Origin of the sequence: Stenotrophomonas sp. SMYL20 (assembly GCF_036320045.1) — a bacterium.
Taxonomy (GTDB): Bacteria; Pseudomonadota; Gammaproteobacteria; order Xanthomonadales; family Xanthomonadaceae; genus Stenotrophomonas; species Stenotrophomonas maltophilia_A.
On the sequence record NZ_JAWIRT010000022.1, the window covers coordinates 1 to 48,734 of the forward strand.

Here is a 48,734-nt window from a genome sequence, read left to right on the forward strand (position 1 = left end):
AGGGCGCGCCAGTGCTGCGCCAGATGCTCTACATGGCCGCCATGGGGCTCAAGCGGTGTCGTCGGGGGCAACCGCTCTACGACGAGCTGTCAAAACGCGGTCACCCCAGCACCGCCGTCTTCAACATCCTGGCCAGAAAGCTGGCCAGGATCGCCTGGGGTGTCTTCAAAAGCGGCCGGGACTTCGATCCGGCCATGCTGAAGGTGGGTCAAGCCTGCTTCCAGAAGGCTTGACCGCGAACATAGGATCTCGACTGCTCTTCTCAGACTGCCCCGCGTACAGCAGTCGAGCATGGCTCGACTCTACAAAAGAGCGCGAGCGGCTGTGCCATCAAGACGGCACGCCCGCAAGCCGCTAGCATCGGCCCATGGATTCCCTGACCCAGATCGTGCTCGGCGGCGCCGTCGCTGCTGCCATCGCCCCGCCCGGACATCGCCGTGCGGCCCTGCTGGCCGGTGCCGCGCTCGGCACCCTGCCGGACCTCGACGCCCTGTGGCTCGGCTTCACTGCCGCCGACCCGGTGGCGAACATGATCGAGCACCGCAGCTTCAGCCACTCGCTGCTGGTGCTGCCTTGGGTGGCGGCACTGATCTGGTGGTTGTTCAAGCGCTTCGGCAATGGCCGCGTCGCCCAGTCACCTGTGCGCTGGTTCTGGGCGATCCAGCTGGCGCTGGTCACCCATCCCATGCTGGATGCGTTCACCGTCTACGGCACCCAGCTGTGGTGGCCGCTGCGCCCACACCCGACCATGGGTTCAAGTGTCTTCATCATCGATCTCGGCTACACGGTATGGCTGCTGCTGGGCTGCGTGCTGGCCTGGTTTGGTCGCGCCCGCCCCTGGGCTGGCAAGGTGCTGGGCGTGGCGTTGCTGGTCAGCAGTGCCTACCTGGGTTGGGGCCTGATCGCCAAGGCGCAGGTCGACCGTGCTGCCCAGCAGAGCCTGGCGGCGATGGGCCTGGGCGATGCGCCGCGCTTCTCGGTGCCGATGCCGTTCAACACCCTGCTGTGGCGCGTGGTGGCGATGACGCCGAACGGCTACGTAGTGGGTGACCGTTCGCTGGTGGCCGATCACGGGCCGATGCGGTTCGAAGGCCATGCGTCCAACGTGCAGGCGTTGCGCGAAGCGCAGGCCATTCCGGCGGTGCAGCAGCTGACGTGGTTCAACCGTGGCTTCATGCGTGCGCAGGTGGTGGACGGCCGGTTGGTACTGAGCGACCTGCGTATGGGGCTGGAACCGGACTACACCTTCAACTTCGCGGTGGCCGAGCAGGCTGATGGGCAGTGGCGGGCGATCACGCCCGAGCAGGTGCGGGTGGATTACAGCAGCCCGGCTGCACGCGCCGACGTCGGACGCCGGTTGGCCGCGATGTGGCAGCGGATCTGGCAGGAGCCGGCAGCACAGCCGGGTGCGGCCGACCACAGCGCCGTGCATTGATCCGTAGATCCACGCCATGAGTGGATGGCGCGGACATTGGCGAAGACAGCCACGCATGGCGTGGCTCTACTGCCTCCATCGGCAGTGCAGTGTCGCATCCGTAGATCCACGCCATGCGTGGATGGCGGGGTGCATCGGCCAAGGCAGCCACGCATGGCGTGGCTCCGCCGAATCAATACACCGTGGCGCGGCCCTGCACGAACGAATAGAAGAACACCGCATTCGGGTCGTTCTGCACCAGACGGAACTCGCGACGCATGCCTTCCACGGTTTCTTCGTCCACCGATCCGGCCTGCAGCAGCTGGTCGGCAGCCGACAGCAGCAGCTGTTCCCAGAACGCGATCATCGTCTTGCGGCGTGCCGGTTCGCGGTTGTCCAGATGGATGGTCTTGATCTCGGTGTGCACGTCGCGGAAGCCGCCGGCCAGCAGCAGGTTGCCCAGCTTGGCGCCGACGAACGGGTCGCCCCCGTGGTCGTACTGGAAATCGTTGAACGCCATCCAGTAGCGCCAGATATGCGGCGAATACGGGTCGAGCAGGAACGAGGCATTCATCACTTCGGTGATGTAGACCGGCGAACCCGGGGCCAGCACGCGGCGCACCTCGCTTAGTACGCGTGCTGGTGACGGCACGTGCTCCAGCACCCAGCACAGGAACGCCGCGTCGAAGCTGCGTGCTTCGAACGGCAGCTCGCCGGCGTCGGCCTGCTGCAGGGTGTAGCGGTCGCTGCACCACGGTGTGCGCGCCAGGTTCTCGCGCGCGGTGGCCAGCTGTGTTTCGCTCAGGTCCACGCCGGTCACGTGCAGCTCGGGGAAGCGGCGCAGCAGGATTTCGGTCTGCGCGCCGACGCCGCTGCCGACTTCCAGCAGGCGACGCGCGCTGCTGTAGTCGATCTGGCCGAAGATGCTCGATTCCAGCAGCCGTGCCTGGGTCATCAGGCGCTGCTGCTCGGTGCCGGAGAATCCGTGCAGGTAGGTCGGGGAGGAAATCGGCGGGGTCATGGGGGCGGGCTCTTGTAGCGTCGAGCGTGATCAATGGAAGGGGCGCGTAGAGTCGAGCTCGCTCGACTGTTCAGAAAGCCAGTCGAGCACGCTCGACTCTACGGTGTGGAGCAGTCGAGCAAGCTCGACTCTACGGATCAAGGCAGTCGGGCGGGTTACGAGGGGCTGGCGCGCTCAGGCTGCCGAAGACAACGCCGGTTCCCCGGTAATCAGGCGGTCGAAGTACTCGGTCGTCAATGCGATCTGGCTGGCCGGATCTTCGGCACGGTTGACCACCGCGCGGAAGGCGGCATTCTCCGGTCGATCCTTGGCGTACCAGCCCAGGTGCTTGCGCGCGATGCGCACCCCCTGCGGCTCGCCATAGAACGCATGCAGCGCGTGCAGGTGGCCAAGCAGGATGTCGCGCACTTCCGCCAGCGATGGCGGTGGCAGTTCCTCGCCGGTGGCCAGGTAATGCGCCACCTCGCGGAAGATCCATGGCCGGCCCTGTGCCGAGCGGCCGATCATCACTGCATCCACGCCGGTTTCCTTCAGGACGTAGGCGGCCTTCTGCGGCGAATCGATATCGCCGTTGGCGATCACCGGAATGCGGAGTGCGGCCTTGATCTCGCCGATCGTGGCGTACTCGGCCTGGCCGGTGTAGTGCTGGTCGCGGGTGCGGCCGTGCACCGCCAGTGCCGCGATACCGCTGTTCTCTGCGATGCGCGCGATCACCGGACCATTGCGATGGTCGCAGTCCCAACCGGTGCGGATCTTCAGGGTGACCGGCACGTCCACCGCGTTGACCACCGCTTCGAGGATGCGCGCCACCAGCTGTTCGTCGCGCATCAGTGCCGAACCGGCCCAGGCGTTGCACACCTTCTTGGCCGGGCAGCCCATGTTGATGTCGATGATCTGCGCGCCGTGGTCCACGTTGTAGCGGGCGGCTTCGGCCAACTGCTGCGGCTCGGTGCCGGCGATCTGCACGCTGATCGGTGCCGGCTCGCCGTCATGGTCCATGCGATGGATCGACTTGCGCGTGGTCCAGAAGCGCGGGTCGCTGATGGTCATTTCCGAGGCGGCCAGTCCCGCGCCCAGCCGTTTGCACAGCAGGCGGAAAGGCTTGTCGGTGACGCCGGCCATGGGCGCCAGCACGACGTTGGGGGCAATGGTGTACGGGCCGATCTGCATGCGCCCATTGTAGGGCGCGGGCGGCGGTACGGCCGTGTCGGGGGCGTTCCGGTTCAGGCCGATCCGCACCCAGCTCATGCCGTACCGGCATCAACAGATGCTTGACGGTTGCTTCCGCCGCCCCCAAGGGCGGGCGATGGTGGGCGGCTACCCCAGGCTCTGCCAGGCCTGGCGGGTACCCAACGCGAAGGCCAGCCCCAGGCTGAGGCAGGCCAGTGAACTGAGTACCCAGAAGTGCCGGCCGTTGTAGCCGGGCCGGAGCAGCGCCAGCCCGAAGCCCATCGCCGCGCGCAGCAGCAACAGCAGGGCGATGCCCGACAGCACCGGACGGCTGGCCGGCAGCGGCGAATGCCAGCCCGCGGCTGCCAGCGCATACAGCGTCCAGGCCACCAGCACGGCAGTAATGCCGGCGGTCATCAGTGGTGGCCACCAATGCCCCGCCTGTGCCAGCCGGACCATGCGCTGGCCAGCGCCGAACCACCGGTACCAGGGTGCCCCAAAGGCAATGCAGCCGATATGCAGCAAGGCTGCGATGGCACTGCCGGCGGCGGCAACCAGCAACCAGGGGAATCCGTTCATGTCCTGCCCACGCTGAAATGCTGCGCGGATGGTGGGTGAGGGGCGGGATGCGGGCAATGCGACCGGCAGTCGCAGCCGCTCGATGCGACCGCCGGTGATGGCGCTGCGCTCAGCGCGGCGGATCGATCTGCAACCCGCTGCCGAGACGGTCCAACGCCACGTCCACGCGTGGCAACCGCTGCCGGCCCTGCGGCCACAACAGGCGCAACGGCAGGCCGCGGCAGTCCAGCGACGGCAGGATCGACACAAGGCTGCCGCGCGCCAGCGCATCATCGACCAGCCAGGTGGCCAACTGCGCGATGCCGAAGCCGGCCTCGACCGCCGCCACCTGCGCTTCGGCGCTGCCAACCACCAGGCGCGCGCGGGCCTGCAGCGGTGTACTGCGCTGCCCGCCATCGGCCACCTGCCACGGCCCGATGCTGCCGTCGGCGCGTCCGAACAGCACGCCGTCATGCCCGGCCAGCTCGGCCGCGGATGTCGGCAGGCCATGTCGCTCCAGATAGGCCGGGGACGCGCAGAAGCGCAGGCATTCGTAGCCGAGCAGGCGGCTGCCCAGGGTGGCCGGCAGCGGCTCCGGTCCACCGATGCGCACGGCCAGGTCGATGCCGTCCTCGGTCAGGTCGACGAAACGGTCGCTGAAGGTCACCTGTGGCCGCAGCTGCGGAAACGTGTCGGCCAGCTGCAGCAGCAGCGGCCAGACTTTCAGGCGCCCGAAGGTGGCCGGTGCGTCCACCCGCAGCCGGCCCACGGGGGCGTCTGCGTGCGACACCAGTACCGACTCGGCATCGGCCAGTTCGCCCAGCACCCGCACGCAGGTGCGGTAGAAGCCCTCACCGGCCTCGGTCAGGCGAAGGCGGCGCGTGCTGCGTTCGAACAGCCGCGCTCCCAGACGCGCCTCCAGCCGCGCGATGGTCTTGCCCACCGCAGAACTGGTCAGGTGCAGGCGTTCGGCGGCGGCAGTGAAGCTGCCAGCATCGGCGGTGGCGACGAAGGCCTCGATGCCGCGCAGGCGCTCGGTGGGAAGCATGGGGGAAATCCAGTCCGGAATCGATGGAAAACATAGCAGTAATCGGAACTCAGGGAGGAAATAGGCTGGCGGCCCCTGTCCTGATGCCCGCTCATGTCCACCCTCGATTCCACCGTGGCCGCTGTCCACGCAAACGCTCGCGCACGTCTTTCGGTCGTCCTGCTGGCGGTGTCCGCCTTCGTCATCGTCACCACCGAATTCCTGATCGTCGGCCTGTTGCCCGCGCTGGCGCGCGACCTTGGCCTGGGCATCGCCCGTGCCGGGCAGCTGGTCACCCTGTTCGCGTTCACCGTGATGCTGGCCGGGCCACCCTTGACCGCGCTGCTGTCACACGTCGGCCGGCGCCGCCTGTTCGTGACCATCCTGCTGTTGTTCGCGGCTTCCAACGCGCTGGCTGCGATGGCCACGCAGCCGTGGCTGCTGGCGCTGGCGCGGGTGCTGCCGGCACTGGCCCTGCCGGTGTTCTGGGGCACCGCCAGTGAGACTGCTGCGCAGCTGGCCCCTGCAGGGCAGGGCGGTCGTGCGGTCGCGCGCGTCTACCTGGGTATTACCGCCGCAATGCTGTTCGGTATCCCGCTGGGTACGTTGGCCGCCGACGCACTCGGTTGGCGCGGCAGCTTCTGGCTGTTGGCGGCCCTGTCGCTGTTGATGGCGGGCGCGCTGGCGTTGTGGATGCCGGACACCGTGGCCGGACCGCGGCGCGCGCTGGGCGAACAGGCACGAGTGCTGCGCCAGCCGCCGTTGCTGGGCCATGTGCTGCTGTCGGTGCTGGTGTTCACCGCGATGTTTGCGGCCTACACCTATCTGGCCGATGTACTGGAGCGGCTGATGCAGGTACCGGCGGCACAGGTGGGCTGGTGGCTGATGGGCTTCGGGGCCGTCGGGCTGATCGGCAATGCACTGGGCGGGCGCTGGGTCGATCGTGCGCCGCTGGGCGCGACCCTGGTGTTCTGCGCGGTGCTGGCGCTGGGCATGCTGGCCAGTGTCGGCCTGGCCGGCCACGGCACGTTCGTGCTGATCGCACTGGCCCTGTGGGGCGTGGCGCACACCGCGCTGTTCCCGCTGTGCCAGGTGCGGGTGATGCGTGCGGCGCCCCAGGCGCAGGCGCTGGCGGGAACCTTGAATGTGTCTGCGGCCAACGCCGGAATCGGCCTGGGCGCGCTGCTCGGCGGCGGTGCGATCGAACGCTGGGGCCTGGACACGCTGGGCGTGGTGGCTGCTGCCGTGGCGTTGCTGGCGATTGCAGCGGGGCTGCTGTTGCGGCGCTGGCAGTAGATCCGCGCCGCGCGCGGACCGCCCATGAAAAAGCCCGGGCATCTGCATGCCCGGGCTCGTTCATCCACGCATGGCGTGGATCTACTTCACTTCCACGTCGGCCGGAGTGAAGCGCGGCATCGCCGCCGCAGCGCCTTCCTTCTCGGTCGAACGACCGGCGAACTGGTTGGCGAAGCGCACGTGGCGGGCGAACGGGGCGTCGGCCACCTGCGCCAGCGACGCGGCCAGCGCACCGTTGAAGGCGTCACCGGCACCGGTGGTGTCGATCGCCTGCACCTGTTCGGCACCCACGCGGTAGTACGGCTGGGTATCGCCGCGCAGGTTCTCATCGGCATGCGACACGAACACACCCACCGAACCCAGGGTCACCACCACGGTGCCGTTGCCGACCAGCTTGCGGCACAGCGCATGCAGGCTGGCACCGTCCAGCGCGGCGACGTCATTGGCATCCACGCGCTCACCGACATGGCGGCCGAGCAGGGCTGCGAACTCGGTTTCGTTCGGGGTGATCACATCGGCCAGCTTGAGCAGGCCGATGGTCGAGGGGGCGTCGGCCGGTGCGGTGTTGAGCACGGTGGTGACGCCGGCCTCGCGGGCCGTGGCCAGTGCCGCTTCGATGGTCTGCACCGGCGATTCCAGCTGCACCAGCACCACCTTGGCGCCGGTCAGCAGGGCCTGCTGCTGTTGCAGGAAGTCGGTGCTCAGCGCGGCGTTGGCACCCGGTCCGATCACGATGGTGTTGCGGCCACGGGCATCGACGTAGATGCCGGCGGTGCCGGTCGGTTCGCTGCTGGCTTCGGCGATCAGACCGAAGCCGTCCTGCGCGGCCAGCTCACGGGCGGTGGCGCCACCAGCGTCGTCGCCCAGCGCGCACACGAAGTGCGTGTCGGCACCGGCGCGGCAGGCCGCCACGGCCTGGTTGAAGCCCTTGCCACCGGGGCCGGTGCTGTAACGGCCGGCAATGGTCGCACCCGGTGCCGGCAGCGACTCGCACCGCCACACGTGATCGACATTGAAGGAACCGACGACAACGACACTGCTGCTCATAGGGAATCTTTTCTCAACCAAGGGTTCAACTGAAGTGCGTCAGCACGCCGGCGATGGTCGCCGTCATGAAGGTGGCAATGGTACCGCCCAACACCGCGCGCAGGCCGAACTTGGCCAGGTCGTGGCGACGTTCCGGGGCCAGGCCGCCAATGCCGCCGATCTGGATCGCGATCGAGCTGAAGTTGGCGAAGCCGCACAGCGCGTAGGTGGCGATCAGACGACCTTCCTCGGACAGGCTCACGCCGGCGATCTGGCCGTTCACGATCTGCGACAGCTCGGTGTAGGCCACGAACTCGTTGATCACGACCTTCTGGCCGATCAGCGAACCGACGGTGGTGGCATCGGCCCACGGGGTGCCGATCACCCAGGCGATCGGGGCCAGCACGTAACCGAAGATGGTCGACAGGTTGGTCGGCTTGCCGATGGCAGCGGCCAGGCCGGTCACATCGCCGATCCAGGTCAGCGGGGCGTTCAGCAGCGCGATCAGGGCGATGAAGGCCAGCAGCATCGCACCGATGTTCAGCGCCAGCTTCAGGCCGTCACCGGCGCCGGCGGCGGCCGCGTCGATGATGTTGCTGGAGGTCTTCTCGACTTCCATCTTCACCGTGCCGCGGGTCAGCGGGGTGCCGGTTTCCGGGATCAGCAGCTTGGCCACGACCAGGGTGGCCGGGGCCGCCATGATGCTGGCCGCCAGCAGGTGCTTGGCGTAGAAGGCCTGCTGCGCCGGGTCGCCACCGCCGAGCATGCCCACGTAGGCCGCCAGCACGCCGCCGGCGATGTGCGCCATGCCGCCGATCATCATGGTCAGCAGCTCGGACTGGGTCATCCTGGCGATGTACGGGCGCACGGTCAGCGGCGCCTCGGTCTGGCCGATGAAGACGCTGGCGCAGACGCTGGTGGTTTCAGCACCGGACACGCGCATCACCTTGGTGATCGACCAGGCCATCACGCGCACGATGCCCTGCATGACGTTGAGGTGGTACATCACCCCCATCAACGCAGAGAAGAAGATGATGGTCGGCAACACCTGGAAGGCGAAGATGAAGCCGTAGTTCTTGGTGTCCATCAACGAGCCGAAGATGAAGCCCGAGCCCTCGTTGACGTAGCTGAGGATCTTGACGAAGCCCTTGCCCAGTGCGTCGAACACGTCGCGTCCGCCCGGGACCAGGATCACCAGCGCCGCGAAGGCGATCTGCAGGGTGATACCGGTGGCAACCAGCTTCCAGTCAACCGCGCGCTTGTTATTGGAAAACAACCAGGTGATGCCGATCAGCACCGCCAACCCGAACAGGCCGAAGCCGATCCTGCCCAAACCTTCGACCATGTGAGTGACTCCCCTGGGGCGTCGCGAAAAACGGGAAGCCTAGTGCAGGGCAGGGGCCGGGGCAAGAAAAAGCAGCGTGTGCGCGGCCAACGGTACCGATCAGGCCAGCAACGGCAAGGGCTTGCGGCTGGCGGCGACGGGTAGAATGGGGTTCGATCCCGGCCCGGATGCGGGCCCGCAGCAGGAGATTCGCATGCAATACCGTCGCCTGGGCTCCACCGGCCTGCCGATTTCCGCCTTGTCCTTCGGCGCCTGGGTGACCTTCGGCGACCAGGTCCCGCGCGATGAGGCCCGCAACCTGGTGGCCACCGCCTGGGATCATGGCGTCAACTTCTTCGACAACGCCGAGGGTTATGCCAACGGCCGTGCCGAACAGGTCATGGGCGACGTGATCACCGACCTGCGACTGCCGCGCGACGGTTTCTGCGTGTCCAGCAAGGTGTTCTTCGGCAGTGCCAAGGACCCGCGGCCGACCCAGCGCGGCTTGTCGCGCAAGCACGTGACCGACGCCTGCCATGCCGCGCTCAAGCGCCTGCGGGTGGACTACCTGGACCTTTATTACTGCCACCGCCCGGATCCGGACGCGCCGATCGCCGAGACCGTGCACGCCATGGATACCCTGGTACGGCAGGGCAAGATCCTCTACTGGGGCACCTCGGAGTGGTCGGCGGCGCAGATCCAGCAGGCGCTGGACATCGCCGAGGCGCGCAACCTGCAGGGCCCGTCGATGGAGCAGCCGCAGTACAACCTGCTGCACCGCGAGCGGGTCGAGGTCGAGTACGCGCCGCTGTATGCGGGTGCCGGCCTGGGCACCACCATCTTCTCGCCGCTCGCCTCGGGCCTGCTCACTGGCAAGTACGACCAGGGCATCCCGGCCGATGCGCGGCTGGGGCGGGAAGGCATGGAGTGGTTGCAGGATCTGGTGCTGGGGGCCGACGCCGGCGCCCGCCTGGGCCAGGTGCGGCGCTTCAGCGAGGTGGCACGCGCGCTGGGCCATGCCCCGGCCACGCTGGCGATTGCCTGGTGCCTGCGCAACCCGAACGTTTCCAGCGTGATCCTCGGCGCAAGCCGGGTCAGCCAGCTGCTGCAGAACCTGCAGGCACTGGACGTGCTGGAGCAGGTCGACGCGGCCGGCTGGGCCCAGGTCGAAGCCGTCTTCGCCTGAACCCCGGGGCCGACCGGGCCTCGGGGCCTCGGTCGGGCCGGCTCGGGTTCGGGCCTCGGTGGAGTCGACTGTTAGTCGACTGCCTTCAGCAACAGCAGTCGACTAACAGTCGACTCTACACACCTAACTGCCATTTGATTGACGTCGCCTATCGAATTCCTGAATTCGATCATTAATCTCATCAATGAAATTGAGAATGGTTGTTGATTGTCAACTGAGAATCATTATCATTTAACTCGTCCCTCGCACGAGTCCAGATGCTCATGAATGCTCAACCTGTACTGCTGCGCCCCGAAACGCTGACCCTCCGCGATCGACCGGTCCGCGTCGTTCCGCCGGAAGAGGTCATCGACAGTGAAGCCCTGCTCAAGGGCCGTCGTGAAATCCTGATCCAGCACGGCGACCGCTTCTATCGCCTGCGGCACACCAGCAACGACAAGCTGATCCTGACCAAGTAATCGCGGCCTGGTCGCCCGCCTCCCTCCCTCCTGCCGGCAGCGCCGACAGGGTGGGCGACCCGTCCGCTCCCGCTCTCTCCCCCTCGGTCTACCGCGTGCACCTTCCGGGTGTGCCGGTAACCGGGGGTTCCCCTGCCTGACCGAATGAACCCGATGACCCGCCATACCGCCCTGTGTCTTGCTGTCTGGATGGCGTTGCCGCTGTCCGCCCACGCTGCTGCCACCGCCGCCCCTGATGCGCGCGAATTCGACCGGGTGCAGGTCACCGCCACCCGCACCGAGCGGGCCGTGAGTGACGTAGCGGCCACCGTGGACGTCATCGACCGTGAGCAGATGGACCGGCACCTGGTGCAGGACATCAAGGATCTGGTGCGCTACGAGCCGGGCCTGTCGGTCACCCGCAGCGCGACCCGCTTCGGCCTGGATGGTTTCCGCATCCGTGGCCTGGACGGCAACCGCGTGCGCATCCAGACCGACGGCATCGTCATGCCGACCCGGTTCGACATCGGTTCGTTCGCCAGTTCCAACCGCAACTTCACCGACCTCGATACGCTCAAGCGCGTGGAGATCGTGCGCGGCCCGGCCAGCTCGCTGTACGGCTCCGATGCGCTGGGCGGCGTGGTGGCGTTCGTCACCAAGGACCCGGCCGACTACCTCAAGGACGGCAAGAACAGCTACTTCGGACTGAAGTTCGGCTACGACGGTGAGTGGAAGGGCCTGCTCGGCGGTGCCACCGCCGCCTTTGGTGGCGACCACTGGAGCGGCCTGGTCAACGTCAACCACCACCAGGGCCAGGAAACGGACAACAAGGGCACGGTGCGCAGCGACAACGACACCCGTACCGCGTCCAATCCGCAGGACCGCGACGGCCGCAGCCTGCTCAGCAAGCTGGTCTATGCACCGAGCGAAGACCAGCGCTTCCGCTTGACCGTGGAAGGCAACGAAGACACCACCGATACCAATGTGTTGTCGGCGATTGCCAGCGTTGCACCGCGCCCCGGCGCGATGGCTGCGGCTATTGGCATGAAGTCCCACGACACGCAGAAGCGAACCCGCGTGTCCTTTGCCCACGAAATGGATGCGCTGGACCAGCCGTTCGCCGACAGCCTGCATTGGCAGGTGTATGCGCAGAACAGCGAAACGCGGCAGCAGACCGACGAGACCCGCACCGACGGCAGCCGCCGTCACCGCGTGTTCTCCTTCGACCAGCATGCCTTTGGCCTGCAGGCGCAGTTCAACAAGGCCTTCAGCACCGGTGCGGTCGAACATGCGTTGACCTACGGCTTCGAGGGCACGCGCACCGAGATCCGCCAGAAGCGCGACGGCTACCAGGTCAACCGTGCCGGTGTGGTCAGCAACATCGTTACCCCCGACACCTTCCCGGTGCGTGACTTCCCGATCAGCAAGACCACCGAGTTGGGCCTGTACGCGCAGGATGAAATGCGCCTGGCCGACGGCAAGCTGTCGCTGGTGCCGGGCGTGCGCGTGGACCGTTACGAGCTGAAGCCGGAAGTGGACAGCATCTTCGCCGAAGACAATCCGACTACCGCCGTAGCGCAGCTCAAGAAGACCAGCGTGTCGCCGAAGCTGGGCATGGTCTGGCGCTTCACCGACCAGTGGTCGCTGTTCGCCGGCTATGCGCGCGGCTTCCGTTCGCCGCCGTACAACGACGTCAACATCGGCCTGACCAATGTTGCCTTCCGCTATACCGCCATCGCCAACCCGGACCTGAAGCCGGAAACCAGCGACGGCTACGAACTGGGCCTGCGCTTCATCGCGCCGGCTGCGTACGTCAGCGTCAGCGGCTACTACAACGACTACAAGGATTTCATCCAGTCCAACGTCGATACCGGCCGCAACGCACAGGGTTTGACCGTGTTCCAGTCGCAGAACATCGCCGACGCGCGCATCTATGGCGCGGAAATGAAGGCCGGCATCGAGTTCGGTGAACTCAGCCCGGCGCTGAAGGGCTGGGCGCTGCGCAGTGCGTTGGCCTGGTCGCGTGGTGACAACCGGACCGATGACGAACCGCTGGCCTCGGTCGATCCGCTGCGTGGCACGCTGGGCCTGATGTACGACACCGATACCTGGGGCGTCGAACTGGCCGGTACCTTCGTGCAGCGTAAGAAGCGCCTGCCGCCGCCGGCGGCGCAGACCAATCCGAACGCACCGGCGCCGTTCGTCTACCAGCCGGCCGGCTATGGCGTGCTGGACCTGATGGCGCACTGGAACTTCGCACCGGGTGCCACCTTCAATGTCGGCGTGTTCAACCTGGCCGACAAGCGCTACATCGAATGGTCGTCCATCACCCCGAGCCTGATCACCAACCGCGCACTGAGCGATCGTTTCAGCAGCCCGGGCCGCACCTTCTCCGCCAGCCTTGCCGTTTCCTGGTGACCTCATGAGCCGAGCACTGTCCGCACGCAGGAATGACTCCATCGCCGCGCCGCACAGCGCGGCCTGGCCGACCCCGGCACAGCTGGCCACGCTCGGCACCGTGCTGTGCCTGTACCACGCCGACGGCAACGAGTTGGGCGGCTGGCGCCAGGCCGTACGCGTGCATGCCTGCCAGGGCGTGGACAGCGAAGGCCTGCGCGAAAGCCTGTGCTTCCTCGATGGCCGCGGCCGCTGCGTGTGGCGCCTGTACCTGCTGCCGGACAGCGACTTCCTGGCCTGGGACCGGCTGGTGGCTGCGCTGCCGCCGGGGCCCGAGCACGACAGCGACGGCAGTGTCGGCGAACGCCTGTGGCGGCGCCTGGCCGGTCATCTGGGTGGCCAGCGCTGGCGCCTGTGCGCGCTGCGCCTGCATGCCGCCGACGATGGCCGCACGCTGGCCGCCAGTCTGTCGACCCTGTCCTCGCTGGGCGCAGCCACCGCGCGCCGCATTGCACGGCTGGAAGGTGCCGAAGGCGAGCTGGCAATCGACGATTGCTGCTGTGCCGATGCCGCGCGGCGTCCGGCGCCGCGGATTCCCGGCGACCTGCCGCTGATCCGCCTGTGACCCACTCCTGATGGAACGCCTGTCGGCCACGGACGGCCTCTCAACGCATCTGCAACCCCGAAGGAAGACCCCGATGAAGCTCCAGACAGCCAGCGCCCTGCTTGTGCTCGCCGCCAGCGGCGTGGCCAGCGCGCAGCCCTCCGATATCGCCCGTGACCACGACAGCATCCTTGCCATGCAGGGTGAGTACACCGTGGACTTCGCCTTCGATGAGACCGTGCTGCTGAAGCCGGGTTACGAGCGCGCACCGGCGATGCGCAGCGGCGGCAGCGAAGTGGTCATCGTGGTCGAGGACACGCCGAAGCGCATCGTGCTGCAGCACCTGCTGCTGGACGAGAAGAGCGGCCACATCACCAAGCACTGGCGTCAGGACTGGGTGTACGAAGCACCGAACCGTTTCGAGTTCAGTGCCGACCAGACCTGGAAGGTGCGCAGCATTCCGGCGGCGGTGAACCAGGGCGCCTGGACCCAGTGCGTATACGAAGTGAGCGACGCACCGCGCTATTGCGGCACCGGCACGTGGACCTACACCAACAACGTGCCGAGCTGGACCAGCGACCTGAGCTGGCGTCCGCTGCCGCGCCGTGAGTACACCAAGCGCAGTGACTACAACGCGCTGGCCGTGATCAACCGCCACACGCTGACCCCGAACGGCTGGACCCACGAGCAGTTCAACACCAAGGTGCAGCGCAACGCCGATGGCAGCCAGGTGGAGATCGCCCGCGAGTTCGGCTTCAACGACTACGTGAAGACCACCGAGGTCGACTTCACCCCGGCGCGAAACTACTGGAAGGCCACTGCCGGTTACTGGGCCAAGGTGCGCCAGCGCTGGGACGGCTTCCTCGGCCAGGCGCCGGGCGTGCACCTGAAGACCAAGATCGACGGCATGGCGATGATCATCCCGATGTTCACCCAGGCCGAAGAGATCCAGGCCGGCAAGAAGGTGAAGGACAAGCAGATCGACGACGTGTTCGCCAAGTACGTGGAAAAGGCCCAGTAAGTCGAGCCCTGCTCGACTCCACGGCCGCATCCACGCATGGCGTGGATCTACCAACCTCTGCTTCCGGTAGGTGCCGAGCTTGCTCGGCACGCTCTCCATCGGTGATCGCACGCTGCATCCACGCGTGATGTGGATGTGCCGTGCCGGATATCCGCTCCTGGTAGGTGCCGAGCTTGCTCGGCACGCTCTTCGTCGGTGATCGCACACCGCATCCACGCATGGCGTGGATCTACCGTGCCGCATATCCGCTCCTGGTAGGTGCCGAGCTTGCTCGGCACGCTCTTCGCCGGTGATCACAGACCGCATCCACGCGTGATGTGGATGTGCCGTGCCGGATATCTGCTCCTGGTAGGTGCCGAGCTTGCTCGGCACGCTCTTCGTCGGTGATCGCACACCGCATCCACGCATGGCGTGGATCTACCGTGCCGCATATCCGCTTCTGGTAGGTGCCGAGCTTGCTCGGCACGCTTTCCATTGGTGATCGCACGCTGCATCCACGCCATGCGTGGATGCGATGCACTCAGGACGCCGGCCCACTCAAGGTGGTCAGGTCCAGCCCGGCGTCCTGGAAGGCACGCAGGGTAGCCTGCAGGCTGGCCTCGTCATCGCGGGTGCGGACGCCCATGACAGCTTGGTGGCAACGCACTCGATCCGTGCTGCAGGCGATACGGTCCGGCAGCAGCAGCGCGGTCTGTGCGACGAGGATCGCCATGTGCGCCACTTCCTTTCTCGGCTTCGGTTGGCCCCGGTAGAACCGGTCGAACTCAGCACGCAGGTCGGCCACCACGCCGGCATCGCTGCGCGTGCGTGACACGCTGGCCGGAACCAGATAGGTCGGGTGGCCCTCGAGGAAGGCTTGCGCTTCATCGGCCAGCACCGTTTCCAGCACGAAGGCCTGCACCGTGTCAGGAACATAGCCCTCCGCCGCGCGGGCGCCTGCGGGTAGCACCGCGGTGAGCAGCGGGGAACTGGCCAGAAGGATGCGCAGACAGAGGCTGTATTTCATCTTCATTCCTTGAACATCGTGAGCGCGGGAGCAACGTTCCGCGCTTCCGGACGATCTGATCGGGTGGGGCGCGCAGCATAGCGCCCCACCCGAGCGTGTCACGATCGCGTCAGGCTTCGCGCAGGGCCAGTGCCGGTGGCGTATGCAGGATCGCCCGCGTACCCCACCAGCCTGCCAGCAGGCTCAAGCCGATGCCGACCACGCCGCCGATCAGCAGGCCCGGCCACGGCGGCAGCAACGGCAGCTCGAACACCTTCTGCGAAACCACCACGCCGATCGCAGCGGCCGCGCCCACCGCCAGCAACGCCGCCAGCGTGCCCAGCGCACCGAATTCCACCAGTACCGCGCCACGCAGCTGGCGCCGGGTCGCGCCCAGCGTGCGCAGCACCGCGCTGTCGTAGCGGCGTTCACCGGCCGTGGCCTGCAGCGCGGCCAGCAGCACCAGCACGCCGGCCAGCAGACTGAACACCATCACCAGCTGCACCGCCTGTGCCACCCGTTCCATCACATCGCGCACCTGCGAGATCACCGCGTCCACGTCCAGCAGCGACAGGTTCGGCTGCGCGCGTACCAGCTCGCCCAGTCCGGCGGCCTTGCCGGCCGGTAGATGGAATGCCGACAGCAGGTTGTGTGGCGTATCGCCCACCGCATTCGGGTTCAGCAGCACGAAGAAGTTCGGACGGAAAGTGTTCCAGTCGGCCTTGCGCACGCTGGTGACAGTGAACTCGCGTTCCTGCTCGCCCACCGCAATGGTGATGCGGTCGCCGGGATGCACGCCGTAGCGCTTGGCCCAGCCGATTTCCACCGAGGCTTCGGCGGCGGTGCTGTCTGCCTTCCAGAAGGTGCCGTTGACCAGTGTGTTGGCCGGCGGGAAGCTGCTGCGCCAGCTGAAGTTCAACGGCCGGTTCTCGTCGTCGTCATCGCGCTGGCCTTCGCCCTGTGCCGGCTGCCCGTTCTGCTCCGGCGAGCGGTCCACGCGCAGCGGCGGCTTGCCGTTGATCGCGATCAGGCGGCCAGTGGCCATCGGTTCGATGCTGGCGTCGTTGGCGCCGAGTCCACGCAGTGCGGCCAGCACGCTGTCGCGCTGTTCGGGCTGGATGTTGATCAGGAAGTAGTTCGGCGTATCCGCGGGCAGTCGCTCGCGCCACTGCTGCAGCAGGCCGGGGCCGGTCACCGCCAGCAGCAACAGCGCGCACAGCGACAGCGACAGCCCCACCAGCTGCATCACCGCCAGCATCCGGCGCCGGGTCAGCGCGGCCAGACCCAGCCGCCAGTGGCCATGCAGGCGGTGCTGCAGGCCGCGCAGCAGCTGCAGCAGCACGAAGCCGACCACGCCGGCCGCCACCGCCAGCGCGGCCAACCCGCCCAGCACCCACAGCGCCAGCTTGAGATCACCGGTGACCTGCACCGCCAGCAGCAGGCTGGCCGCCAGGGCAGCCACGTAGGCCAGCAGCGAAGCCGGCGGCAGGGCGGCGAAGGAACGGTTGAGCACCCGCATCGGCGGCACCCCGCGCAGGCGCAGCAGCGGGGGCAGGCCGAAGCCGAACAGCAGCAACAGCCCGATGCCGGCACCGGTCAGCGCAGGCATTGCCTCGGGCAGCGGCAGGCGCTGCGGCACCAGGCTGCCCAGCACCTGCACCAGGCCTTCCTGCGCCGCCATGCCCAGGCCGATGCCGAGTGCGCAGGCCGGCACCGCCAGCATCAGCAGCTGCAGTGCCAGACCGGACAGGATGTCGCGCTGGCGCGCGCCCAGGCAGCGCAGGATCGCCACCTGGTCGATGCGGCGCAGGGCGAAGCGGTTCGCCGCCAGCGCCGTGGCAACACCGGCCAGCAATACCGCCAGCAGCGCGCTGAGGCCGAGGAAGCGCCCGGCCAGGTCGAACGCCTGGCGCACGCCACGCTGGGTGTCGTCCACACTCAGCAAGCGCAGGCCCTTCACCTGCGGCAGCAGCCATTGCCGAAGTGCCGCGATCGGCTCTGCTGCTCCGGCGAACATCAGCCGGTAGTTGATGCGGCTGCCCGGACCGAGCAGGCCGGTGCCTTCCACATCGGCGCGGTTGACCAGCAGGGTGGGGGAAAGCGTAAGCAGATCGCCGCCGGTATCCGGCTCGGCCTCGATGATGCCGGCGATGCGCAGCGTGCCAGCGCCGAATTCAAGGTCGTCACCGGCCTTCAGTCCCAGCCCCTGGAGAAGGCGTGGGTCGGCATAGGCCTGGCCCTTGGCCGGCATGCCGGCCTTGTCGATCAGGGCGCCCCCGGGCGTGGCCCGCACCCGCAGCGTGCCACGCAGCGGATAGCCCGCCTGCACCGCCTTGATGCTGGCCATCTGGCTGGCATCGGCGTTGAACAGCACGCTGCCGAAGCTGGCGATACGGGTGTAGGAAAGTCCGCGCCGCTGCGCCTCGTCGGCGAACGCCTGCGGCGGGTCATCGCGCCCGGCGATGCCGAGGTCGCCGCCAAGCATTTCCGCTGCGCTGCCGGTCAGTGCCAGGTTGACCCGGTTCACCAGCGTGCCGACCGCGGTCATCACCGCCACGCCCAGCACCAGCGCGGCGAACACGGTCAGCAGGTCGCCGGCCAGCGCCTCGCGGCGCAGCGCGCGCCACGCGTGCCGCAGCAGGTTCATGCCTGCGCCCCACGCTCGACCGGCAGCAGGCGGCCGTCGTCGATGCGGTGGATGTACTGGCAACGCTGGGCCAGGCGCAGGTCGTGAGTGACCAGCACCAGGGTGGTGCCGCTGCCGGCGTTGAGTTCGAACAGCAGGTCGCTGATGTGCTGGCCGGTGGCGTGGTCCAGCGAGCCGGTCGGTTCGTCGGCGAACAGAATGCGCGGGCGGGTGACGAAGGCACGTGCCAGTGCCACGCGCTGCTGCTCGCCGCCCGACAACTGGCGTGGATAGTGGCGGGCGCGATGGGCCAAGCCGACCTGGGCCAACACTTCATCGACCCGCGCCCGGTCTTCGCGCCCGGCCAGTTCCAGCGGCAGCGCGACATTCTCGGCGGCGGTCAGTGCCGGCAGCAGATGGAAGCTCTGGAACACGAAGCCGACCTCACGCGCGCGCAGCTGGGCGCGGGCCTCCTCGTCCAGCGCCGCCAGGTCCTGGCCGGCCAGCGCAATGCGGCCGCGGCTGGGCAGGTCCAGCCCGGCCAGCAGGCCGAGCAGGGTGGTCTTGCCGGAACCGGAGGCACCGACGATGGCCGCGCTGGTCCCTTCATGGACGGTCAGGGTGATGTTGTCCAGTATGTGGACTTCACCCTCCGGGCCCTGCACGGATTTGCCGACCTGGTCGACGGCGATGGCAACGGACGCGCTGCGGGGGGACAGGCTGTCGATGAGGAGACTCCAATGCGCAAGACGGGATGGAGCCGGCGAGCCGGCGTGATGATGGTGCTGCTGCTAGGGTTCCTGCTGCTGCCTGGGCTGGCGTGTGCCAAAGGTCCGGCTGGCACCGTGCTGGTGCTCGGCGACAGCCTCAGTGCTGCCCACAATATCCCTGCCGACGCCGGGTGGGTGAGCCTGCTGCAGCAGCGGGTCAGGCAGCAGTCGAAAACACCGGCGCGCATCGTCAACGCCAGCATGAGCGGGGAGACCACCGCCGGCGCACTGACCCGCCTGCCGGGCCTGCTGGCGAAGGAAAAGCCGACCGTGGTGGTGATTGCCCTCGGCGGCAATGACGCACTGCGCGGGCTGACCCCGGCGCAGGTGCAGGGCAACCTGGAAAAGATGGTGCAGGCCAGCCAGAAGGCCGGTGCCAAGGTGCTGCTGCTGGGCATCGACGTGCCGCCCAATTACGGGCCAGCCTATCGCCAGCGCCTGGCGGCGGCCTACAAAGCGCTGGCCACGCAGTACAAGGTGCCGCTGCTGCCCTTCCTGCTGGAGGGCGTGGCCCTGCAGCCGGGCATGATGCAGGCCGACGGGCTGCACCCGACCGCACAGGCGCAGCCGAAGGTGCTGGACAACGTCTGGCCGCTGCTCAGACCGCTGCTCTGAACCGTTTGTTTACCTCTTGACGGAACTTCACATCGCGTCCACCGTCGATCCGGCATGTTTCACAAAGCTGAAGTTAGAGGGAATCACATGCGTCAGACGAAGGAGACCTCCGGCTTGGTGCTGGTGGTCGAAGACAACCGCAACATCTCCGAGATGATCGGGGAATACCTGGAAGGTCGCGGCTTCGAAGTCGACTATGCACAGGACGGCCTGGATGGCTACCGCCTTGCGGCGGAGAACAGCTATGACGTCGTGGTGCTCGACTTGATGTTGCCGCGCCTGGATGGCATCGAAGTGTGCCGTCGCCTGCGCAACGATGCGCGCAAGTCCACCCCGGTGCTGATGCTCACGGCACGCGACACGCTGGACGACAAGCTCACCGGCCTCGGTTTCGGCGCCGATGACTACCTGACCAAGCCGTTCGCGATCCAGGAGCTGGAAGCCCGCCTGCGCGCGCTGATCCGCCGCGAGCGTCGCCAGGTGGGTTCGGAAGTGCTGAAGGTCGCCGACCTGGTGCTCGATCCGGTCAGCATGCGTGCCACCCGTGCCGGTACCGAGCTGCAGCTGTCGCCGATCGGCCTGCGCCTGCTGACCATCCTGATGCGCGAATCGCCGCGCGTGGTCACCCGCCAGGAGATCGAACGCGAGATCTGGGGCAACGGCCTGCCGGATTCGGACACCCTGCGCAGCCACCTGTACAACCTGCGCAAGATCATCGACAAGCCGTTCGACCGTCCGCTGCTGCATACCGTGCAGAGTGCCGGCTACCGCATTGCCGACATCGCCCAGCCGATGGCCTGAGCAGGCCCGCGCCGGTGCAGCCGCAGGCCGGGCCGGGCTGCGGCCAGGCACAAGGGCAGGGGATGACCGTCCGGCAGTGCCGCCGGTCATCGCCCGTGCATCCCAACGGCGCGGTGCGCTGCCTATAATCGCAGCGCTCTGACCGGGACCCCGCAATGCCGCACGGCCTGCCGCGCAAGATCCGTATCGCTTTCATCCTGCAGGCAGTGCTGGCCAGCCTGGGCATCCTGCTCGGTGCGTGGCTGGTTTCGCTGGTGATCAAGCACAGCCTGGTCGGCGCCGCCCTGCGCGAGGAGGCGGCGTACTTCTGGACGCTGCACGAGGCCTCGCCGGTGCAGCCGCCACCCAACACCCAGAACATCCGTGGCTACCTGCTGGAAAGCGGGCAGTCGGCCCTGTCGTTGCCGGCCAATCTGCGCAACCTGGAGCCCGGCTTCCACGAACTGCCCAAGGACGACCAGCTGGTGCTGGTCGATGTGCGCCCGGCCGGCCGCCTCTACCTGGTATTCCTGCGTTCGCGTGCGGAGATGCTGGCGTTCTGGTTCGGCATCGTGCCGGTGCTGCTGACCCTGCTGGCGGTGTATGGCGCCAGTTGGGTCACCTATCGTGCTTCCAAGCGCCTGGTATCGCCGGTGAACTGGCTGGCGCGACGCGTCTCGCGCTGGGACCCGGGCCACCCGGAGGCGGCCGACCTGGAGCCGAACAAGCTGCCGGCGGACATGCAGGGCGAAACCCGCCAGCTGGCGGCCGCACTGCATTCGCTGGCCAACCGGGTCAGCGCGCACGTGGCGCGCGAGCGCAATTTCACCCGCGATGCCAGCCATGAACTGCGCACACCGCTGACCGTCATCCGCGTGGCCAGCGACATGGCGCTGGGCGATGACAGCCTGGAGCCGCGCCTGCGCCGCAGCCTGCAGCGCATCCAGCGTGCCGGCCGTGACATGGAGGCGGTGATCGATGCCTTCCTGATCCTGGCCCGCGAGGCCGACGTCGAGCCCCAGGTCGAGCTGTTCGACGTCAACGACATCGTCCGCTACGAAGTGGACAACGCCAACGAACTGCTGGGTACGCGCCCGGTGTCGGTGCACCTGCACAGCGATGGCCCGGTGCAGCTGCATGCGCCGCCGCGGGTGCTGCAGGTGGTGGTCAGCAATCTGGTGCGCAACGCGTGCAGTTACACCGATGAGGGGCGCATCGACGTGCATGTGCACAACGATCGGGTGGTGGTGCGCGATACTGGTATCGGCATGTCGGCCGACGCACTGTCGCGGGCCTTCGAGCCGTTCTACCGCGCCGAGCCGAGCCGCCCGCAGGGCACCGGCCTGGGCCTGTCGATCGTGCGCCGGCTGTGCGACCGCTTCGGCTGGAAGGTCAGCCTGGCCAGCGAGCCGGGTCAGGGCACCGAGGCCACGGTGGTGTTCCGCTGACGCGGCACCTGCTGCCTCGGTAGATGCCGACCTTGGTCGGCGCTTTCAACAGGATTCACGCCGGTGCCCCATGCCAACCAAGGTTGGCATCTACCGGAGCGAGGCCGCAGCCTTCTTCAATCGCACTTCACCTTCGGCGCCAGCGCCTTGGTCCAGATCGCATAGCCGGCCGGGGTCATGTGCAGCATGTCCTCGCGGAACAGCGACGCATCCGGCTGGCCGTCGGTGCCGAGCATCGGCGTGTAGACGTCGGTGAAACCGGTGTTGGGCAGCTTGGCCAGGGCTGCCTTGATCAGCGTGTTGGCCTCGTTGATCGCCGGCAGCAGGTGTGCGCGCGACGGGCTTGGCTTGATCGACAGGTACTCCACCTTCGTCTTCGGCAGGTCGCGATGCACGCGCTGCACGAAGGCAACCACATCGTCGCGCACCTGCACGGCGCTGCGGCCGCTGTTGAGGTCGTTGTCACCGGCGTAGAAGAATACCTTGCACGGTGCATACGGCACCACGATGCGGTCGGCATACCAGGTGCTGTCGCGCACTTCCGAACCGCCGAAACCACGGTTGAACACCGGCTCGCCGGGGAAGTCGGTGGCCAGGCTCTCCCAGAAGCGGATCGAGGAGCTGCCGATGAACTCGATGCCGCCCCGTGGCGGCGGGCTGGCCTGGTCGGCGCTGGCAAAGTGGGCCATGTCGCCGGCCCAGGCCACGTTGGAGACCTGCTCGGGCACGCGCGGCGGCTTGGCCGGGCTCAGCGCCTGGGCCAGGGGGGCGGCGGTCAGCAGGCCCAGCATCAGCAGGCAGGTACGGCGACGGGACATCAGGCGCTCCAGCAGGGAAGGGGAAAGCCATCATAGAAGCTGGGGCGGGCCGGGGCTTGCCCCTGGCAGTCCATTCACCGGGCCGGTGCCGGGATGCGGCTGGCGGCCTTGTGGCAAAATGGCGGCCATCTGCCTATCCCTGTGCACCCATGATTCCCTGCCGTGCGTCTGAGCGGTCGCTGCGCCGCGCCCCTGTTGCTGGATGTTCCACCCGTGGCTGATCAGTTCGGCCATCTGCCCCGCGGCCCGCGCCGCATCTTCCAGGCCGCCCGCTGGTCCTGGCAGGGCCTGCGCGCCGCCTGGCTGCATGAGTCCTCGTTCCGGCTGGAGGTCTACCTGCTGATCCTGCTGACCCCGGTTGCGGTCTGGCTGGGCCAGACCCCGGTCGAGCGCGCGCTGCTGATCGGCTCGATGCTGCTGGTGCTGGCGATGGAACTGGCCAACTCGGCCATCGAGGCGGTGATCGAACGTTACGGCAGCGAGATCCACGAGCTGGCCGGCCGCGCCAAGGACATGGGTTCGGCGGCGGTCTTCGTGCTGATGATGAACGTGCTTCTGTGCTGGGCGCTGGTTGTGGTCCCGCATGCAATGGCCGGCAATTACGGCTGATCCCCATTCCCCCACTGCCCTGAAGAGTTTCCATGTCCTTTGAGTTCCTCGCCGACCCCAATGCCTGGGTGACCCTGTTCACCCTGAGCGCACTGGAAATCGTGCTCGGCATCGACAACCTGGTGTTCATTTCCATCGCGGTCAGCAAGTTGCCGGAAGAGCGTCGCCCGTTCGCGCGCAAGCTCGGCATCGCCGTGGCCTGCATCACCCGCATCGCCCTGCTGGTGTCGCTGGCCTATCTGGCGCACATGTCCGCCAACCTGTTCACCGTGGCTGGTATGGGCATCTCCATCCGCGACCTGGTGCTGATCGTCGGTGGCCTGTTCCTGATCATCAAGGGCTACATGGAGATCAAGGAACTGATCACCGGTGGCGAAGACGAGAACCCGGCCACCAGCAAGGCCTCGGGTGTATTCGGCATGGTCATCCTGCAGATCGCCATCATCGACATCGTGTTCTCGCTGGACTCGGTGATCACCGCCGTCGGCATCGCCGATCACATCCCGGTGATGGTCGCCGCCATCCTGCTGTCGGTGCTGGTGATGCTGCTGGCCGCCAACCCGCTGGGCCGCTTCATCGACGCAAACCCGACCGTGAAGATGCTGGCACTGGCCTTCATCCTGCTGATCGGTGCGGTGCTGATCCTGGATGGCCTGGACGTGCACGTGCCCAAGCCCTACATCTATGCCGCCATGGGCTTCTCGGTGCTGGTGGAATGGCTGAACCTGCTGATGCGCCGCCGCGCACGCGATCACCACGTGCCGGGTGCTGGCGACTGGTAAGCAGATCACAGGCAAATGTGTCTCCCAGAACCCCCGGCCAGCGCCGGGGGTTCTGCGTTATGGGACCCATTGGGCTCGCCGGGCCATGCCCGACGGGGAGGTTCCCGCCAGCTGTGAATTGAGGTCAACAGTGTTTTCCCGGGGCGAGGCTTAATCCGCGGCAGCAAAGCGCGCAGGCTACGCGCTCTTTTCCAGGACCTGCCCCACGCAGGATGACCCCATGAACTCCAGAGCCGCCTTGTTGGCCCTTGCCGTCGGCGCCTTCGCCATCGGCACCACTGAATTCGCGCCGATGGGCCTGCTGCCCGTCATTGCCGACGGCGTCGGCGTGAACATTCCCACCGCCGGCATGCTGATCACCGCCTATGCCGTGGGCGTGATGCTGGGCGCGCCGGTGATGACCCTGCTGATGGGACGGTTTGGCAAGCGCACCGCGCTGATGCTGCTGATGTCGATCTTCGTGGTCGGCAACCTGCTCTCGGCACTGGCCCCGAACTACGGCCTGCTGTTGCTGTCGCGTCTGGTCACCAGCCTCAATCACGGTGCCTTCTTCGGCATCGGTGCGGTGGTTGCCGCCAGCCTGGTGCCGAAGGACAAGCAGGCTGCCGCCGTGGCCACCATGTTCATGGGCCTGACCATCGCCAACATCGGCGGTGTGCCGCTGGCCACCTGGGTGGGCCAGCAGCTGGGCTGGCGTCTGTCCTTCGCCGGTACTGCGGTGCTGGGCCTGGTCGCGATCACCGCGCTCGGCCTCGCGCTGCCGGCATCCGCTCCGGGGCCGCGCCCGGACGTGCGCCGCGAACTGAGAGCGATCCTGCAGCCGCAGGTGCTGCTGGCGATGGCTACCACCGTGCTTGGCGCCGGCGCGATGTTCACCCTCTATACCTACGTGGCACCGGTGCTGACCGAACTGACCGGTGCCTCCAACGCCTTCATCGCGATGTCGCTGGCGCTGATCGGTATCGGCTTCACCTTCGGCAACGGCATCGGTGGGCGCATGGCCGACTGGTCGCTGGATGGTGCCACCCGCATCCTGCTGGCGGTCCTGGCCGTGTTGATGTTCGTGCTGCCGCTGGCCTTCATGAATCACGCCACGGCGGCGCTGGGCGTGCTGCTGTTCGGTGCGGCGACTTTCGCCATCGTGCCGCCGTTGCAGATCCGGGTGATGCAGGCGGCCAGCGAGGCGCCGGGACTGGCGTCGTCGATCAACGTCGGTGCGTTCAACCTGGGCAATGCCGTGGGTGCGGCGCTGGGCGGTGCGGTGATCAGTTCGGGCCTGGGCTACGCCGCGATTCCGGTGGCCGGTGGCCTGCTGGCGGCCTCGGGGTTGCTGCTGGCGTGGCTGGGGCGTCCGCGCACTGCGGTGGCCGAGGCTTGCTGAGTGATGTGGGGTTCCGGCAGGGCTGCGCCCTGCACCCGCCGAAGCAACAGCAACAGCAAAAGCCTGCATTCCGTGGGTTGGCGGGGTGGGTCCGGTTGCGGGGGACGCCGTGAATCCGTCCATGGAGGCTTGGCCGCGGCATCCATGCCGCGGACACCCCCGCAATCGGACCCACCCCGCCTTCGACAGTTTTCCGCGGTCTGTCGGAACGTCGTTCTGCTTTGGTAGGTGTCGACCTTGGTCGACACGAATGCCTGAAGAACCGGCTTTTGCTTTTGTTTTTTTCTTTGTGATCTTCCCGCGGTGCGCAGGAAATTGTCCGTGGCCGGGGGGGGGGGGGGGGGGGGGGGGGGGCGGGGGGCGCCCCGGGGGGGGGGGGGGCGGGGCCCCGCCCCCCCCCCCCCCCCCCCCCCCCCCCCCCCCCCCCCCCCCCCCCGGCCACCCCCAGAGAACCAGCAAACAACCACCGCGGAGGGGGCGGCGCCCGATGGCCGGTCTTTCACCCGAACCATGGCATGCTCGGCGCCAAGCCCACCCGGAACCTCCGCCATGCGCCTGTTCACCCGTGTCCTGCCCCTGATGCTGTTGGCCTCCCTGCTCTCCGGCTGCGGCTACAACGCCATCCAGCAGAAGGATGAAGCGGTCAAGGCCAGCTGGTCGGAGGTCATCAACCAGTACAAGCGCCGCGCCGACCTGGTGCCCAACCTGGTGCAGACCGTGAAGGGCTTCGCCAGCCAGGAAGAGCGCGTGCTGACTGAAGTGACCAACGCCCGTTCGCGTGTCGGCCAGATCAACGTCAATGCCGACGACGAAGCCTCGCTCAAGCAGTTCCAGCAGGCCCAGGGCGAACTTGGCAGCGCGCTGTCGCGGCTGCTGGTGGTCACCGAGAACTACCCGGAGCTGAAGTCGAACCAGAACTTCCGCGACCTGCAGGCGCAGCTGGAAGGTACCGAGAACCGGGTCACCGTCGCCCGCGGCCGTTACATCCAGCAGGTGCAGGACTACAACACCTACATCCGCTCGTTCCCGCAGGTGATCACCGCCAAGATCTTCGGCTACAAGACCAAGCCGAACTTCACCGTGGACAACGAAGCGCAGATCTCCAACGCGCCGGCGGTCGATTTCGGCAACGCGCCGCAGCAGCAGCCGGCACCGCAGCCGGGGACCTGATCGATGCGCCTGGCCTCTGCGCTGCTGGCCCTGCTGCTGTGGCTGCCGCTGGCCTCGCATGCGCAGCAGCTGGCGCCGGTTCCTGCGCTGGATTCGCCGGTGGTCGATACCACCGGCACGCTGGACGCCACGCAGAAGCAGGCGCTGGTGCAGCAGGCGATCGAACTGCAGCAGCGCAAGGGCAGCCAGCTGCAGGTGCTGGTGGTGCCGACCACCCAGCCGGAGGACATCGCGCAGTACACCACGCGGGTCTTCGACCAGTGGCAGATCGGCCGCAAGGGCGTGGATGACGGGGTGCTGCTGGTGGTGGCCAAGGACGACCGGCGCGTGCGCATCGAGCCGGGCTACGGTCTGGAAGGCGCCATTCCCGATGCCATCGCCAACCGGGTCATCCAGGAATACCTGGTGCCGCGCTTCCGCAGCGGCGACTACGCCGGTGGTATCACCGACGCCACGGCGGTGCTGGTCAAGCTGATCGACGGCGAAACGCTGCCTGCACCGGTCAGTGGCCATCGCGGGCGGGAGCCTGGCGGTGGCGGCGATACCTGGTTGCTGGCGTTGTTCATCGGTGTGTTCGCCGGCAGCATCCTGCGCGGCGTGTTCTCGCGCGTGCCGCGCCCGCTGCGCGGCCTGCTCGGCGGTGCCGGTGCGGCGCTGGCGGCGTTCCTGTTCACGTCCACGCTGCTGGCCAGTGGCCTGGCAGGCGTCGTAGGGCTGATCGTGGCCATGCTCTCCGGTCATCCGGGCCGCTTTGCCGGTGGCGGCGGCTGGGGCGGTGGCAGCTGGGGCGGCGGAGGCGGCTTCGGTGGGGGCGGTGGATTTGGTGGTGGTGGCGGCTGGGGTGGCGGTGGTGGCCGCTCCGGTGGTGGCGGTGCTTCGGGGGGCTGGTGATGATCCAACGTCTATGTCGGCACGTGTTTTCGCCGTCGGTACGGCGCGCATTCCCGCCCGCCACATTGCAGGCGATCACCGAGGCCATCGCGGCCGGTGAGCAGCGCCACGGTGGGCAGGTGATGTTCGCGGTGGAAGCGGACCTGCCGCTGGGGGCGCTGTGGCACAGGGTGACCCCGCGCCAGGCCGCCGAGCATGCCTTTGCCCGCCTGCGCACCTGGGATACCACCCACAACAACGGTGTACTGATCTACCTGCTGCTGGCCGATCACGCGATCGAGATCGTTGCCGACCGGGGCCTGCACGGCCGGGTCAGCCCGGCACAGTGGCAGCGGGTCTGCACCCACCTGCGCGAGGGCCTGCGTGGTTCCCATCCGGTGGAAGCGCTGCAGGATGCCATCGACGAGGTCTCCAGCCTGATCGAAGGGCACTTTCCGGCCTCGACGCGGTCGAACGATGACGCGTTGCCGAACTCGCCCCAGCTCCTTGGTTGAGCCGGGGCGGCACTGGCCCGAGAATAGGCGTTCAACCGTAAGGCACCTTCCATGATCTATTTCCACGACATCGACCCCATCGCCCTCTCGCTGGGGCCGATCAAGGTGCACTGGTACGGCATCATGTACCTGCTCGGCTTCACTGCGGCCTGGCTGCTGGGCCGCAAGCGCATCGCTGACGGGCGCCTGCCGGGTGTCGATGCCAACGGCTTCTCCGACCTGCTGTTCTACGCCATGCTCGGCGTGGTGCTGGGCGGGCGCATCGGCTACATGCTGTTCTACGCGCTGGGCGATTTCCTGCACAACCCGCTGCTGCTGTTCAAGGTGTGGGATGGCGGCATGAGTTTCCACGGCGGCCTGCTGGGCGTGATTGCCGCCTGCTGGTGGTGGTCGCGCAAGCACAAGCTGCATTTCTTCGACACCATGGACTTCATGGCGCCGCTGGTGCCGCTGGGCCTGGGCTTCGGCCGTATTGGCAATTTCATCGGTGCCGAGCTGTGGGGCAAGTACACCGACGGTAGCTGGGGCGTGGTGTTCCCGTCCGGCCTGCCGGCCCCGCTGAACCAGCTGGACCATGCGACGCTGCAGGCGCAGTTCGCCACCGGCGCGCTGAATCAGTTCGCCCGCCATCCCTCCCAGCTGTATGAAGCGTTCCTGGAAGGGCTGGTGATGTTCGTGGTGCTGTGGACGGTGTCGGCCAAGCCGCGTCATCGCTACCTGGTCGGTGGCCTGTTCGCGCTGATGTACGGCCTGTTCCGCTTCGCGGTGGAGTTTGTGCGCATGCCCGACAACGGCGTCTACGTGGCCTTCGATTGGCTGACCCGTGGCCAGATCCTCAGCCTGCCGCTGATCGCCTTCGGCCTGGTGCTGCTGGTGATGTCGCGCCGCGCGCCGGTACTGCAGCCGCAGCCGCCGGTAGCTGCCGAGGGCAAGGCATGAAGGCTTACCTGGACCTGCTCTCGCACGTGCTGGAACACGGCGCCGAGAAGAGCGATCGCACCGGCACCGGCACCCGCAGCGTGTTTGGCTGGCAGATGCGCTTCGACCTCAACGAAGGCTTCCCGCTGGTCACCACCAAGAAACTGCACCTGCGCTCGATCATCCACGAGCTGCTGTGGTTCCTGAAGGGCGACACCAACATCGGCTACCTGAAGGACAACCAGGTGCGGATCTGGGACGAGTGGGCCGACGAGAACGGCGACCTCGGCCCGGTCTACGGCAAGCAGTGGCGTAGCTGGGCTACCGCCGATGGCGGCGAGATCGACCAGATGCAATGGCTGGTGGACGAGATCAAGCGCAACCCCGACTCGCGCCGGCTGGTGGTCAGCGCCTGGAACGTGGGCGAGCTCTCGCAGATGGCGCTGATGCCGTGCCACAATCTGTTCCAGTTCTACGTGGTGGATGGCAAGCTCAGCTGCCAGCTCTACCAGCGCAGCGGCGACATCTTCCTCGGCGTGCCGTTCAACATTGCCAGCTACGCGCTGCTGACTCACATGGTGGCGCAGGCCACCGGCCTGGGCGTGGGTGACTTCGTGCACACGCTGGGCGATGCGCACCTGTATTCGAACCACTTCGAGCAAGCGCGCGAGCAGCTGTCGCGTGAACCGCGCGCGCTGCCGACGCTGTGGTTGAACCCGGAGGTGACCGACCTGTTCGGCTTCCAGTTCGACGACATCCGCATCGACGGCTACGATCCGCATCCGGCCATCAAGGCGCCGGTGGCGGTATGAGTACCCGCCTGATTTCCAGGGGCCTGCTGGCGCTGTGCGGCCTGCTGCCGCTGGCCATGGTGCAGGCCGGACCGGCCGATGCGCTGTCGTTGGCCAGGCAGGTCAATGAGCAGATCGTGCACAAGCACATGCGCGAGGAAGTGCAGGCGTTCGCCGGAGCATTCAACGGCAGCACGATGCTGCCCCAGGATGTTCCGGAAGGCTGCCGGGCGCAGATGCGTGAGGCGGTAACCGGCATGTACACGGCGATGACCGAGCACCTGAAGGCGGGCGTCGAGAACCCGGCGTATCAGCGTGAGCTTGAACAGGGTCTGGCCACCGTCTATTCCAACGACCAGCTGAAAGCGTTCCTGGCGCGCGGGGCCAGCGACGATATCGCTGCGCTGTCGGCAGAGATCCTGTCGGGACCGGGCCTGAAGGAGATCGAAGAGGCGCAGAAGCAGAAGATCCTCGCTGGCCTGGATGAGCAGACCACGTCCAGCCCTGCGCTGGCTGCGGCGTTGCAGGCCGCCAGTGCCGCAAACGCTGCCTGCGAACGCCTGCAGATCGACGCCAGCTGAGGAGGTGGTAGCAATGAAGCTGTCGATGATCGTGGCGCTGGACCGCAACCGTGGCATCGGCCAGGGCAATGCCATGCCCTGGCACCTGCCGGATGATTTCAAGCATTTCAAGGCGCTCACCCTGGGCAAGCCGATCCTGATGGGGCGCAAGACCGCCGAGTCGATCGGCCGCGTGCTGCCGGGGCGGACCAACCTGGTGCTGACCCGCAGCGGCCAGGTGCCATTCGAGGGCATGCGTGCGGTGGCGTCGCTGGACGAAGCGAAGTTGATTGCCGAAGGCGAGGGCGCCAGCGAGCTGTGCATCATCGGCGGCGGCGAGATCTTCCACCAGCTGCTGGAGCAGGCCAGTGACCTGTACCTGACCTGGGTGGATGCCGAAGTCCCCGCCGATACCCATTTCCCCGAAGTGGACGTGCAGGACTGGCGGGAAGTGAGCAGCGAGCCGCACCCGGCCGACGAACGTCACGCGTACGCGTTCCGCTTCGTGCACTACGTGCGCCGCTGATCGCTGCGCATCTGTAGAGCCGAGCCATGCTCGGCTGCTGTTGCCGGACACATCCCGTAGCCGAGCATGGCTCGGCTCTACAGGATTGCCTACGGCATTCGGTAATGCCCGATGATCGTGTGCTGGAACAACAGGTTCTCTTCCCGCGTGCCGCGCGCGATGTTGTGCAGCACCAGCGGCGTGCCATCGGCCAGCTGCCGGTCGGAGACGATGCCCACATGCAGCAGGCCGTTGCCGTTGAGCTTCCAGGCAACGATGTCACCGGCCGCATAGTCGGTGGCGAGGGCGGTGATCGGTTGCTGCCAGCCCTGCCGTTCGAACCAGCGCATCAGGTTCGGTACACGACGATGATCGATGTTGCGGTCCGGCCGTGACAGGCCCCAGATCGCCGGATAGGCACTGAAGTTGCCGCGCATGTCTTCATGCACGCGTGCCTGCAGGTCCATGCCCTGGCTGCGCAGGGCGCGCACCACCACATCGGTGCACACGCCGCGATCCAGTGGCACGTCTCCGCCGGGATAGGCCAGCACTTGATAGGCAGGGTCGTAGCGGGTGGTGACGCCGATCTGCGCGCGCGCCGCAGCCACCAGTGGCGGCGAAGGCGCCTGTGGTGGCGTCGGTGTGCGTTCAGCGCTGTCCGCAGCCGTTGGAGCAGTCGGCGAGCCGGGCTGGCAGCCGCTGGCCAGGGCCAGCGTCAGCAGCAGCACCGTCCATGGTGCCCAGCCGTGCCGCGTCATGCCTGCGGCGGGGTGCTGTTGTTGTTGGGACCGCCGGAGCCACCACCACCAGCGCCACCACGGCGACGACGACGGCGCGGGCCGCGGTTGCCCGGGTTGGTGGCCGGAGCATTGCCGCCGCCCTGTTCCTTGCCCTGCGCCGGTGCAGCCGGGCGCTCGTGCGCCGGGCGCGCTGGCGGGCGGGCGTTGGGCACGGGTGCCGGTACATCGCGGCCTGGCACCTGCACCACGCGCAGTTCATCGGTATCGAGCTGGATCGCGGTCAGCTTGCCGCCCCAGACCGCGCCGGTGTCGATGGCGTGCACGCCCTGGGTGATGGTCAGGCCCAGCGCCGACCAGTGGCCGCAGACGACCTTGAGGTCACGCTCGACCCGGCCCGGCACTTCGAACCAGGGATACAGCCCCTGTTCCTGGGTGCCCGGCGTGCCCTTGTCCTCGATGCCGATACGCCCGCGCGGGGTGCAGTAGCGCATGCGGGTGAGCACGTTGATGATCGCGCGCGAGCGGTCGTAGCCGGACAGGTTCGGTGCCCAGCTCGGCTTGTCGCCGTACATGTTGCGGAACAGCTTGCGGTAGCCGGCGCCGTGCAGCTGTACCTCGACTTCGGCTGCATGCTTCTCGGCCATCTGCGTGGTCCACTTCGGCGCCAGGCCGGCGTGCACCATCATCCAGCCCAGCTCGCGGTCCACGTGCACCAGCTTCTGCAGGCGCAGCCAATCCAGCAGTTCGTCGCGGTCCTCGGCCTGCACGATGCGCAGCAGGTCCGGGTTGACCTTGCGCTGTTCCTCTTCGGTGCGCGCACCGACGGCCAGCAGCGAAAGGTCATGGTTGCCCAGCACCACCACGCTGTGCTCGCGCAGCGAATGCACCAGCCGCAGCGTTTCCAGTGACTGGCCACCGCGGTTGACCAGGTCGCCGCAGAACCACAGGGTGTCCTGCGCCGGGTCGAAACGGATCTTCTCCAGCAGTCGCTGGGTGACGTCATAGCAGCCCTGCAGGTCGCCGATCGCCCACACACTCATCGTTCGGCCTCCGTGTCAGTGCAGGGTACGCGGGATGGCCAGCACGAAAGGTGCGACCGGCGCGGCAAATTCGGTGCCGTCGTCGGCGACCATGTCGTAGTGGCCCTGCATGGTCCCGTGATCGGTCCCCAGCATGACACCGGACGTGTAATGGAAGTCTTCACCGGGACGCAGGCGCGGCTGCTCGCCGATCACCCCGTCACCATCGACGTGCTCGACGCGGCCGTTGGCATCGGTGATGCGCCAGTGGCGTGCGACCAGGCGCGCGGCAACACGCCCCTGGTTGTGGATGCGGATCGTGTAGGCGAACGCATAGCGCCCGTCTTCCGGCGCGGATTGATCGTCGAGGAAGCGCGGTGCGACTTCGACGGAGATGGCATAAACGTCAGCGTCTTCCATACCGGCAGTGTAATCAGGAGGCATTGGCCAAAGCGATGAATTCGGCCACGTCCAGCTGTTCGGCGCGGGCATCGGGACGCACGCCGGCGGCAACGAACTGTTCAGCGGACACCACGTTGTTCAGGGCGTTGCGCAGGGTCTTGCGGCGCTGCCCGAAGGCGGCCTTGACCACCTCGGCGAAACGCTTGTGGTCGTGGATGTTGATCGTGGCCGGGTCACGCGGCACCAGCCGCACCACGGCCGAATCGACCTTCGGCGGCGGCCGGAACGCGCCCGGCGGCACCACGAACAGCGAGGTCACCTGGCAGTAGGCCTGCAGCATCACGCTGAGCCGGCCGTACACCTTGCTGCCGGGGCCGGCGGCCATGCGGTCGACCACTTCCTTCTGCAGCATGAAGTGCATGTCGCGGATCACCGCCGCATGTTCCAGTGCATGGAACAGGATCGGCGAGGAGATGTTGTAGGGCAGGTTGCCGACCAGGCGGATCGGCTGGCCGGCAGCCAGCTCGGTGAAGTCCACGCGCAGCACGTCGCGGTGGACGATGGTCAGCTCGCCCAGCGGCTCGGCGGCGGCGGTCAGCGGCGCGATCAGGTCGCGGTCGAACTCGATCACCGTCAGTTTCGGATGCACGCGCAGCAGCGGCAGGGTGATCGCGCCCTGGCCGGGGCCGATCTCGACCAGGCGGTCACCGTCTTTCGGGTTGACCGCCATCACGATCTTGTCGATGTAGTGGCGGTCGGCCAGGAAATGCTGGCCAAGCTGCTTCTTGGCCGGGGCGGTGAACACCGGGCCGGAGGGGGAATGCGGGGAATTCATGCGCTCAGTGTACGTTGCCGCGCAAGCTGCGCACACAACGTCGTTGCCGCCTGCAGGCTGGAAGGATCGGCAATGCCGCGGCCGGCAAGGTCCAGCGCGGTGCCATGGTCCACCGCCACGCGCGGGTAGGGCAGACCCAGGGTCAGGTTCACCGCCTGCTCGAAGCCCGAATACTTCAGCACCGGCAGGCCCTGGTCGTGGTACATCGCCAGCACGGTGTCGAAGCCTGCCAGCTTGGCCGGCAGGAAGGCGGTATCGGCCGGCAGCGGCCCGATCAGGTCCATGCCCTCCGCGCGCAGGCGCTGCAGCAGCGGGATGACCAGGTCCAGTTCCTCGCGGCCCAGATGACCGTCTTCACCGGCATGCGGGTTCAGGCCGAGCACGGCGATGCGTGGCGCGGGCAGGCCGAATTCGCGGCGCAGCGCAGCGTGCACGGTGCGCAGGGTGTGTTCCAGGCCGGGCGCGGTGATCGCGTCGGCCACCTCGCGCAGTGGCAGGTGGGTGGTGGCCAGGGCCACGCGCACGATGTGGTTGGCCAGCATCATCACCACCTTCACCCCGGCCTGGTCGGCCAGCAGTTCGGTGGTGCCGCTGTAGGCGATGCCGCCTTCGTTGATGACCGCCTTGTGCACCGGGCCGGTGACTACGCCGTGCAGTTCGCCGGACAGGCACGCCTGGCCGGCACCGAGCAGGGCGCCGATGACGGCGCCGGCATTGGCCGGATTGGCCTGGCCGAAGTGGCTGGGCACGGCATTGGCCACCACGCGCACACGCAGATCGCCGCGGACGCGTGCTTCGGCGTCCTCGGGCAACAGCTGCAGGGGCAGGTTCAGCGCGGCCGCGGCCGCGCGCAGGGTATCCGGGTCGGCGAAGGCCAGCAGCCGGCAATCTTCACGCGGCTGCTGTACGAGGCGGACACACAGCTCCGGGCCGATCCCGGCGGGCTCGCCCGGTACCAGAGCGAGCTCGGGGCGCATCGGTCAGGACTGCGGCGGCGTGGCCGTGTTTTCCGCGCGGTCGCCGCTGCGGAAGCTGACGTAGGCTTCGCCACGCAGTTCCTGCAGGAAGCGGTTGTACTCGTCTTCCAGCTTGCGGCGGCCGATGGTCTCGCGGACCTGGGCACGCTGGTTGTCAGTGGTCACGTCGGTCTGGCGGGTGCCCACGCGCTGCACGATGTGCCAGCCGGCATCGGTGCGGAACGGCTGGCTGACGCCACCGTCCTGGATGCCGGACACCTGCTGGCCGAACGCCGGACCGAACGCGTCGGCCGGGAACCAGCCCAGATCGCCGCCCTGGCCCTTGCTGTTGTTGTCCTCGGAGGACTCCTTGGCCACGGTCTCGAAGTCCGCGCCACCGGCGATGCGGGCACGCAGGGTATCGATCTTGGCCTTGGCGGCAGCGTCGGTCTGGTGATCGTCCACGCGCACCAGGATGTGGCGGCCGTGGTACTCGGTGACCGTGTGCTCGCCACCGCTGGCGGCGCTGGCATCACGCACTTCCACCAGCTTCAGCAGCTGGAAGCCGCTGGGGCCGCGGATCGGGCCGACCACTTCGCCGGGCTTCATCTTTTCCATCATCTGCGCGAAGGCCTGCGGAATTTCGTCCAGGCTGCGCCAGCCCAGGTCGCCGCCTTCCAGCGCGTTGGGGCTGTCCGAATAACGCACGGCGGCGGCGTTGAAGTCCAGCTCACCCTTGTCCAGCAGGGCCTTCACGCCTTCGGCCTTCTTCTGGCCGGTGGCGATCTGGTCGGCGTTGGAGCCGTCGGGCAGGGCGATCAGGATGTGCGCCAGGTGGTACTGGTTGCCAACCGTGGCCTGCTGCTTCAGGGCGGCGTCGACTTCGCCCTCGCTGACGCTGATGCGGCTCTGCGCGAAGCTCTGGCGCAGGCGCTGCACGGTGATTTCATCGCGCACCGAAGCGCGGAAATCGTTGAAGTCGATGCCGTCGTGGGCCAGGCGCTGGCGCAGTGCATCCAGGTTCGAGCCGTTCTGCTGGGCGATGGCATTCATCGCCTGGTTCAGCTCCTGGTCGCTGACGCGGATGCCGCTGCCCTGGGCGCGGGCCACCTGCAGCTTGACCAGCACCAGGCGCTCGAGCACCTGGCGGCTGAGTACGTCTTCCGGCGGCAGCTGGTTTTCACGGCCGGCGTACTGCGCCTTGATGTTGGCGATCGCACGCTGGAGCTCGCTCTGCAGGATCACGTCCTCGTCGACGACGGCGGCGATGCGGTCCAACGGCTGCGCCTCCTGCGCGAGCACCTGCAGGGGGGCGGACACGCTGGACACCGCCAGCAGGGAGGCGAGAAGAACGGGGAAGCGCTTGGTCATGGGATCTGATTCGGATCGTAGTCATCCCGGGTCGCCCCGGTGTTGCTGGGCGGCACGAGATAGAGGTCGTCGCGGTTGTAGCCGAGGATAGCACGGCGCAGCGTACGGTCCGTGTCCTGGCCGATGGAGCTGAGGCCCTTGAGGACGAACTCCAGCTGGATGGAATTGTTCATGTCGCCTTCGCGGTTGCGCACGTAGCGGCGGGCCACTGCACGCACGGCCAGGCAGCAGCTGTCCCACTGCACGCCGGCGATGATCTCCAGCGGTTCCTTGTCCTGCAGCGAGTAGTAATACCGGCCCACCAGGCTCCAGCGCGCATTCAGCGGGTACAGGAACGACAGGTCGGCCTGCTCCAGCAGGGTCCGGTCATGCTTGTTGGCGGTTGCCGGGGCGCCGGCATTGATGCGGTAGCGGTAGCTGAGGTTGATCACGCCATCGTTGGGCATCAGATAACGGGCGCGGACGCTGGCCAGATCCTCGCGCTTGTACTTCGGGTCCCACTGGTAGGTGGCGCCCAGGGTCCAGCGGTCGTTGATCATGTAGTTGCCGTCGGCGATCCACGCCGACTTGCCCTTCTCCACCGGCGCGCCGCCCGGCGTGGTGCTCACCCGCGATTCGTCGAAGTACTGGATCTGGCCGATCGCGGCCGAGAAGCGTTCCTTGCCGGTGGTCTGGTCGATGAAGCGGGTGCCCAGTGCCAGGGTCAGCTGGTTGGCATCGTTCTGGCGGTCGGCGCCGGTATAGCGCGAGTCGCGGAACAGCTGGCCCCAGCTGAAGGTGAAGTCACGGGTGTCGAAGATCGGCAGCTCGTCCTGGTTGCGGTAGGGCGTGCGCAGGTAGAACAGGCGCGGCTCCAGGGTGTGCAGGAACGACTTGCCGCGGATGGTGGTCTCGCGGTCGAAGAACAGGCCGGCATCGAGGCTGCCGATCGGCAGGCTGCGGCTGGGCGAGGTATTGCCGCGCAGCTGCTCGGGCGTGGCGGTGTTCGGATCGATGCCCTGGGAGGTGAGCACGGTACGGCGGACGCTGTCGGCCAGGCCGCGATCCAGGTCATAGGCGGTGTAGCGGTAGGCCAGGGTCGGGGTTACGTACCAGGCTGCGCCACTGATCGGGAACGACACGTAGGGCTTCACGTCCAGGCGCGAGCCACCGAACATCCGCTGCACCTGCCCGTTGCGGGTGTACTGCAGGTCGGTGCCGGCACTGGCGTCGTACTTGAAGTTGACGTCGTCGTGGGTGAAGCGCACCGCTTCGGTGTAGATGCCGGTTTCCAGCCACGGCAGCACCGGCTTGTTCCAGTTGAAGAACAGGCGTGGCTCGCGGTTGTAGGGCAGGGCGCGCTCGTCGAGGGTGTAGTCGGTCAGCTGCCAGCGGTCGGCCATGATGCCGGCCGTCCAGTTCTGGCCGGTGCCGTACAGGCCGATGGTGCTCTGCAGGTTGGAGGCGGTCACCCCCACCAGGCGGTTGGCGAAGTCCTCGACATAGCGTTCGTCGCTCACCCAGGCCAGGTTGGCGCGGGCCTGCCAGTGGCTGTTCACGTTGTGGTAGCCGTCGAACATCACCCGGCCGCGGTCGCGGTCGCGCAGCTTGTCGTTGGGCATGTAGCTGGTCAGCACCTCGCCACGGCCGCCGTTGTAGAGGTAGCGGAACTCGTTGTCGAGCAGCAGGCCGCGCCGGCTCATGTAGCGCGGGGTCAGGGTGTCGTCGTAGTTCGGCGCCAGGTTGAAATAGATCGGCTGCGCATAATCGAAGCCATTGCGCCCGGACATGCCCAGCTGCGGGAACAGCAGGCCGGTCTTGCGGCGGTCATCGATCGGGAACTTGAAGTAGGGCGCCCACAGCACCGGCACCTTGCCGATGCGCAGCACGGCGTTGCGGGCCGTGCCGAAGCCTTCGTCGTTGTCCACTTCGATCTGCGGCGCCGACAGCTTCCATACCGGCTGCGACGGGTCGCAGGTGGTGTAGGTGGAGCGGTGCATCTGGCCGACCGCGCCCTGCAGGTCGACCGACTCGGCATCACCGTTGCCCCGGCGCGACACCAGCTGGTACTTGATGTCGGAGATCTTGTGGGTGTCGCTTTCCTGGTTGCCTTCGGCGCGCTTGGCGACCATCCGGATCGACCCGTCCTGGTAGCGGACATTGCCGTCGGCGATGTAGTTGCCGGTCTCGGTGTCGAAGCTGAGCTTGTCGGTACCGACGAACTGGTCACCCCGGCGCAGCGCCACGTTGCCCTCGTACTGCGGCACCGTGGTGGTGCCCAGCAGCTGGTCGCCTTCGATGTCGGTCGGCTGGTTCTCGCGGGCGGCCGCGGCAGCAGCCTTGTCCTGGGCCGGGACCGGGGTGGGGGCGTCGGTGAACGCGGGAATGACGTCGGTGGCCGGGCACAGGCCCCAGTTGAGCGGCTTATCATCGGCCATCGCCGGCAGGCTGATGGCGATGCTCAGAGGCAGGGGAAGCAGGCGGAGGGCTCGGCGCACGCGGTTCGGATTCGGGCGAAAACGGACGGTAGCTTGCCCCATCCCTTGCATAGGGGCAATGAAGGGCGCCGGAGCCTGCCGGTTCGGGTTCATCCGGCGGAGGCACCCGCAGAGGGGGTGATCAGGGCCTGGACATGGGCCACGCTGCACTCGGCCAGGGCCTGCAGGTCGTAGCCGCCCTCCAGCATCGAGACCACCCGGCCGGCGGCGTGACGGCGTGCCAGCGCATGCAGTTCACGGGTGATCCAGGCGAAATCGTCGGTCTCCAGCATCAGGTCCGCCTGCGGGTCGCGCAGGTGGGCGTCGAAGCCGGCGGAGATCAGCAGCAGCTGCGGACGGAAGTCGTCGATGGCTGGCAGCATCTCGTCGGCCCAGACGTTGCGGAAGCGGAAGCCGCCGCTGCCCGGTGGCAACAGGATGTTCATCAGGTTGCCGGCACCGCGGTCGCGGCGCAGGCCGGAATTGGGGAACAGCCCGGCCTGGTGGGTGCTGTAGTAGGAGACCCGGGCATCGTGCTGGAAGATGTCCTGGGTGCCATTGCCGTGGTGGACGTCGAAGTCGACCACCGCGATACGCTCCAGTCCGTGGCGGTCGCGGGCATAGGCGGCGGCGATGGCGATGTTGTTCAGCAGGCAGAAGCCCATCGCCGTGCTGCTGGTGGCGTGGTGGCCCGGCGGGCGTACCGCGCAGAAGGCCAGCGGATCCTCGCCCAGCATGACCGCATCGACCGCGGCCACGCCGGCACCGGCGGCGTGCACGGCGGCGCTGGCCGAGCCGGGCGAGGTCCAGGTGTCCATGTCCAGCTGGCGCAGCGGCGCGGTCTGCGGCTGCAGCACGAAGTCGAGCAGGGCGCTGTCGTGGACCCGGGTCAGTTCGCCGAACTTGGCCGGCGGCGCCTCGCGCCAGTCCAGCTGATCAGGGAAGGCGGCGTGCAGTGCGTCGAGTACGTACTGCAGGCGCTGCGGGCACTCCGGATGGCCGGGGCCGGGGTCATGCAGCAGGCAGGACGGGTGGGTATAGACCAGCATCGTGCCGACTCAGCGCTGGCGCTGCTGTGGTTGCCACAGCGCTTCGCCGTGGCCATCAGCACGGGCCAGCACCCGGGCCAGCACGAACAGCAGGTCCGACAGCCGGTTGAGATACTGCAGCGCCTCGCTGCGCACGGCCTCGTGGCGGGCCAGGGTGACCGTCTCGCGCTCGGCGCGGCGGACGATGGTGCGGGCCAGATGGCAGCGCGCGGCGGCTTCGCCGCCGGCCGGCAGGATGAATTCCTTCAGCATCGGCAGGTCGGCGTTGTAATGGTCCAGCTGCTGTTCCAGCGCCGAGACGTCGGCGGCGTGGATCGCGGCATGGCCGGGAATGCACAGCTCGGCGCCCAGGTCGAACAACTGGTGCTGCAGATGCACCACCAGCGCGCGCACATCCTCGGGCAGGGGCGCGGCCAGCAGCAGGCCGAGCGCGGCATTGGCCTCGTCGACGGTGCCGAAGGACGCCACGCGTGCGTCATCCTTGGCTACGCGCTGGCCGTCGCCAAGGCCGGTACTGCCGTCGTCGCCGGTGCGGGTGTAGATGCGCGAGAGGCGATGACCCATGGCGCGGCTCAGTGGCGGATGTCGCGGCGGGCCTGCTGGAGCTTCAGCACCTGCTCCACGGCCAGCTGCAGGGCGGCGGCCAGCGCCACATAGATCGCCGTGGTGCGCAGGTAGGGCCCGAACCACTGCGCGTAGTTCTGTGCCCAGCCGGCCAGGGTCGGCTCGCCCACGTTGCGGCTGCTCCAGTAGAAACCGCCCTGTGCCAGCAGGTGGCAGACCGCCACCGAAGCGACCAGCAGCAGTGCGCCCTTGGCCAGTACCGGCCAGCGCGCGCTCTGGTAGTTGCGGCCCAGCAGCATGCCGCCGGCCCACAAAGAGAAGTAGGCAGGCAGCAGCAGCCAGTAGCCCGGCGACACGCAGTAGTGCTGCCAGAAATCCAGACCGCTGCTGCGGATCACGATCCAGTCCACCAGCACCGCGAACACCATCAGCAGCGGGAACGCCCAGCGCGTCCAGCGGGCCAGGTAGAAGCCACCGATGAAGAACACGGCCCAGGAGGCATCCGGAATGGCCGCGAAGTGATTGACCCGGGTCGCCGCCAGCAGCAGTACGAGTACGGACAGGACGAAGGCGCGGTTGGCGGTATCGGACATGGTGGGGGCCCGGAGCGGATTCAGGTTTCATTCTAGCCCGCCGCGCAGGTTGGCGCAGGTGCCGCCCGTTCGGCGTACAGTCGGGGCGAGCGCGTATCATGAACACATGAGTGAACGACATGACGTGCTGATTGTCGGTGGTGGCCTGGTGGGTGCCAGCCTGGCCATCGCCCTGGACCGCCTGGGCCGCGACGTGGGCCTGCTTGAGGCCAGCCCGGCCGGCGAGCTGCCTGCGGTGTTCGACCAGCGCAATCTCAGTTTCGCCGCTGCCACCGTCAATGCGCTGACCGCGCTGGGGGTGATGCAGAAGCTGGCGATGGCACCGGGCCCGATCCGGCGCATCCATGTCAGTCGTGCCGGTGATTTCGGCCGTGTGCAGCTCGAAGCGGCCGATTACGATCGGCCGTGGTTCGGCCAGGTGGTGGTCGCGCGCGATTTCGGCCTGGCGCTGGAAGCGCGCCTGCAGGAACTGCCTCGCCTGCGCCGTTACCGGCCGATGCGGTTCGTGGGGCTGGGTGAGGTGGTCGATGGTTACCGCCAGGTACGGGTGGCTGACGAGGCTGGCGAACGCGTGCTGCTGGCACGGTTGGTGGTGGGGGCCGATGGCACCACCAGCGGCGTGCGTGGCGCGCTGGGCATCGAAGTCGACCGCCATGATTTCCAGCAGACCCTGTTCGTGGCCCGCGTGCGCAGCCAGCGCGCGCCGGATGGCACCGCCTGGGAACGCTTCACCGATACCGGCCCAACCGCCCTGCTGCCGCGTGGCGATCGTCACTTCGGCACCGTGCACGGCGTAGCGCGCGACCAGGCCGATGCGGTGATGGCGTTGGACGATGTGGCCTGGCTGCAACGCCTGCAGAGCGCGATCGGCTGGCGTGCCGGCCGCCTGCTCGAGTCCGGCCCGCGCAGCGCCTACCCGCTCATCCAGGTGCTGGCGCGCGCGCTGGCCGGTGAGCGCACGGTGCTGCTCGGCAATGCCGCGCAGACCATCCATCCGCTGGGCGCACAGGGCTTCAACCTGGGCCTTCGCGATGCGCTGACCCTGGCCGAACTGCTGGAGGATGCGCATGAGGATGCCGGCAGTGATGCACTGCTGAAGGCCTACGTCGCGCGTCGCGAGGAAGATCGCCGGCAGACGGTGGCGTTCTCCGGTGGGCTGGCACGATTGACCAGCAACCCGGCACCGCTGATGCGGCCGCTGCGCAGCCTCGGCCTGGTGGCCGCACAGCGCGCGTCGGTGCAGTCGATGCTGGTTGGTGGTGCGATGGGCTTCCGTGGTGACGTGCCGCGCCTGTGCCGCGGAGAAGCCGCATGAGCCGGCGCACGCGTCTTGATGTGGCCATCGTTGGTGGTGGCGTGGTCGGTGCCGCGTGTGCGCTGGCGCTGGCCGATGCCGGCCTGTCGGTTGCGCTGGTGGAAGGCCGCGAACCGGCACCGTGGCAGGCCGCACAGCCGGACCTGCGGGTGTTCGCCTTCGCCGCCGACAACGTGCAGCTGTTGAACCGCCTGGGTGTGTGGCCGGCGATCGCGCAGGCCCGCGCCTGGCCTTACCGGCGCATGCAGGTGTGGGATGCGGCCGGTGGCGAGGATCTGTTGTTCGACGCCGATCGCTTCGGCCGTCGTGAGCTGGGCTACATCGTCGAGAACGGCCTGCTGCAGGATCGCCTGTGGGCGGCGCTGCCGGCGGCGGGCGTGCAGCTGCACTGCCCGGCACGGGTGGAGGCGCTGGAACAGGATGATGACGGCGTGCGCCTGCGCCTGGACGACGGTCGTCGCCTGGAAGCGGCGCTGGCAGTGGCGGCCGATGGCGCCGAGTCAACCCTGCGCCAGCTGGCCGGGATCGAGGTTGAAAAGCATGACTATCACCAGCGTGGCGTGGTGGCCTATGTGGACAGCGATCTTCCCAACCAGGCCACGGCCTGGCAGCGCTTCCTGCCGACCGGGCCGCTGGCGCTGCTGCCGGTGGCCGAGCGCCGCAGTTCGATCGTCTGGACCCTGCCCGAGGATGAAGCGGCTCGCGTACTGGCCCTGGACGAGGACGCCTTCAACCGCGAACTGACCCGCGCCTTCGCTGCGCGCCTGGGCGAACTGCGATTGGCGTCACCGCGTGCGGCCTTCCCGCTGCGTCGCCAGCTGGCCCGTCACTACGTGGCTGGCCGCGTGCTGGCGCTGGGTGATGCTGCGCATGTGGTGCATCCGCTGGCCGGGCAGGGCGTGAACCTGGGCCTGCGCGATGTCGCCGCCCTGCAGCAGTGGCTGGCGCCGTCGGCCGAACGCCGCGGCCAGCCGCGGCTGTCGCCGCAGCGCCTGCAGCGCTGGGCACGAGAACGGCGCAGCGACAACCACATCGCCGCCCACAGTTTCGATGCGATCAATCGGCTGTTCTCCAACGACGAGATGCACCTGACCCTGGCCCGCGGCCGCGCACTGGGCTGCGTCGGCAAATGGCCGCCGCTGGTGCAGGCGTTCTGGAAGCGCGCCGCCGGGGTCTGATGCAAAAAGGGGACGGAGGGGATTAAGTCGTATGTGCACATACGACTTAATCCCCTCCGTCCCCTTTTTCAATCAACCAGCCAACCAGCCAGGTCGGCACGATCCAGCTTGCCGCGACGCTTCACGTCCAACGCATTGAACTCATCGGCCAGCGCCGGATTGGCCTGCGCTTCCTCGCGGCTGATGAAGCCATCACCGTTCACATCCAGCGCGGCGAAGTGGATGCGGTACTGGCCGACCACGCTGCTCGGTTCCAGCGAACGCACGGTCACCTGTGCCTCGCCGGCCGGCCGTGCAATCTCGACGCTGCCGCTGACCCGGCCGGCATCCAGCGGTTGCTGGCGGATCGCGCCGCCGGTCGGGCCCAGTGGCTGGCTCTGTGCAGGGGTGTGCGGCAGCTGCTGGGCAATGGCCGGTGCGGCTGCCAGCACGGTGATCAGCATGGCGAGCGGGTGGTATCGCATGGTTCCCTTCCTCGGTAGCGCCGGGCCATGCCCGGCGGGCATGTTCCTCAGCGCAGCGGCGAGGCCAGTACCGTGATCTCCTCACGGTCGTGATAGAGCTGCTTGGCACGTACCACCAGCGGCTTGCCGGCCTGCTCCTGGAACAGGTCCAGGCACAAGCGGGTTTCGTCCCAGCGCTTCTTCATCGGCAGCTTCAGATTGAAGATCGCGTGCCTGCACCAGCCTTCGCGGAACCAGGTGGCCATGCGTTCGGCCACGCGCCGCGGCTGCTCGACCATGTCGCAGACCATCCAGTCCAGCGGCTGTTCCGGGTGCCAGTGGAAGCCATCGGCGCGCAGGTGCTCGACTAGGCCGGTGTCCAGCACGTGCTGGCGCAGCGGCCCGTTGTCGATGCTCAGCACGTGCATGTGCTGGCGGGTCAGGACCCAGGTCCAGCCACCCGGTGCAGCGCCGAGGTCGGCCGCGCGCATGCCGGGCTTGGCCAGCGCTTCGCGTTCTTCCGGCGTCAGCAAGGTCAGCAGGGCTTCGTCCAGCTTCAGCGCCGAACGCGACGGCGCTTCGGGCAGCAGCTTCAATCGCGGGATGCCCAATGCCCACGGCGCGCTGTCGGCCGGGTCGGCCACGCAGACGAAGGCGTGGGTGCCGTCGACGAACACCACGTGCAGGCGCGGCAGGCGGTCGTTCGGCTTGTCGGTGAGCTTGCCGGCCTTGCGCAGCGCCGGGCGCAGCGCATTGCCGAAGGCACGGGCCAGCCCGGACAGCGGCTTGCCGGCGTCCGAATCGGGATGTTCCACCCACAGGTCGCCGAAGCGCGGCGCATCGGCCAGCACCTCCAGCATCGGGGTGATGCGGTCGGCCGGGTCCAGCTGCGGCAGCTCGGCCAGCACCACCAGCTTCTGCCGCGCGAAGATCAGTTCGCGCCAGCGCAGGCGCGGCGCCAGTGCCGCAGCTTCGTCGCACATGAAAAGCACATAGCCATCATTGCGCTGGGTGCGCGCATAACCGGCGAAACCGGCTTCACCGGCGCGGAACTGCAGTTCGCCGGCCAGCTCGGGCTCGAAGCCCTGCCGGCACAGGCACAGCAGGCCGATGCCGGCCTCAGTAACGGGCGCCATCGCTTTCCCCATAGGCGCGCAGCACGCTGCGTGCGGCGTCGCGGTTCAGGCCCTGCACCACTTCGATGCCGCGCTTGTTGAGTTCACCCACCCAGTCGGCCGGCAGCGGGCCTTCGTCGAACGGGGTCAGCTCTTCGACGTCGGCCGAGTTGGCACCGATCAGCAGGCGGTCGATGCCGGCCCACACGGTGGCGCCGTAGCACTGGCAGCACGGCTGCGAACTGGTAGCCAGGGTGACCGGCGACAGCACTGCGTTCAGGCGCGGGGTCTGCAGGCGCTGCTGGGCCAGCATGTAGGCCATGTTCTCGGCGTGCGCCAGCGAGGTCGCGTGCGGCATCACCCGGTTCACGCCGGCGGCGATGACCTTGTCATCCGGGCCGAACACCACCGCGCCGAACGGGCCGCCACTGGCGTGCTCGACGTTCAGCCGCGACAGCTCGATCGCCAGCGCGACCTTGGCCTCATCGCCCGGATATCGACGATCCAGGTCGATCTGGTCGTGGATCCAGGCGGGAAGGGTCAGGTGGACTTGCGCGTACAGCATCGCGGGGGTGCCTCGTAATGGGATGGAAGAAGGTGCGGTTGCTTGGGAAACCGGCGCGCAGTGTAGCCGCACCGGCCTGTATCGGGTGTGGCGGTGGGTCAGCCCGGCGAGCCGGTGCGGATCACCACGTACTGCTTGCGGAACTCCAGCCCGGCCTGCGGCCAGCTGGCGGCATAGGCGCGCAGCAGGGGCAGGGCGGCGGCGAAGTCGTGGCCGTTGACCCGGCAGTCGGCTTCGCACAGGCCGTCGGCATCGCGCGAGGCGAACAGGCGGATGGCGAGGAACTGGCGGGCTTTCAGCAGCTCATCGAAGGCCTCCATGCTGCGGGTGAACAGGCAGCAGGGGCAGGAACCGTGGTCGTCCTCGCTGCAGGTGGAGGCATCCACCTCCTGTGCGCGGTAGTGCGCCAGCGGCCCCAGTACCACGGTGCGCTCGTGTTCCTCGCCGTCATCGCCGGCCGGATAGGTCAGGCCCATCATCGGCAGGCCCTGTGCGTCTTCGGCGCCGATCGCGGTCTGCAGGGTCGCCAGGTCTACCCGCACCCAGGCCTGGAAGCCGGACAGCAGCGACGCCTGCTCATCGGCACCGTTGGCGTGCTGGTACTCGAACAGGCCATCGGCGAACAACACCGGATGCTGGGCCTCGATGACGGTGGATGTCTGCCAGCCGCCGTTGTCGCGCGCGTGCGCGGCCATCGCATGCGGGGTCAGGCGCAGGCCGCTGTCCAGCAGCAGCGCGTCGCCGTCGACGTGGCCGGCGATGCCGGCCTCCTGCAGGACCTGCTGCAGCAGCGGGAGGAGGTCGGTGGAGGTCGTGGTCATGTCAGGCCTGTGGATGGATGGGGTGGAACATCCAGGCAAGGCCTGGGGATCTAGCGGTCGAGCGCGTCAAGTTCGGCGCGATATCGCTGCGCGTCGGACTGCTGCTGCGGATCGTTGCCGTGGTCGCGCAGCCAGGTTTCCAGCTCGCGGCGATAGTCCGCGCGGAAATCGGCATTGCCCGGGCTGAAGTGCAGCTTGCGCGCCGCCACTTCCACCCGCTCGCGCGCGCTGGCCCGGGCCTGGGCGACGCCGTGCGGGGATTCATTGGTGAGGATGACGAAGTTGCGTGGGAAGCCCGGCGTGTACTTGACCACGAACGGCTGGTCGCGCGCCGGGATACGGATGGCGTTTTCCAGCGGCCACAGCGAAGCGGTGTTGGTGTGGAACACCACTTCCACGTCGCGGCCCTCGGCGGTGCGCAGCACCCCTTCGTAGCGCCAGATGTACTGCTCGTTCATCGTCGAACTGGTGCGCTCGGACTTCACGATCACCGCTTCACCACGCTCGCCCACCACGTTGAGGAAGGCGGCGTTGAGGAAGTGGCCGAGGAAGATGTTGAGCATCGCCAGCGGGAACACCACGATGGCGTAGCCTGGAAAGCGCCGCCACCACGAGACCAGCCCGGCCAGCACCATCGCCGAAAAGAACGTCAGCAGCGGATGCTGCGAGATGAACCAGAACAGGACGGAGAGGGCGGTGATCATCGTCGGAGTCATGCGGGCGCCGTGCTGGCGCCCGCGCAGGTCCTCAGGCCGACCAGGTGTCGCGCAGGGTCACGCTGCGGTTGAACACCGGCTTGGCTTCGGTGTGGTCGCGGCGGTCGGCGACGAAGTAGCCGGTACGTTCGAACTGGAACGACTGCTCCGGCGCGGCGCTGGCCGCGGCCGGCTCGACATAGCCGGTGACAGTGCGGCGCGATTCCGGATTGAGGTAATCACGATAGGTCTTGCCTTCAGATTCGTCGTCGGGGTTCGGCACCGAGAACAGGCGGTCGTACAGGCGGATCTCGGCCGGCACGCCATGCACGGCGCTGACCCAGTGGATGGTGCCCTTGACCTTGCGGTTGGCGCCTTCCATGCCCGGACGCGATTCCGGATCCAGCCAGCCACGCAGCTCGGTGATGGTGCCGTCGGCATCCTTGATCACTTCATCGCAGCGGATGATGCCGGCACCGCGCAGGCGCACTTCGCCACCCGGGACCAAGCGCTTCCAGCCCTTCGGCGGCACTTCGGCGAAGTCCTCGCGGTCGATCCACACTTCGCGTGCGAACGGCACTTCGCGGCTGCCGAAGCTCTCGTGCTTCGGGTGGTTGCTGAAGGTCAGCTGTTCTTCGTGGCCTTCCGGGAGGTTGGTCAGCACCAGCTTGACCGGGTCGACCACGGCCATGCGGCGCGGCGCGGCGCTGTCCAGGTCTTCGCGCAGCGCGCCTTCCAGCACGCTGAAGTCGATCAGCGAATTCTGCTTGCTGATGCCCACGCGCTCGGCGAACAGGCGCATCGCGGCCGGGGTGTAGCCACGGCGACGCAGGCCCTGCAGGGTCGGCATGCGCGGGTCTTCCCAGCCGTCCACCAGCTGCTCGGTAACCAGCGCCATCAGCTTGCGCTTGCTCATCACCGTGTAATTGATGTTCAGGCGCGAGAACTCGATCTGGCGCGGCTTGGCGGCTTCGCGCGGCAGGCCGGCGTCGACCAGCGGCTGGGTCAGCGTGTCGTCATGGGCGAAATCGACGTTGTCCACGCACCAGTCGTACAGCGGGCGGTGGTCTTCGAATTCCAGCGTGCACAGCGAGTGGGTGATGCCCTCGATCGAGTCGCCCAGCGCGTGCGCGAAGTCGTACATCGGGTAGATCGGCCACGCGTTGCCGGTGTTCTGGTGCTCGACGTGCTTGATGCGGTACAGCGCCGGATCGCGCAGGTTGATGTTGCCGCTGGCCATGTCGATCTTCGCGCGCAGGGTGCGCGCGCCATCCGGGAATTCACCGGCGCGCATGCGGCGGAACAGGTCGAGGTTTTCCTCGACGCTGCGGTCGCGCCACGGCGACGGGCGGCCCGGCTCGGTCAGGGTGCCGCGGTAGGCGCGCACTTCCTCGGCCGACAGGTCGCAGACATAGGCCTTGCCCTGTTCGATCAGCTTTTCGGCGGCCAGGTAATAGGTCTGGAAGTAGTCAGAAGCATGGCGCAGTTCGTTCCAGCTGAAGCCCAGCCAGCGCACGTCGTCCTGGATCGCGGCCACGTATTCCGGGTCTTCCTTGGCCGGGTTGGTGTCATCGAAGCGCAGGTTGCAGACGCCGCTGAACTCGCCGGCGATGCCGAAGTTCAGGCAGATCGACTTGGCATGGCCGATGTGCAGGTAGCCGTTCGGTTCCGGCGGGAAACGGGTCTTGATCGCCTGGTGCTTTCCGCTGGCCAGGTCCTCGCGCACGATCTGGCGGATGAAATCGCGCTTTTCGTGGCTGTCGGCGGGGGTCTCGGGGCTGGCGGGGGTGTGCTCGGACATGAGTCGGCGAAAAGAAAGGCAGAAAGACCAACAGTCTAGCGCGTACCGGGCAGGGCTGCCCGGTGGGGCGTGGGGATGCCGGCCAGCGGCCGGCACTACCAGGCCCTCTTCCCGGAAGCGCCGGCCGCGGGGCGGGGGCCGGTGGCTCGGCGCGCGCGTTGGGCGTGGGGGGCGCCGGCCGGGAGGGGCCGG

The 48,734-nt window shown here is 67.7% G+C and carries 47 protein-coding genes and 2 pseudogenes; 23 read left to right on the top strand and 26 right to left on the bottom strand.

From position 1 onward, the window contains the following. Positions 1–233 (top strand): annotated as a pseudogene (locus V3B48_RS16380) (IS110 family transposase); the annotation flags it as partial. Positions 234–367: 134 nt separating this feature from the next. Further along, positions 368–1,435, top strand: a complete 1,068-nt coding sequence (locus V3B48_RS16385; protein ID WP_329894080.1) for a metal-dependent hydrolase — start codon at positions 368–370, stop codon at positions 1,433–1,435. 172 nt (positions 1,436–1,607) lie between these two features. Here the strand turns inward: V3B48_RS16385 and V3B48_RS16390 are convergent, their stop codons facing one another. The 4 genes from V3B48_RS16390 to V3B48_RS16405 form a co-directional block, all read right to left on the bottom strand. Further along, entirely contained in the window at positions 1,608–2,435 is an 828-nt protein-coding gene (locus V3B48_RS16390) for a class I SAM-dependent methyltransferase (protein WP_285301890.1), read from the bottom strand. Positions 2,436–2,609: 174 nt separating this feature from the next. Further along, positions 2,610–3,605 carry a tRNA dihydrouridine synthase DusB gene (dusB, locus tag V3B48_RS16395; protein ID WP_285303187.1) on the bottom strand — a complete coding sequence of 332 codons (996 nt, stop codon included), beginning with the start codon at positions 3,603–3,605 and terminating at the stop codon, positions 2,610–2,612. 147 nt (positions 3,606–3,752) lie between these two features. Beyond that, a complete protein-coding gene (locus tag V3B48_RS16400) occupies positions 3,753–4,184 on the bottom strand; it encodes a hypothetical protein (RefSeq protein ID WP_329894081.1) in 432 nt (143 codons plus the stop codon). A gap of 109 nt (positions 4,185–4,293) precedes the next feature. Next, positions 4,294–5,211 carry a LysR family transcriptional regulator gene (locus tag V3B48_RS16405; protein ID WP_329894082.1) on the bottom strand — a complete coding sequence of 306 codons (918 nt, stop codon included), beginning with the start codon at positions 5,209–5,211 and terminating at the stop codon, positions 4,294–4,296. A 93-nt stretch (positions 5,212–5,304) separates the two neighbouring features. On the opposite strand from V3B48_RS16405, the gene V3B48_RS16410 reads away from it, so the two are divergent. After that, entirely contained in the window at positions 5,305–6,486 is a 1,182-nt protein-coding gene (locus V3B48_RS16410) for an MFS transporter (protein ID WP_285303189.1), read from the top strand. Between the two features lie 81 nt (positions 6,487–6,567). On the opposite strand, the gene V3B48_RS16415 is transcribed toward V3B48_RS16410, so the two are convergent. Next, on the bottom strand, positions 6,568–7,533 hold the full coding sequence (locus V3B48_RS16415; protein ID WP_132809230.1) for a ribokinase: 966 nt from the start codon (positions 7,531–7,533) through the stop codon (positions 6,568–6,570). 25 nt (positions 7,534–7,558) lie between these two features. Further along, the gene (locus V3B48_RS16420) at positions 7,559–8,857 is read right to left on the bottom strand and encodes a nucleoside transporter C-terminal domain-containing protein (protein WP_049399786.1); all 1,299 of its coding nucleotides are present in this window, start codon (positions 8,855–8,857) and stop codon (positions 7,559–7,561) included. Positions 8,858–9,050: 193 nt separating this feature from the next. Here V3B48_RS16420 and V3B48_RS16425 point away from each other — a divergent pair, with 193 nt between their 5' ends. The 5 genes from V3B48_RS16425 (at position 9,051) to V3B48_RS16445 (ending at position 14,481) form a co-directional block, all read left to right on the top strand. Then, on the top strand, positions 9,051–10,022 hold the full coding sequence (locus tag V3B48_RS16425; RefSeq protein ID WP_285303190.1) for an aldo/keto reductase: 972 nt from the start codon (positions 9,051–9,053) through the stop codon (positions 10,020–10,022). Positions 10,023–10,285: 263 nt separating this feature from the next. Then, positions 10,286–10,480: a hemin uptake protein HemP gene (locus V3B48_RS16430; protein ID WP_005412278.1), complete on the top strand. Its 195-nt coding sequence runs from the start codon at positions 10,286–10,288 to the stop codon at positions 10,478–10,480. A 153-nt stretch (positions 10,481–10,633) separates the two neighbouring features. Then, the gene (locus tag V3B48_RS16435) at positions 10,634–12,877 is read left to right on the top strand and encodes a TonB-dependent hemoglobin/transferrin/lactoferrin family receptor (protein WP_329894083.1); all 2,244 of its coding nucleotides are present in this window, start codon (positions 10,634–10,636) and stop codon (positions 12,875–12,877) included. Positions 12,878–12,881: 4 nt separating this feature from the next. Next, a complete protein-coding gene (locus tag V3B48_RS16440) occupies positions 12,882–13,481 on the top strand; it encodes a hypothetical protein (RefSeq protein ID WP_032129934.1) in 600 nt (199 codons plus the stop codon). A 73-nt stretch (positions 13,482–13,554) separates the two neighbouring features. Next, positions 13,555–14,481, top strand: a complete 927-nt coding sequence (locus V3B48_RS16445; protein WP_032129933.1) for a DUF6607 family protein — start codon at positions 13,555–13,557, stop codon at positions 14,479–14,481. Between the two features lie 520 nt (positions 14,482–15,001). On the opposite strand, the gene V3B48_RS16450 is transcribed toward V3B48_RS16445, so the two are convergent. The 3 genes from V3B48_RS16450 to V3B48_RS16460 form a co-directional block, all read right to left on the bottom strand. Then, on the bottom strand, positions 15,002–15,487 hold the full coding sequence (locus V3B48_RS16450; RefSeq protein WP_329894084.1) for a hypothetical protein: 486 nt from the start codon (positions 15,485–15,487) through the stop codon (positions 15,002–15,004). Positions 15,488–15,596: 109 nt separating this feature from the next. Beyond that, positions 15,597–18,113 carry an FtsX-like permease family protein gene (locus tag V3B48_RS16455; RefSeq protein WP_329894085.1) on the bottom strand — a complete coding sequence of 839 codons (2,517 nt, stop codon included), beginning with the start codon at positions 18,111–18,113 and terminating at the stop codon, positions 15,597–15,599. Beyond that, a complete protein-coding gene (locus V3B48_RS16460; protein ID WP_154262358.1) occupies positions 18,110–18,757 on the bottom strand; it encodes an ATP-binding cassette domain-containing protein in 648 nt (215 codons plus the stop codon). Before V3B48_RS16460 ends, V3B48_RS16455 begins: the two co-directional genes overlap by 4 nt. A 75-nt stretch (positions 18,758–18,832) precedes the next feature. Between V3B48_RS16460 and V3B48_RS16465 the strand changes: the two genes are divergently transcribed. The 3 genes from V3B48_RS16465 (at position 18,833) to V3B48_RS16475 (ending at position 21,705) form a co-directional block, all read left to right on the top strand. Next, on the top strand, positions 18,833–19,477 hold the full coding sequence (locus tag V3B48_RS16465) for an arylesterase (RefSeq protein WP_049422849.1): 645 nt from the start codon (positions 18,833–18,835) through the stop codon (positions 19,475–19,477). 87 nt (positions 19,478–19,564) lie between these two features. Next, positions 19,565–20,278, top strand: coding sequence for a response regulator transcription factor (locus tag V3B48_RS16470; protein ID WP_002811889.1), 714 nt, complete (start codon positions 19,565–19,567; stop codon positions 20,276–20,278). Between the two features lie 155 nt (positions 20,279–20,433). Continuing rightward, positions 20,434–21,705 (top strand): HAMP domain-containing sensor histidine kinase, encoded by a 1,272-nt coding sequence (locus tag V3B48_RS16475; RefSeq protein ID WP_049399778.1) that lies wholly within the window; start codon positions 20,434–20,436, stop codon positions 21,703–21,705. A gap of 116 nt (positions 21,706–21,821) precedes the next feature. Here V3B48_RS16475 and V3B48_RS16480 read toward each other — a convergent pair whose 3' ends face one another. Beyond that, positions 21,822–22,523: an SGNH/GDSL hydrolase family protein gene (locus tag V3B48_RS16480; protein WP_329894086.1), complete on the bottom strand. Its 702-nt coding sequence runs from the start codon at positions 22,521–22,523 to the stop codon at positions 21,822–21,824. 213 nt (positions 22,524–22,736) lie between these two features. Between V3B48_RS16480 and V3B48_RS16485 the strand changes: the two genes are divergently transcribed. The 10 genes from V3B48_RS16485 (at position 22,737) to V3B48_RS16530 (ending at position 30,645) form a co-directional block, all read left to right on the top strand. After that, positions 22,737–23,132, top strand: a complete 396-nt coding sequence (locus tag V3B48_RS16485; RefSeq protein ID WP_032129924.1) for a diacylglycerol kinase — start codon at positions 22,737–22,739, stop codon at positions 23,130–23,132. A 32-nt stretch (positions 23,133–23,164) separates the two neighbouring features. Then, complete coding sequence (locus tag V3B48_RS16490; RefSeq protein ID WP_004144462.1) at positions 23,165–23,914, top strand: TerC family protein; 750 nt, start codon at positions 23,165–23,167, stop codon at positions 23,912–23,914. A gap of 220 nt (positions 23,915–24,134) precedes the next feature. Beyond that, positions 24,135–25,295, top strand: a complete 1,161-nt coding sequence (locus V3B48_RS16495; protein WP_032129923.1) for an MFS transporter — start codon at positions 24,135–24,137, stop codon at positions 25,293–25,295. Positions 25,296–25,844: 549 nt separating this feature from the next. After that, positions 25,845–26,465 carry a LemA family protein gene (locus tag V3B48_RS16500; RefSeq protein ID WP_032130538.1) on the top strand — a complete coding sequence of 207 codons (621 nt, stop codon included), beginning with the start codon at positions 25,845–25,847 and terminating at the stop codon, positions 26,463–26,465. Between the two features lie 3 nt (positions 26,466–26,468). Continuing rightward, entirely contained in the window at positions 26,469–27,356 is an 888-nt protein-coding gene (locus tag V3B48_RS16505) for a TPM domain-containing protein (RefSeq protein ID WP_329894087.1), read from the top strand. After that, positions 27,356–27,850 (top strand): TPM domain-containing protein, encoded by a 495-nt coding sequence (locus V3B48_RS16510; RefSeq protein ID WP_149908807.1) that lies wholly within the window; start codon positions 27,356–27,358, stop codon positions 27,848–27,850. The genes V3B48_RS16505 and V3B48_RS16510 overlap by 1 nt, the downstream gene beginning before the upstream one ends. 51 nt (positions 27,851–27,901) lie before the next feature. Next, positions 27,902–28,789, top strand: coding sequence for a prolipoprotein diacylglyceryl transferase (gene lgt, locus V3B48_RS16515; protein WP_285303308.1), 888 nt, complete (start codon positions 27,902–27,904; stop codon positions 28,787–28,789). Beyond that, positions 28,786–29,580, top strand: coding sequence for a thymidylate synthase (locus V3B48_RS16520; protein WP_182267288.1), 795 nt, complete (start codon positions 28,786–28,788; stop codon positions 29,578–29,580). The genes lgt and V3B48_RS16520 overlap by 4 nt, the downstream gene beginning before the upstream one ends. Next, positions 29,577–30,140, top strand: a complete 564-nt coding sequence (locus V3B48_RS16525; protein ID WP_329894088.1) for a hypothetical protein — start codon at positions 29,577–29,579, stop codon at positions 30,138–30,140. The genes V3B48_RS16520 and V3B48_RS16525 overlap by 4 nt, the downstream gene beginning before the upstream one ends. 13 nt (positions 30,141–30,153) lie before the next feature. Next, positions 30,154–30,645 (top strand): dihydrofolate reductase, encoded by a 492-nt coding sequence (locus V3B48_RS16530; RefSeq protein WP_285303309.1) that lies wholly within the window; start codon positions 30,154–30,156, stop codon positions 30,643–30,645. A gap of 89 nt (positions 30,646–30,734) precedes the next feature. Here the strand turns inward: V3B48_RS16530 and V3B48_RS16535 are convergent, their stop codons facing one another. The 10 genes and pseudogenes from V3B48_RS16535 to V3B48_RS16580 all read right to left on the bottom strand — a co-directional run bounded on the left by V3B48_RS16535 (position 30,735) and on the right by V3B48_RS16580 (position 40,609). Continuing rightward, the gene (locus V3B48_RS16535) at positions 30,735–31,382 is read right to left on the bottom strand and encodes a DUF1287 domain-containing protein (RefSeq protein WP_197617136.1); all 648 of its coding nucleotides are present in this window, start codon (positions 31,380–31,382) and stop codon (positions 30,735–30,737) included. Continuing rightward, positions 31,379–32,404, bottom strand: a complete 1,026-nt coding sequence (locus V3B48_RS16540) for a symmetrical bis(5'-nucleosyl)-tetraphosphatase (protein WP_182267290.1) — start codon at positions 32,402–32,404, stop codon at positions 31,379–31,381. The genes V3B48_RS16535 and V3B48_RS16540 overlap by 4 nt, the downstream gene beginning before the upstream one ends. Before the next feature lie 15 nt (positions 32,405–32,419). Next, the gene (gene apaG / locus V3B48_RS16545) at positions 32,420–32,803 is read right to left on the bottom strand and encodes a Co2+/Mg2+ efflux protein ApaG (RefSeq protein ID WP_005412297.1); all 384 of its coding nucleotides are present in this window, start codon (positions 32,801–32,803) and stop codon (positions 32,420–32,422) included. Positions 32,804–32,816: 13 nt separating this feature from the next. After that, the gene (gene rsmA / locus V3B48_RS16550) at positions 32,817–33,620 is read right to left on the bottom strand and encodes a 16S rRNA (adenine(1518)-N(6)/adenine(1519)-N(6))-dimethyltransferase RsmA (RefSeq protein WP_049398140.1); all 804 of its coding nucleotides are present in this window, start codon (positions 33,618–33,620) and stop codon (positions 32,817–32,819) included. Then, entirely contained in the window at positions 33,617–34,597 is a 981-nt protein-coding gene (pdxA, locus tag V3B48_RS16555; protein ID WP_329894089.1) for a 4-hydroxythreonine-4-phosphate dehydrogenase PdxA, read from the bottom strand. The genes rsmA and pdxA overlap by 4 nt, the downstream gene beginning before the upstream one ends. Positions 34,598–34,615: 18 nt before the next feature. Continuing rightward, a pseudogene (locus tag V3B48_RS16560) lies at positions 34,616–35,947 on the bottom strand (peptidylprolyl isomerase); the annotation flags it as partial. Continuing rightward, a complete protein-coding gene (gene lptD, locus V3B48_RS16565) occupies positions 35,944–38,424 on the bottom strand; it encodes an LPS-assembly protein LptD (RefSeq protein ID WP_080355245.1) in 2,481 nt (826 codons plus the stop codon). The pseudogene V3B48_RS16560 and the gene lptD, both read right to left, overlap by 4 nt. 89 nt (positions 38,425–38,513) lie before the next feature. Continuing rightward, positions 38,514–39,452 (bottom strand): histone deacetylase family protein, encoded by a 939-nt coding sequence (locus tag V3B48_RS16570; protein WP_032129908.1) that lies wholly within the window; start codon positions 39,450–39,452, stop codon positions 38,514–38,516. 9 nt (positions 39,453–39,461) lie between these two features. Continuing rightward, positions 39,462–40,016 carry a cob(I)yrinic acid a,c-diamide adenosyltransferase gene (locus V3B48_RS16575; RefSeq protein WP_049398143.1) on the bottom strand — a complete coding sequence of 185 codons (555 nt, stop codon included), beginning with the start codon at positions 40,014–40,016 and terminating at the stop codon, positions 39,462–39,464. An 8-nt stretch (positions 40,017–40,024) separates the two neighbouring features. Beyond that, positions 40,025–40,609 carry a hypothetical protein gene (locus V3B48_RS16580; RefSeq protein WP_032129909.1) on the bottom strand — a complete coding sequence of 195 codons (585 nt, stop codon included), beginning with the start codon at positions 40,607–40,609 and terminating at the stop codon, positions 40,025–40,027. Positions 40,610–40,715: 106 nt separating this feature from the next. On the opposite strand from V3B48_RS16580, the gene ubiH reads away from it, so the two are divergent. Continuing rightward, on the top strand, positions 40,716–41,924 hold the full coding sequence (gene ubiH / locus V3B48_RS16585) for a 2-octaprenyl-6-methoxyphenyl hydroxylase (RefSeq protein WP_329894090.1): 1,209 nt from the start codon (positions 40,716–40,718) through the stop codon (positions 41,922–41,924). Beyond that, entirely contained in the window at positions 41,921–43,102 is a 1,182-nt protein-coding gene (locus V3B48_RS16590) for a UbiH/UbiF family hydroxylase (RefSeq protein ID WP_329894091.1), read from the top strand. Before ubiH ends, V3B48_RS16590 begins: the two co-directional genes overlap by 4 nt. A gap of 68 nt (positions 43,103–43,170) precedes the next feature. Here V3B48_RS16590 and V3B48_RS16595 read toward each other — a convergent pair whose 3' ends face one another. The 6 genes from V3B48_RS16595 to V3B48_RS16620 form a co-directional block, all read right to left on the bottom strand. Further along, positions 43,171–43,566 (bottom strand): hypothetical protein, encoded by a 396-nt coding sequence (locus V3B48_RS16595; protein ID WP_049398146.1) that lies wholly within the window; start codon positions 43,564–43,566, stop codon positions 43,171–43,173. Positions 43,567–43,613: 47 nt separating this feature from the next. Then, positions 43,614–44,681 (bottom strand): 23S rRNA (cytidine(2498)-2'-O)-methyltransferase RlmM, encoded by a 1,068-nt coding sequence (gene rlmM, locus V3B48_RS16600; RefSeq protein WP_329894092.1) that lies wholly within the window; start codon positions 44,679–44,681, stop codon positions 43,614–43,616. After that, complete coding sequence (locus V3B48_RS16605) at positions 44,665–45,225, bottom strand: nucleoside deaminase (protein WP_004154307.1); 561 nt, start codon at positions 45,223–45,225, stop codon at positions 44,665–44,667. The genes rlmM and V3B48_RS16605 overlap by 17 nt, the downstream gene beginning before the upstream one ends. 98 nt (positions 45,226–45,323) lie before the next feature. After that, positions 45,324–46,046, bottom strand: a complete 723-nt coding sequence (locus V3B48_RS16610) for a DUF6348 family protein (protein ID WP_329894093.1) — start codon at positions 46,044–46,046, stop codon at positions 45,324–45,326. Between the two features lie 50 nt (positions 46,047–46,096). After that, positions 46,097–46,750, bottom strand: coding sequence for a hypothetical protein (locus tag V3B48_RS16615; RefSeq protein WP_121504909.1), 654 nt, complete (start codon positions 46,748–46,750; stop codon positions 46,097–46,099). Positions 46,751–46,793: 43 nt separating this feature from the next. After that, positions 46,794–48,542 carry a glutamine--tRNA ligase/YqeY domain fusion protein gene (locus tag V3B48_RS16620; RefSeq protein WP_329894094.1) on the bottom strand — a complete coding sequence of 583 codons (1,749 nt, stop codon included), beginning with the start codon at positions 48,540–48,542 and terminating at the stop codon, positions 46,794–46,796. Positions 48,543–48,734 lie beyond the last annotated feature (192 nt).

Bases quoted from the DNA above. Each gene is read 5' to 3' on its own strand.
- V3B48_RS16520 (WP_182267288.1), top strand. From the start codon at position 28,786: ATGAAGGCTTACCTGGACCTGCTCTCGCACGTGCTGGAACACGGCGCC.
- V3B48_RS16415 (WP_132809230.1), bottom strand. From the start codon at position 7,533: ATGAGCAGCAGTGTCGTTGTCGTCGGTTCCTTCAATGTCGATCACGTG.
- V3B48_RS16385 (WP_329894080.1), top strand. From the start codon at position 368: ATGGATTCCCTGACCCAGATCGTGCTCGGCGGCGCCGTCGCTGCTGCC.
- V3B48_RS16535 (WP_197617136.1), bottom strand. From the start codon at position 31,382: ATGACGCGGCACGGCTGGGCACCATGGACGGTGCTGCTGCTGACGCTG.
- V3B48_RS16540 (WP_182267290.1), bottom strand. From the start codon at position 32,404: ATGAGTGTGTGGGCGATCGGCGACCTGCAGGGCTGCTATGACGTCACC.
- V3B48_RS16465 (WP_049422849.1), top strand. From the start codon at position 18,833: ATGCGCAAGACGGGATGGAGCCGGCGAGCCGGCGTGATGATGGTGCTG.
- rlmM (WP_329894092.1), bottom strand. From the start codon at position 44,681: ATGGCGCCCGTTACTGAGGCCGGCATCGGCCTGCTGTGCCTGTGCCGG.
- V3B48_RS16500 (WP_032130538.1), top strand. From the start codon at position 25,845: ATGCGCCTGTTCACCCGTGTCCTGCCCCTGATGCTGTTGGCCTCCCTG.
- V3B48_RS16435 (WP_329894083.1), top strand. From the start codon at position 10,634: ATGACCCGCCATACCGCCCTGTGTCTTGCTGTCTGGATGGCGTTGCCG.
- V3B48_RS16480 (WP_329894086.1), bottom strand. From the start codon at position 22,523: ATGTCCCGTCGCCGTACCTGCCTGCTGATGCTGGGCCTGCTGACCGCC.
- V3B48_RS16575 (WP_049398143.1), bottom strand. From the start codon at position 40,016: ATGGGTCATCGCCTCTCGCGCATCTACACCCGCACCGGCGACGACGGC.
- V3B48_RS16430 (WP_005412278.1), top strand. From the start codon at position 10,286: ATGAATGCTCAACCTGTACTGCTGCGCCCCGAAACGCTGACCCTCCGC.
- V3B48_RS16440 (WP_032129934.1), top strand. From the start codon at position 12,882: ATGAGCCGAGCACTGTCCGCACGCAGGAATGACTCCATCGCCGCGCCG.
- V3B48_RS16615 (WP_121504909.1), bottom strand. From the start codon at position 46,750: ATGATCACCGCCCTCTCCGTCCTGTTCTGGTTCATCTCGCAGCATCCG.
- pdxA (WP_329894089.1), bottom strand. From the start codon at position 34,597: ATGCGCCCCGAGCTCGCTCTGGTACCGGGCGAGCCCGCCGGGATCGGC.
- V3B48_RS16495 (WP_032129923.1), top strand. From the start codon at position 24,135: ATGAACTCCAGAGCCGCCTTGTTGGCCCTTGCCGTCGGCGCCTTCGCC.
- V3B48_RS16590 (WP_329894091.1), top strand. From the start codon at position 41,921: ATGAGCCGGCGCACGCGTCTTGATGTGGCCATCGTTGGTGGTGGCGTG.
- V3B48_RS16505 (WP_329894087.1), top strand. From the start codon at position 26,469: ATGCGCCTGGCCTCTGCGCTGCTGGCCCTGCTGCTGTGGCTGCCGCTG.
- V3B48_RS16405 (WP_329894082.1), bottom strand. From the start codon at position 5,211: ATGCTTCCCACCGAGCGCCTGCGCGGCATCGAGGCCTTCGTCGCCACC.
- V3B48_RS16580 (WP_032129909.1), bottom strand. From the start codon at position 40,609: ATGTCCGATACCGCCAACCGCGCCTTCGTCCTGTCCGTACTCGTACTG.
- V3B48_RS16390 (WP_285301890.1), bottom strand. From the start codon at position 2,435: ATGACCCCGCCGATTTCCTCCCCGACCTACCTGCACGGATTCTCCGGC.
- lgt (WP_285303308.1), top strand. From the start codon at position 27,902: ATGATCTATTTCCACGACATCGACCCCATCGCCCTCTCGCTGGGGCCG.
- V3B48_RS16450 (WP_329894084.1), bottom strand. From the start codon at position 15,487: ATGAAATACAGCCTCTGTCTGCGCATCCTTCTGGCCAGTTCCCCGCTG.
- V3B48_RS16620 (WP_329894094.1), bottom strand. From the start codon at position 48,542: ATGTCCGAGCACACCCCCGCCAGCCCCGAGACCCCCGCCGACAGCCAC.
- ubiH (WP_329894090.1), top strand. From the start codon at position 40,716: ATGAGTGAACGACATGACGTGCTGATTGTCGGTGGTGGCCTGGTGGGT.
- V3B48_RS16420 (WP_049399786.1), bottom strand. From the start codon at position 8,857: ATGGTCGAAGGTTTGGGCAGGATCGGCTTCGGCCTGTTCGGGTTGGCG.
- V3B48_RS16595 (WP_049398146.1), bottom strand. From the start codon at position 43,566: ATGCGATACCACCCGCTCGCCATGCTGATCACCGTGCTGGCAGCCGCA.
- V3B48_RS16610 (WP_329894093.1), bottom strand. From the start codon at position 46,046: ATGACCACGACCTCCACCGACCTCCTCCCGCTGCTGCAGCAGGTCCTG.
- rsmA (WP_049398140.1), bottom strand. From the start codon at position 33,620: ATGAATTCCCCGCATTCCCCCTCCGGCCCGGTGTTCACCGCCCCGGCC.
- V3B48_RS16455 (WP_329894085.1), bottom strand. From the start codon at position 18,113: ATGAACCTGCTGCGGCACGCGTGGCGCGCGCTGCGCCGCGAGGCGCTG.
- V3B48_RS16605 (WP_004154307.1), bottom strand. From the start codon at position 45,225: ATGCTGTACGCGCAAGTCCACCTGACCCTTCCCGCCTGGATCCACGAC.
- V3B48_RS16490 (WP_004144462.1), top strand. From the start codon at position 23,165: ATGTCCTTTGAGTTCCTCGCCGACCCCAATGCCTGGGTGACCCTGTTC.
- V3B48_RS16570 (WP_032129908.1), bottom strand. From the start codon at position 39,452: ATGCTGGTCTATACCCACCCGTCCTGCCTGCTGCATGACCCCGGCCCC.
- V3B48_RS16530 (WP_285303309.1), top strand. From the start codon at position 30,154: ATGAAGCTGTCGATGATCGTGGCGCTGGACCGCAACCGTGGCATCGGC.
- apaG (WP_005412297.1), bottom strand. From the start codon at position 32,803: ATGGAAGACGCTGACGTTTATGCCATCTCCGTCGAAGTCGCACCGCGC.
- V3B48_RS16445 (WP_032129933.1), top strand. From the start codon at position 13,555: ATGAAGCTCCAGACAGCCAGCGCCCTGCTTGTGCTCGCCGCCAGCGGC.
- V3B48_RS16525 (WP_329894088.1), top strand. From the start codon at position 29,577: ATGAGTACCCGCCTGATTTCCAGGGGCCTGCTGGCGCTGTGCGGCCTG.
- V3B48_RS16470 (WP_002811889.1), top strand. From the start codon at position 19,565: ATGCGTCAGACGAAGGAGACCTCCGGCTTGGTGCTGGTGGTCGAAGAC.
- V3B48_RS16410 (WP_285303189.1), top strand. From the start codon at position 5,305: ATGTCCACCCTCGATTCCACCGTGGCCGCTGTCCACGCAAACGCTCGC.
- dusB (WP_285303187.1), bottom strand. From the start codon at position 3,605: ATGCAGATCGGCCCGTACACCATTGCCCCCAACGTCGTGCTGGCGCCC.
- V3B48_RS16400 (WP_329894081.1), bottom strand. From the start codon at position 4,184: ATGAACGGATTCCCCTGGTTGCTGGTTGCCGCCGCCGGCAGTGCCATC.
- V3B48_RS16510 (WP_149908807.1), top strand. From the start codon at position 27,356: ATGATCCAACGTCTATGTCGGCACGTGTTTTCGCCGTCGGTACGGCGC.
- V3B48_RS16425 (WP_285303190.1), top strand. From the start codon at position 9,051: ATGCAATACCGTCGCCTGGGCTCCACCGGCCTGCCGATTTCCGCCTTG.
- V3B48_RS16475 (WP_049399778.1), top strand. From the start codon at position 20,434: ATGCCGCACGGCCTGCCGCGCAAGATCCGTATCGCTTTCATCCTGCAG.